We start from the raw sequence: 52,105 nt of genomic DNA, 5'->3' as shown, positions 1-52,105 counted from the left end.
TCCTGTCGTCAGTTTTCACTAACGTTTCTTTTTACTTCTTCTATCTAGTCACAAGCACTCAAGTTATTTCAAAGTGCCCACACAGTTTGTCTTCTTATTTTCTTAATGAACGTTTGCCCCGAGGCGTGCTGCGTATTCTACTGATTTCGATTTCTATGTCAAATACTTTTTGCAATTTTCTTTAAAAAAAATCGCACAGTGTTTATTGTAAATGCAGCTTGGCGATTCTGCGCTTACCTACTTGTATTACATAACTCTTCCCAGAAACCAGTACCAGTGCGGGGTCTTCTGCTTTTTCGCCATCTATTTTAACCGCGCCCTGCTTCACCATACGCATAGATTCAGAAGTGCTTTGCGTTAAGTTCATTTGTTTTAATAATTGCGCTAAGGAAAGCGAATCATCATTTATTATAGTGAACTCATCTAAATCTTCTGGAATAACTCCTTTTTGGAACCGCTCAATAAATTCTTTATGTGCGTGCTCAGCTTGTGCATGATCATGGAAACGTATAATGATTTCTTTAGCAAACTCTATTTTTATATCTCGAGGATTTGCACCGTGTATAACCGAATCCTTTAATTCCTGAATTTCTCTTCCAGTTTTAAAACTCAATAGATCAATATAGCGCCACATTAATTCATCAGAGATAGACATGATTTTACCAAACATATCTGAGGCAGGTTCATTAATGCCTATATAATTATCTAAAGACTTGGACATTTTCTTCACACCGTCCAATCCTTCTATTAATGGCATCATCATAACAACCTGGGGTTCAAGACCGTAATGCTTCTGTAATTCGCGCCCCATTAATAGATTGAATTTTTGATCAGTCCCACCAAACTCAACATCAGCTTTTAGAGCAACAGAATCATAACCTTGTAATAAAGGATATAAGAACTCATGAATCGCTATAGGCTGGCCTGAATTGTAACGTTTATTAAAATCATCTCGTTCTAGCATACGTGCGACAGTGTGTGTCGCTGCTAAACGAATTAAATCCACAGCTGTAAATTGCCCTAACCAGTGTGAGTTAAATGCAACCGTTGTTTTTTGTGGATCGAGAATTTTGAACACTTGTTCTTGATAGGTCTTCGCATTTTCAATAACGGTTTCCTGACTCAAAGGCATACGTGTTACATTCTTTCCTGTAGGATCACCAATCATTGCTGTAAAATCACCGATCAAAAAAATGACCTCATGCCCATGCTCTTGGAACTGTCTTAATTTATTAAGTAATACAGTATGTCCCAAATGCAAATCAGGTGCCGTGGGATCAAATCCTGCCTTTATTTTTAAAGGGGTTCCCTTTTGAAGCTTTTTTTCGAGTTCTTGCTGTGGAAGTACCTCTTCACAGCCTCGCATTAATTCGGAACAAACTGAATCTTCAACTATCATGACATCAAAACCTTTATAAATGATTGACCTATCTTCTCACACCGAGTATCTTAGCCCGGTTGGCAATTTCCTGCCATACCCAAGAGGTGATTTAAAATAATTTGTCACCCGAATTTGAACAAAATGCACACAATGCATTCTTGCGGATGACAACATGTAGGCAAACAATGGATAAAAAACCTTATATTCGAACACGACATTCTGGTATTCAATCCAAATTATTAATGGGTTCTGCATTAATTGTTGCCCTTTCGCTTCCTTATTTGCTTGTGAAAAGCTGTTCACATCATGAACACAATAGCCAAGCACGTCAATCTATTTCATTACCTAAGCTAGAAAAAAAACAAGTAATGGAACAAAAAAAATCTGTACCCCTTGTAGAACTAGCTAAAGTAACAGAGCAGACAATTAAAAAAGAAGTGGAACAAATTAACAAAGTAGAACCGAAGGTTAAAACTAGCCAAGCTAATGTTACACATAAACCTGAAAAAACGGATAAAACAGAAAAGTCGGTAAAAAAAACTGTCGTAGCCAAAGCTGTAAAAACTGTTAAAGTAATTAAAGACAATGAGTGGCAAACCGTAAAACCCCGCTCGGGTGACTCAATGGCCACTATATTTCATCGTCTTGGATTAACTGCGCAAAATTTACATTTGGTAGTTCATAAAAACCCCCATGCGAAAGTATTGACTGCAATTAAGCCAAGTCAAGAATTGCAATTTTTGATTAATAATAAAAAATTGGAAAAGCTGGTCATTCCTATGAATGATATCCAGACGCTAACAATATATAGAGAAGGGGCTGTTTATAAGACCAAGATCGATTCTAAAAAAGTAACGAACCAAGATCGTTATATTACTGGAGTAGTGAACGGTTCATTATATACAACGGCACAACGCTTAGGCGTTCCCAGCAAATTAATTCGCCAAATGACTTCGATTTTAAGCAAACAAGTTGATTTTGCACATTCCGTACGTTCAGGAGATCGCTTTTCAATTGTATATGAAGCGCAGTATGTAAAAGATAAAATGGTGGGAATTGGCGATATTGTTGCGGCTAGCTACACCAGCAATGGTAAAACAGCTCAAGCAGTGCGTCATATCAGTGCGAATGGCTCGCGGGATTATTATACTCCTCAAGGTGAAAGCTTTAAAAAGGCATTCTCACGTTACCCGGTACGATTCAGCCATATTAGCTCAACTTTTAGTACCTCAAGATATCATCCTATTTTGCGTTATCGCCGCGCTCATAAGGGTATTGATTTGGCTGCCCCCATTGGTACACCAATTATGGCAACTGGTGATGGGGTTATTAAAACCATAGGCCGTCATAATGGTTATGGGAATATGATTGAAATTACCCATGATAAGAAGTTCAGCACGATCTATGGCCATATGCTTAAGTTCCAAAAAGGCTTGTATAAAGGAAGCCGGATCAAGCGAGGCCAAGTAATTGGCTATGTAGGACAAACGGGGCTTGCTACTGGCCCTCATTGTCATTTTGAGCTGCATGTACATGGGCAAGCCAGAAATCCTACGTCGACTTATCTACCTACTTCATCTCCAGTTCCTTCACGTGAAATGGCTGCGTTTAAAGCAAGAACCCATGCCTTGTTTAGCCGCCTACAGGCCATGGAAAAAACTGGGTTTGCTAGTAATAAGAACAACAAGAAGAAAAAGAAAATTGGATAGTCACTGTTGGTTGGGCCCTCGGGCCCAACCTATAAAAAGCTTATCCAAATAAGTACCTACAAATCACCACCGAAGCAATAATACCAGCTAAGTCTGCCAATAAGCCCGCAGGTATTGCATGGCGTGTTCTGCGAATACCTACGGAACCGAAATACACCGCAACCACATAAAAAGTTGTTTCTGTGCTTCCCATCATAGTAGCTGCTGTTTTGGCGATCAATGAATTTCCCCCGTATTGATGGATTAATTCCGCCATAATCCCCGTAGACGCACTACCCGAAAAAGGACGGATAAGCGCTAAAGGCAAAACCTCGGAAGGCATGCCAATCAACTCCATAAGGGGTGCGAGCAGTCTTCCCAATAGGGTAAAAAAACCAGACGCTCGCAACATGCCAATGGCAACTATCATTGCAATCAAATAGGGCAAGATATTTAAAACCGTATCAAATCCTTGCTTAGCACCGACAATAAAAGCATCAAACACATTAATTTTTTTTATCGCCGCATAAAGAGGAATACCCACAACAAACAGTAAGAGCATCCAGTTGGATAATTGATTGGCTATTCCACTCATAAGCTATCCGCCTTCTCAACGCTAAAAATAGGCAATTTAGCAAGATGCTTCACTGAAATAATTGCTACTATCGTGGAAATAATTGTTGCTACTAAAGAACTAAATACCACACTAGTGGGATTCGTACTGCCATTAGCAGCAAGATACGCAATGGCTGTTGCAGGAATTAACTGCACGCTTGAAGTGTTAATCGCAAGAAAGGTGCACATGGAGTTACTAGCAACACGGGCATGTTGATTCAAGGTTTGCAATTCTTTCATAGCTTGCAATCCAAATGGGGTTGCAGCATTTGCAAGGCCAAGCATATTTGCCGAAATATTCAGAGCAATGGCGCCCATTGCCGGATGATCAGTGGGTACATCTGGAAATAGCCATCGTAATACAGGTCGCAAGACTTTACCCAATATTTTAATCAAACCAGACTCGGTGGCTATAGACATAATGCCCAACCACAAACACATAATCCCAGCCAACCCTAAAGCAATTTCAAAACCAAGTTTGGCAGAATCCGTGACAGCCCGAACAACCTCATCAATACGCCCTTCAATGACACCAACCACAATCGAAATGAGTATCATTCCTAACCAAATTATATTTAGCATTCTTGCCTCCAGGCTCTGGAACAAGTTAATATGTACTCCACATCCAGCTCAAAATATAAGACACTTCTGATGAAATACACGTCTACTCCCTTATGCAAATTCACTTTGCTCATCGGTTTTCTTGCTTGTACAAGCAGTCATGCTTTTGATTCCAGCGCTACTGAAAAACAAGCAAATTCGTCAATAGAAGAACTATATCATAAGCTAAACCTCATGCCGAACATTTCTATGACCGCGCGCATTGATTGGATAAGCAAGCACTTTATTGGTGTGCCTTATGTGCTAGGCTCATTAGGAGAAGGTCCTAAGGCTCGTTATGATCAATTTCCTCAATATCGGGTGGATGCCTTCGATTGTGATACTTATGTCAATACAGTTGTTGCTTTAGCCTTAGCAAATTCGCTGCCCTCCTTCCAACAATGCATGCAACAAATGCGCTATAGCAATGGCAAGGTATCCTATATTCAACGAACGCATTTTACGGGTTTGGATTGGAATCAATATCATCAGCAGGAAGGGGTGTTCAAAGACATTACTCGGACGATCAAAAACAAGGACAATAAGTCCGTAGCACAGATGGCTACAGCAACTATTGAAAAACCCAATTGGTATGCCTACAAAACAATTGAAACCATCCGCTTACAAAATGCCAGTAAAGCAGAACAAGAAAAACGCTTAGAAGAATTAAAAGCGAAAGGCGCGAAACTGGAAGTTACTTCGGAAAATGTACCTTACCTGCCTTTGACTGCATTGTTCTCTGAACAAGGTAAACCTGATTTACAGCTATTTGCGCAAATCCCTAATGGTGCGATTATTGAAATCGTGCGACCTAATTGGAACGTAAGAGATAAAATTGGCACCTCATTGAATATCTCCCACCTAGGCTTTGCTATTTGGAAAGACCAGATTTTGTATTTTAGAGAAGCCTCTTCAGAATATGGGAAGGTAGTCGATGTTCCTTTAATTGATTATCTGAAGGATGCACTTAAAAGCCCTACGATTAAAGGAATTAACATTCAGGTGGTAGTACCCACTCAGCCGCGCTGTCATAGCTAAGCGAACTATGCAGCCTATATTAGCACAGCGTAATATGGAAATTTGTGCCAGCACAACCCGTATTACGACTTCCTTTAATATAGGCTACAGATTAAAAATGCAGGTTTCAAAGCGCCTCCAGTTTAGGTAGACTATACCCAATTACTGAACATGCTATTTAGGAACATGCAATGAATTATGGATTAATAGAAAAACCAGCCCTATCTGCCAGCGACTGTCTTGTACTTGGCATCTTTTCTGATGAAAAACCATCAGGCTTTGCTGAAGACTTAGATAAAGAATATAATGGCTTAATTAGTAAACTATCCCAAAGGGCTTCTGAAGCAGGTGATCTTATTTGGCACACCAATGCTCATGACCATTCATTGTTACTCGTTCAATGTGGAAAGAAAGAAAAATTTACGCCGAAGCTACTCAAAAAAAGACTAACAGAACTTACTGATGCCGTAATCAAACAGCGTTTCAAATCGGTCACCCTTTGCCTACCACAATTACAAAAGCACACTGCAGATTGGCAGCTGGAACAAATGATTGTGCAAATCGATAATCATCGCTTTCAACAACTGGAATTTAAAAAGAAACATGCAAAACCTCATCATTTAGAACAGGTTAATTTTTATTTGCCAGAAGCAAATCCCAAAGCATTAGAAACAGCGCAAGCAATTGCTAAAGGAGTTGAATTTACTCGCCATCTCGCTAATCTGCCCGCAAATATTTGTACCCCGACTTATTTGGGAGAGCAGGCCATTCAGTTAGCTAAAGAATTTCCCGCTCATCTAAGTTGTACCGTACTAGGACCTGATGAAATGCGTCAGCTAGGAATGGAAACTTTATTGGCAGTGTCTCAGGGCTCTTCTGAACCTCCACGTTTAATCGATATCCATTATACAGGTGCCGGCAATGCTGCACCAATTGTGCTGGTTGGTAAAGGCATTACCTTTGACTCGGGAGGCTTATCGATTAAACCAGCGAATACCATGGATGAAATGAAGTATGATATGTGTGGTGCGGCAAGTGTATTAGGTACGATCAAAGCGTGCGCCCTACTCCAATTGCCAATAAATATCGTAGGCTTAATTGCAAGCTCTGAAAATATGCTGAGTGGTTCTGCAGTAAAACCAGGAGATATCGTTACCAGTATGTCTGGCCAAACCGTTGAAATTCTTAATACGGATGCTGAAGGACGTTTAGCATTAGCGGATGCCTTAACTTATGCTGAACGCTATAACCCTGAGTTTGTGCTTGATATTGCAACCTTAACCGGCGGCATTATTGTTGCTTTAGGTACGGTTGCTACAGGCTTAATGACCCAGGATGATGACTTAGCTCAACTTATTGAAAATGCCGCTAGAGAAAGTAATGACCGCGTCTGGCGTATGCCTTTGGATGAAGATTATCAAGATGCGCTGGATAGTCCTTTAGCCGACATGATTAATGCTGGCTTTGACCGTACAGCCAGTAGCATTACCGCAGCCTGTTTCTTATCGCGATTTACGGAAAAATATCGATGGGCTCATTTAGATATTGCAGGGACTGCCTGGACTTCCGGAAAAAAACGTAATGCAACTGGAAGACCCGTTCCTTTATTAACTCAATTAATTCGCCATGCCGCCAATTCGCGTTGATTTTTATTTATTGGAAAGTGATCAAGACCATGCTCGATGGCTGATCGCTTGTCGTCTTTTAGAAAAGGCTTATCATCGAGGTCATAGGGTTTATGTTTTTTGTAACAATCAACATGATGCCGAATTGATTGATGAGTTGTTATGGACCTTTAAAGAAGACAGTTTTATTCCTCATAACTTGCAAGGTGAAGGACCAGAGCCACCGCCACCAATACAAATTGGTTACGGCCAGGAACCACGCGGGTTTAATGATATATTGCTAAATTTGAGTGATCAGATTCCTGCTTTTTATCCTAAATTCAAACGTGTTATGGAGTTGGTTAGCAACCGGGAGGTTGAAAAGGAACAGAGCAGGATTCATTATCGCGAGTATCGGGCTAAGGGTTGTGAGTTACATACTCATCCGATTAAATAAGCAGGCCTAGGCTGGGCTTTACAACCCAGCCTTCCTCAAGTGGAGCAACCAAGCTTATGCCTAATGATTTTATACTAAGCATCCCATAAAACATTACACTCATCTCTGATGGATGCCTGGAGTAAATTGATTAAGGGAATGGCTCGTTTCGCCAAGCCAATTAGCATCTCACCATCCTCTTCTTCTTTATCTGATAATTGAGAGTCACTTTTCGCCAAACCCTGTTGCAAATGTTCCAATGCCTGAGGCAAATCTTCAAACTTAATTGCCCCTGGAATGGTGCCACTATGCCCCATTAATGACAATAACTGCTTCGCTACCTCACCAAAATAAGTGATATCTTCGTACGCATCTGAATGAAAGGTCACTAACATAGAAAAACTCCTTTTTAACGGCAGTTGTTGCCATAAGCCCGTAACAAATATTCAGCGACAGCGCGCAATCCCATAGCCTCCCCACCTTCAGGCTTGCCTGGTTTAGAACCCAAATTCCACGCCATAATGTCAAAATGAACCCAAGGCGTGTTATTGGATATAAAACGCTGTAAAAATAGCCCCGCTGTAATCGCTCCTGCATAAGGACTATCACTCGCGTTAGCAATGTCTGCAATGCTCGAACGCAAAATTTCTTCATAAGCAGCAAATAGAGGTAAGCGCCAAACGGGATCAACAGTTTTTTGTGCCGTTTCCTGAAGTGCTGCTGCCAATTGATCATTATTAGTAAACATAGCAGAAATTTCGGTACCGACCGAAACACGAGCAGCCCCCGTCAAGGTTGCAAAATCAATAATTAAATCAGGGTGCTCTTCACTGGCTTTAACTAAAGCATCCGCGAGAATCAAACGCCCTTCAGCATCAGTGTTATGGATTTCTACGGTTAAACCATTACGCATCGTCAATACGTCGCCAGGCCTAAATGCATCAGGACCTATAGCATTTTCTACCGCAGGAACTAATAAGTGCAGACGAACAGGCAAGTCGCGCTCCATAATCCATTGAGCTAAGCCAACAGCATGAGCAGCGCCCCCCATATCTTTTTTCATCAACCGCATGCCAGAAGCTGATTTTATATCTAAACCGCCACTGTCAAAGCAAACGCCTTTTCCAACCAAAGTTATTTTAGGATGCTGTTCATTACCCCATACTAAAGATAATAGTCTTGGCGCAGACGCAGATGTTGCAGCGCGGCCTACTGCGTGTATAGCAGGGAAATTATCTTGCAATAAGTCATCGCCAACCCATTGCTTGAAACGTGCACCATAAGTATCAGCTAACCCTTGTACTACAGTTGCTAATTCTTGAGGGCCTAAATCGCTGGTTGGTTTATTAATTAAATCACGCACTAAAAAATGAGCTTGCGCTAAGGCATTTATATTAGTTAGCTCTTCGGCTGGAACCATTAAACGTCGCGGCAGAATAGGGCTTTTTTTATATCCTTCATATCGATACTGTGCAAGCGCCCAGTAAAGAGCTGCTTCTTGAGTTACTTCGCCTTGCACCTGATAAGTATTTGCAGGCAATTGCAGTGCTGCATTTGCTAAAGCCAACTCTGGGCTTCCAAGCCCTGTTCCGATGTAAACACGGTCTACTAAGCCATCAGCATTATTGATTAAACAATAATCACCTACTTTACCTTTAAACTCTCTTAATGCTAAAGAATTACGCTCCAATGGTGCGAAGGAATCAATGCCTTCCTCCCATTGAGTTTGAGATATAAAATAAAGGGGAATCGCTCGATCAGAACAAGTCTCATAAAATAACTCTGCATGCATTTTTTATTCCTTCATCTGGCCACGAAAATGATTAGGTCTAAGTCCGGTTAAACCTAAAACGAACAAATAAATCACCACCACAGCCAAGACATGGGCTCCGAGTAAGCCTAGACGAGCTACTGGCTCAAGATTTAACCAATAATTAAGGGTTCCACCCATTAGAATTAAGTAAATGCTAATCGCCGCATTAGCACATATTAATTGTATACTATATTTCAACCAGCCTGGTGAGGGGAGATATACTTTGCGCTTAATTAATAAAAATAGCAGGAGCCCACAATTCACATAACCAGCCAAGGCTGAAGCTAGAGTTAATCCTGCGTGAGCAAAATGCCAAACGAATAAAGCACACAATATAGTATTAACAACCATTGCTAACGCCCCAACTTTCACGGGGGTACTAATATCCTGGCGTGCATAAAAACCCGAAGCCAATACTTTAATCATCATAAATGCCGGCACCCCTGATGCTAACGTAATTAGACTTTTTTGTGTTTGGAGCACATCATTCGCGATAAATTTTCCATAGGCAAAACAACTCACAATCAAAGGCATAGAAAATAAACACAAACCTAGCCCTGCAGGTATGCCAATAAGCAAGATGGAGCGCAATCCCCAGTCTAATGCCTGTGAATAATGAGAAATACTTTGTTCTGCATGGCGTCGAGAAAGATGAGGTAAAATTACAGTCGCAATGGCTACCCCAAATACGCCCAAGGGAAAGTCAGTTAAGCGATCGGTATAATAAAGCCAGGATACGCTGCCCACTTTTAAGAAAGAAGCAAAAACACTATCTACCATTAAATTCAACTGGGCGATAGAAACACCAAATAATGCAGGGACCATTAATTTAAGTACGCGATTAACTCCAGGGTCATTACGCACTAATCGTGGTCGAACCAAGAGGTTTCGTCGATATAAAAAAGGCAATTGAAATAATAATTGGATAATACCCGCAATCAACACTCCCCAAGCTAAGCCAACTACGGGCTGGGGTAAGTAAGGGCATAAATAAAACGCCGCTAAAATCATGCTAATGTTGAGTAACACCGGGGTAATTGCAGGTACTGCAAAATAACCGTAGGTATTGAGCACTGCTCCGGACATTGCGGTAAGGGAAACTAACATTAAGAAAGGAAAAGTAATGCGCAGCATTTCCGTAGTTAATTGTGCACGACTGCCATCATGACTAAAGCCAGGGGCAAATAAAAAGACAATAAGTGGCGCGGCAAACATACCAATAATAGTGACTGCCGTAAGAATTGAACTCAGGTAGCCTGCAATCCGGGCGATAAAAACTCGTACATCATCAGGGGAGCGGGTTTTTTGATATTCGGCCAAAACGGGAACAAAGGCTTGCGCAAAAGCCCCTTCAGCAAAAAGACGACGCATAAAATTAGGAATACGAAAGGCTACAAAAAATGCATCCATTCCTGCCTGGGCGCCAAAAAAATTAGCCAGCACCATATCACGAGCAAATCCCATCATGCGTGAAATGAATGTCATTAATGAGACTAATGTGGTTGAACGCAACAAACTTTGTCGTTTAGGAATCATAATATCGGTTTTCGTAGCAGACATATTTCTATCGATTATAAAATGAATCCCCTATAATATACCTAAATAATGAAACATACATAATTTTAATGCTAGGTATTGACAGATATATAGAGAATTCTATTGACAAATTCTAGTCCATTGGGCAAGATCACCATCTTTTGTACCATCTGAATGAGTGGAGATTTTTAAGTGGCAAATATTAAATCAGCGATCAAACGTGCTCGCCAAAACGTGAAACTGCGTAAACACAATGCCAGCGCACGTTCTATGTTTCGTACTTACATTAAAAATGTATTAAAAGCGGTTGAAGCCGGTAATAAAGAAGAAGCTACTGCAGCTTATGCTAAAGCCCAACCAATAATCGATAAAGCTGCGTGCAAAGGCTTAATTCACAAGAATAAAGCTGCTCGTATTAAAAGCCGCTTGGTTGCTCGTGTTAAGGAAATGGCAGCTTAATTCGCTGTTAGTTGTAGCAACGCCCAAAAACGTAGTCTGTGTTTAAGTAAAGGCTTAATACGGGCTATGTTTTCTTTTTTTCCATCTTTTTCCCGTTCCCCAGTATATTCAATTTACCCATTGCGAGATCAATCAAGTAATGATGGTGTGTTTTATTTTAATTTTTAAAAATTACGAATACTTTAATGATCTCAATTTAAGTTAAAGAAGTTTGGCAATTTGAGCTCTGCCCCATATTAAGATTCTGCTGTTCGAGAAGCGGTGTTGAGCCAAAGAACCAACCTACAATTTATCATTGAAGCCATTTCGTGAATATTTACATTATTTGCATAAAAATCCTAAAGCGATTGAATCGGTAAACCAGTTCAATCGCTTTAATTATTTCTTTACGGAAAAACGTGGAACTTAACTTTAAGGAGAAGGTGTCTGGTTTAAAGCCAATTCTATTTTCGCATCCATTATGTTTTCCGCTAAGATCTCTTGAGGGCTAAAGGCCATAAGAATACCCTGCAAACGGGGACTCTCATTTACTACCTTAAATACCACACGTTGCGTTTCCTGATCTTTGGGAATAGACACTAATTTAAGGAACTCACGTCTAAGAGAACTATGAAGAGAGTCTATACGCCCCTCAATAAAATCAATCTCGTCCATAGTTTCCGCGTTTTTCAAAAGCTCGGCAAACTCCTTATATTTTATAGTCATCTGCTGAGTAATGTCTTGAAGGGAATTTAAAGAATCAATAAATTTTATAGCTTCAATTCTCTTCTCATCATTTAACGAAGCATACATATTTTCTAAAGCTATTTTTTCCGCAGCGGCACTAATGTTTTTTGCCGCCATATCTGTATATGTAAATAGGATCCTAATACTTGCATTCTCTTTAAGCTCTAAAAGCTCTAATATCTTTTTTTCAACATCTGCATTTACAGTAATTGCTAATTCCGATTTTTTAGTCTCAAGGTAGGCTCTTACGTTCTTTTGTAGCTCGATCATTTGATATGTTATAGAAACAATCTCATCCGTTGTTTCCGCATGAGTTAACTTCTCTCGAAGCAGCTCTAGCTTTTGGCTAAATTCATTTATATCGCTAATTTGAGGTTTAGCTTTTAAAAACTTAATTAGTTCTTTCGCCGATACGCTCACATCAGGATGGAAAAATGCCGAACTCGTATTTCTACCCATTTTAATTCCTCAATATCATTTAAGCTAATATTTTAAACATCAAACGTCTTATCTGTCTTAAAACGTACTATCTCTCTTTAGTGGTGCAACTAAATCAGTAGACTGCCGCTGCTGCTCCTTGTTTTCTTGCTTTATTTGATTCAAAAAAGTGGTTTTTACTTCACTTACCAGTGTGCTTGTGCTATCAAAGGAAGAAATATCCAATAAATCAATGCCACTCAACTTTTTAATTTGCTCGACTGCAGCATCAACAGAATCGGGTGGGTTATTTAAAGTACGTAAAACAGAAAGCGCCTTTGAAACAATCTCTTTGTGTTTAAAATCAGGTAATCGGTTAAGAGCCTGCGAAATCAAACCTTCCTTTCCCTTATGGTACTCCTCAAGCGCTTTCGTTGCCCAGGAAGGAATAGTTACATGCTCTTTTCGGCCCTGAGAGTCATCCATCCCCATATTGGCTTTAACAACTTCATTTTGGGAACCTTCTACTTGGCGTGAAGAGGCTATTGCCGAATGAAGTCCTCGACTTCCAAACGCTTTTCGGTGTTCGAGAATTTCTTCATATTCTTCTTTAACTTTTTCTATCAATTCAGCTATCCTCTGAGAACGCAGTAACTCATCCTCCTCACTTACAATTGATTGAATACCCTCTCTAGCCCTCTCAAAATCCAATTTCAGCTCATCGGGTTTCAGTCGGCAAGGCTCTTGCATGCCTCCAAATAACTCTAGCTCCGCAAGATCAAGTGGGTCAAGGGCTTGCGAAGGCAGAGAGAAATACTTTTCCTCTTTAGACGGTTCTTCGGCTTCTTTCTTAGTCCAATCTAAATAATATGTATTAAATTTTTCACACAATTGATCAATCTCACCTTCCTCAAAAAATTTCAAGTGTATTGAACTTTGTTGAAGTGCTCTTAAATGCTGATTAAAATCTTCGGGCGTATAAGATTTATTATCGCGCAAGCGATAATGATTATGATTTCGAGTAGATTCTTCTTCAAGATGGTGCATTAATTTTATATGTACCGCATTACTTCCTCGATAGTACATGTCACAACCATTAGTCACCTGTTGATGAGCTAAGGCGGCGGCGTTGTAGAGTTCATCACGGAATTCTTGGGGGTATTGATCCATGTATTCGCCTTTAGTCCAAAAGTACCAGGTTAGACTATGACCTTTAACTTGTAAGGCAACACGAACATCAATCGTTTGTTTCTCCAAACCCCTTTCTGGATCTTCATAGGCAGTTTCAAATACTTTACCTTTCGTTAATCGGAAAGTTCTTCCTGCTTCTTTATATTCCTCTACTCTTTTTCGATATTCTTGTTTATCACCTGTAGCAACAAGAAGTTGTAACTCTTCTGATTCCTCTGATTTAAATGAGTGCATGAAAGGCACTGTATGTTTTTTATTTAGTAAAATAAAAAAAGGTACTGTCATAATGATCACCAATAAGGTTAACTTAAAATCATCCTGCCCCTATAATATTCTAATTGATTACATAGGACAGTTCAAGCTTTTTTAAATCATTATGCGCTTTTTGAGATCAAATTAGGCACCATTGCCTACATTTGTCTTTTTTTTGAGCTGGAATTCATGGCATTAAAACTGGCCTTACCAGTTTCATCAGGTTTTTTATTTCCAAAGAACCTGGCTGATTCTACGGATGAGCTATCGCCGGCAAAGCTCTTATCTTGAGGCTTCTCTTTTGCCTTTCCAGCAGCAGGATCCTCTTCACCGATTCGTGTGCAGATATTATTCAATTTGTCAGTAATTGCTTGAGAAAGATCCCTACTTAATTGATGTAACAGACTGGCAGGAATACTCTTGAAAATATTAATGAGATAAGGCTCGACCGCTGGGGGCTCATTACCGTCTGCTTGTTTTATTAACTGCACTAAAGGAGATATAGTATATTCTGGTGCAGAGCTTTCGGGATTATTCTGACTCAAAACCGACATTAATTCATCTGCCGGAGCAATCTTGATTAACTGTTCAATCTGCTGGGCAATAGGAACTACATCAAGATTATGTTCGATACCAGCAATTAATGCTCTGGTTAAAAACATCATCCCATTAAGTCCTTTATATTCTCCTGTTTTAATTGGCTCTAATAACATCAAGTCCCTTTTTTGTTCTTCTTTTACGGAATAAGAGTCTAATCGAGAAATAATCGTCATTAACCGAGCCACTGCGGCAGAATTATCTTTGATGTACGCCGTTTCAACCAGCGTTAATAAAATAAGATGCAGCGAGGATAGCCCCTTATAGGGTCCTGAGTTGTTTATTTTATATAGTTCACTGAGAAAGAGCTGCGGATTGGTATCTAAGACCTGCAATAGCACATCTTGAATTATCATCACCAGATTCGAATCATGACGGCCTGCCTTCAATAAAGCACTACACAATACATACAGGTTGCTTTTACCCTTATATAAACTATGAGTAAACTCTTTGGTCAATGCCTCCCCCATAATCCGTGGCTCTTTTTGCATACACTTCTGAAACAGTTCAGCAATTATTGCGGTTTCTGCTCGATTATTTACGAATGTTACCGACTGAAGCAACGCGCGAAGTAAGGCTAAAAGTGGATTTTTGCCCTCCTCCATCCCATTGCCTTCATTCTTCTTTACTAACAGAGAGCAAAATTTAAAATTTGGGGTTTCCAAAAGTTTCTTAAATAGGAGAGCAAGCGCCAGTAAAGAATTAGACTTCCTTACCTCACCATGGACCAGAGAGGAATAATTATTCATCCACACATAGAAAAAGCTTTGTCCTTTGAACACACCCTCACTAGCAGACTGTTGAAACATTGCTTCTAAAGCCTCAGAATCCTGATTTAAAATTTTTATCGTTATTGCAGAAAGGATTTCAACCGTTGTGGTATCCGATGACTTTACAGCACAATAAAGAGCATAGGTAAGCCAATAAAAAAAGTTACTTCTTTGGATCTCTTCTAAAGAATTATCTTCCACATAATTATAAAGTTTGGTGGTAAATGCGACTAACTCTGCACCTTGAAGCTCTATATCGCGATTACCCACATAACGCGATATTGGCTGGAAAAAAAAATCCTTTTGTTCTGTCATCGAAATGCCTATTCTGGGAATAATAAGTTCTTACTGTCAATTATGGTGGCAAATCAACTAATAGGCAAGTAGTTGATTTATTAAACATCAAGGATGACGCATTCCTCATATACCTATATAGAACTTGAGGGTAAGTGAAAATCACCATTCTTGTTTTTATTATCATGCCCTGCACTGAAAGGAAAAAATCGACATGAAGCTATACTCGAAAGCGCGGCTATTTCAGCAGGTTCTGCAACAGATGGTTCACATAATACACTTTTAGTTTTCGAATTAGTTTCATTTACAAAAAAAAACTGCTCATCAGGCGATAATAAAGAATGGATTCGAGATGCAGCTTGAGTGTGAGCAAGTGCATTAATAATTACTTGCGCATTCTGTTGTTGTGTTGGCTGACTCATATTACGAGCCATACTTATAAGTTGATGTATCGGCGAAGATGTATATTCAGGTGAGGCATGTGCAGGTGCGAATTGAAATACAGCTGTCGCTAATTGCTCTTCTGGTGCTCTCTTAATCACATCCAGAATAAAATCCATCATAGGTGTCACATCAATACCATGTGCTATTGCTGCACTTAGCGCTCTACACAAAAATACGAAGCCATTCAGGTCCTTATAGGCTCCCTTATTAATGGTTTCGAGCAACGCAGAAATCGTACTCTCTTCTCTTTTATCATCACTGGTTAACGTTGAAAGTATGCTCATCAATTGAACTATGATTTCAGAATTTTTATCTTTATAAGCAGCTTCAACCAAGCTTAATAAAATAAGGTGGAGTGAAGATAATCCCGGATATGTTCCTAACGCATGATGCTTATATAAAGCATCAGTAAATGGCTTGGGATGATTCTTAAGTGCGTGCAACATTACATCTATGATGATGGTAACAGAATCGGAATTATTAAATAATGTCGCTTTAAGTAAAATGCCACTTAATAGATAGAGGCAACTCTTACCTTGGAACAAGCCCTGGGTAATTTCTTGAGTTAATGCCGCCCCCATAAGTCTGGGCTCTTTTTGCATGCAATTATAAAACAACTCAGCAATAAGATTTGTTTGCAGCAAATTACTCATTTCGCCTGCCGACTCCTGGTAGCTCCGCAGCAAAACTAAAAGGGCATTTTTTCCTTTATCACTCCCCTCGTCGATATTTTTAACTAGCAAAGAACAAAATCGCGAATCCAAGGCATTTAATAACTCTTTAAACATGATATTAAAAGCATGTAATGAGCTTAAATCATCATTTGGACTGAAGATAAGAGAGTAATAATTATCCATCCAAAAATAGATAATACTTTGGCCTTTAAACCGACCTTCTCTAATCTGTTGATTAAGCATAGCATAAAAAGCATCTGGATCTTTGTTTAAAATGCTTTGAGTTAAACTCATAATCAAAATAATGGGATTTGTCGGCAAACTCATATTGGAGTTAGAACAGGAACTTGAATTAGAACTCATGTCAGAAAGTTTAACAGCACAGCCAATAGCGAACGTTAACCAATGAAAAAAATAGCTATTTTGTAGTTCTTGTGCGGAAAAGTGGATGCTTGCATCATTAAGTTCATCGATTAAAGAAACAAGCTGGGCATATGATAATTCTTTTTGATTCTTCAATAAATCAAAATTGGGAGCAGAAGCAAGAATATCTCCATCATTATCTACTGGCAAAAAACCCATTTAAATAGTCCAAAAAATATACAATATTACCGTTATTATTACCTGTTTTAAAATAATACACAAGAATTTTTTATAAGATCTTAAGCGTAGACCAGGCTGTTGCAAGGCCCAACCTAGCAATAACCACAGTCCAAATTAATGTAACGTTAAGATAAGTAGCTCCTCAGAAATGTTCTCATCCTCAGAATCAGGATCACAATAATTACGGCCTATAATTTTGCACAGTTTTTGCTGATCGTCCAAAGACAAAGCGGGCGTGACATTCTGCTTGTTATTTTTTAAATTGCTCTTCAGTAAGTTCATCGGAGGATGGCGTACACTATATTTTCTAGGCTTTACAGCCCAACCTTATATGTTAAAAATAGGATTTAATAGAGACTAGGTATTAACCCAAGAGCGGAGCCTTATTCAGGCTCGCTCCCAGTATTATTAACTATAGGAATTGCCTGTTTTAGCTTGATTTACCTGCTCGTACGCACGGCGTGCAGGTTCAAAATCAGGATATTGAGTCACTATATGCTTTAAAATCATGCGCGATAAAAGCTCATCCCCTCGATTCCACTCATTTAATGCATCAAAATACATCCTATTTGCAGCCTCCCCAGCAACAATCGGTGCGCGCTCCAATGTTACCGGCTCAACGAAACTGACACGTGCCTGGTTTTTCGCTTCCATGCGTAGTAACACCTTACGGGCTTGTATGCTGCCATTGTCACTAGCTTGTTGTAACAAGAGTTTTCCTTTTGAGGGGGATACCTCACCCGCAGTACCCTCTAGGTAATAAGTACCGAGCTGGTATTGTGCATATGCATTTTGCCGCGCTGCTAATTTTTGGTAGAAACCTGCTGCCATTTTTGGATCTTTTTCGACACCTAATCCATAGTGATACATTCTGGCTAAAGCCAACATAGCCTTTTCATTACCCTTAGTTGCTGCTGCCTGATAGTACTTAAGCGCTTCAGCAAAATCTATTTTCGAGGTAATTCCAGTTTCTGAAAGTAGCCCTAATTCATAAAGTGCATTCGCATTTCCTAAATCTGCCGCTTTCTTATACCAAGCTAAAGCTTGTTGTTCATCGCGAGACTGGCCAAGCCCCATAAAGTAGATGCTACCTAATTGGTTCATTGCGTCATGAACTTGATCATTTGCTGCTTTAACAAATAACTCTTTAGCTTTTAAGTAATCCACTGGAGTACCTTTACCATACAGGTACATCAGACCTAAATTATAAATACCTAGGGCATTACCTTTAGCCGCGGCCTTTTCATAAGCCTGAAGCGCTTGGGGATAATTATCATCCACAGTCTCATTAATAAAGCCCAAGGCAACATAAGCTTCTGGTAAGGTCGCAGCGGCTTTTTGGAACCAATCTTTTGCGGCACTATAATCAGGCTCACCGTTGTAACCCAATTGATAGAATTGGCCTAATAAATATTCTGCCAGTGGCTCACCCTGCTCTGCAGCAGCAGTATACCAGCGTTGCGCGCCAGCCATATCAGGAGCAGCACTCAAACCATTTTCATCCATGTAGGCTAATTTTAACTGCGCGTATTTATCTCCTTTCTGAGCCAAACCTTCATAAATCGTTCTGGCTTCTTTCATTTTATTTGCATCGGTATTTTCCGCCAGATAATAATCCGCGAGAACAATCCCTGCATGACTATTGCCTAATTCATAAGAATGAATTAAATCGGGTAAGAAGTCCCTTTTTGCCTGTTGCAACAATACTGCCATATTAAAGTCCGCATAAGAGAACTTATCTTTTACTGCTTGTTGCAATTGCACCATTCCTTGTTCATTATTCTTCTCAACACCTTTACCTTCAGCAGTATAAGTACCCAAAATAAATTGGCTTACCGAATTTTGCCCAGCTTGCTGGTACCAGTGTATTGCTTGTGCAGGATCGGCACTAACTCCTATGCCGCGATCATAAAGCAGTCCAAGAAGCAATGCTGCTTTTTCATTTCCCGCTTCAGCCTGTTCTTTAGCAACCGCAAAAGCTTTCGCCTTTCTTTGCGCATTACTGTCCATGGCATTATAAAATGCTAGAGGTAATAAAGCATTGGAAATACCACGATCCGCAGCTCCTTGATACAATTGACGAATTAACGCAATTTTTTCCTTTTTCGCATCGACACTTAAATCACTATCATGCTGCCGTGCTAAGCGGTCAGCTAAATCGTATTCAGCCAGCCCATAATTGTTTGCTGCAGCCAAATACAACATAGAATTGGCTTGCTCGGGATCCGCTTTAATATACTCCCCCCCCTCAGGTCCAGTTATCCCTTTTTCCAGAATTCTAGACAGGACGTATTGAGAGTTTTTATTTCCTTTAAATGCTGCGTCAGTTAAATCTTCTAAAGCCAGCTGATAATCCTCTTTACTCTTCGCACGCTGTAAATACAACATACCGAGATTATACTCAGCACCTAAATGCTGTTGCTGTACCGCATTTTGATAAAACGCAATGGCAGCGGAATCGTTTTGGGTCACTCCTATGCCATATTGGAACATTTGCCCTATTTCAAATTGCGTTTGTGCATCCCCTAATATTGCGCGGTTATATAATTGATAAAATTCCGACATCATATTAACTTGCTTTTGCCAACCCTCCGTCCACATATCCATAATACTTGGCTCTTGTGACACGAGATCCGCATACTGCGCATCAAGGTAAGGGGCAGGTAAATCAGGATGAGCAACAATAAGGCTGTTTGCACGCTCTACCTCAGCTACTTGATTATTTAACGGATAAACTGGATACATCCATTGATTGGACTGCGCGCTAGACTCACGGCTTAAAAGCGCATCATAATAGCTAGTAATGGGCACATCATTAGGTTGTACCAACTCAAATTGAGGCTTAAAGATACTATGACGAGAGATGGTTTTTAACTTAGGTGATTGATTGTATGAATAATCGCCTAAAACTGTAGGATTACTCCAAGCGCTTAAAATACCATTCATTTGATAAGCGGTGTGAGCTAACTTATCTGTGGTGCCATTGCTTAACCATAAAGCCGCAGCAGCTAAAGCTTTCCCTTGATTACTTGCTTTTTCATCTTGGTTTGCCTGATCTTGCCATTGCTTTGCCATATCCAGATCAGCCTCAACCCCAATGCCTTTTTTATAAAACTCAGCAAGTTGGCGTTTTGCTTCTGTCGAATCATTTTGCGCAGCCTTTAATGTCCATAAAAAAGCTGTTTTAGGATCATGTACCGGGCTTTTTGCATCCAAGTAAACCTCAGCCAAGTCAAGATAAGCTTCATTATTTTGGTAATTTCCTACTTTTTCAAACCATTTTAGTGCTTGGTCTTTTTGATTTTGCGCTAGTGCGACCTCACCTAATTTAACCATTGCTGGAGCAAAACCTTGAGCTGCAGCTTTATTTAATAATTCGGTTCCCTTCTCAACATCTTTATCAACCAGTTTGCCAGAAAGATACAGGCTGCCTAATTTAGTTAGTGCCTGGGGATTTCCATTAGCTACCGCTTTATTTAACCAAATAAGACCTAACTTATTGTTGGATGAATGGCGGCTGTTGATAAAATTTTCAGCCAGAGTATATTGAGCAATAGAATTACCATTTTTTGCCGCATCGATATAAAAACGAGTTGCCGTATCGTAATTTTTCTTCACGCCAATGCCATAAAGATAGGCCGCAGCTACAAACATTTGTGCATCTACGTTCCCTGCCGCCGCAGCCTGCTTAAACCAGGTTACCGCATGCTCTGGGTCTTTATCGTGCAGTAAAGCATATTTAGCAACGAGCATAATTGCAGGTAAATAGCCTTTACGCGCAGATTGCGTAAAATAGCGCATTGCTAACTGGGTATTTTTTAGTTGACCGTATCCATACAGATAAATGCGTCCTAAATAATAATCAGCAACCGCATTTTTTCCGGTTTGACTCATTAACGGCTCGATCGCCTTATTATAATTTCCTAAGCGATAAGCGCTGAAATCATCAGCAACAACCTGCTGGCTGGCGGTTGCTGCGAGCAAACATACCCAAGGCACTAGCGATTTCATGAAGATTCTCCCTCTATACATGGCAATTCAATCTTAATTCACTGGCAAATCCCGTTGCTGAATTGATATTTATACCCCTGGTATAATGCCATAATGTACTACATCATTAACGGCCCCATTTCTTGAGTTACCATCTGAAACCCAGAAGTTGCCTTTATTATTTAAACCAAATTTTACATGTACATATTCACAAACTTTAACCGTGTCAGCACAATCCACTATTTTTCCGTAGGACTTTTTGCCATCTCCTAAAGTACAGACAAATCGAACCAAAGGCTCGCCTGTAGCCAATGCTGCCCACTGATTAGGAGCAATAGTATGATTGAAGCGAGTAGAATATTCACTGTCTTCATCACGCATTTGATACAAACTTACTGTCTGGGGTAATTTATTGTAAAAGAAGTATAAGGATTGCAAAGCTCCTTCTTTTCCAGGAAAAAGAGTTAACACTTTAAGGCGTTGCTCATGACCCACTGGAGTACACCCTATAGGGAATCGAGCCTCTTCCTTCGCAGCCTTTTGTTGGGCTTCTACTGGATCAGTTTTTTTAGCTTTCGCTGCCTCAAGTTCAGCCGATGATAGTCCAACAAAAAGCATTAAAGAAATTGAGGTGAATTTTTTTAGAGTATTCATCATATTTTCTCACTGTCATTTATTGGACGTACAATCACCACCGTACCCATGAAATTATTACGTTCACTGGATAACTCGACGAAATCACGATTCAACCATTTCGCATCTTCAACAAACATGCGCACACAACCATGACTTGCTCTCACACCTGGAATGTCATCTGAACCATGCAATGCAAAGCCTTTATGGAAATACATGCAATACGGCATCTTAGCTCCCCCTTTACCTATGGGGAATACATCTGAGGTGCATTTTTCATTTTCTTTACTGAAGACACGGAAAATCCCCGTCAAAGTACGGCAAGAACGATTGGAGTCAGAGCATTTATCTCTTCCAGACGAGATAGGTCCCCATTTCACCAGGTTTCCCTGAGCATCATAAGCGCCCCATGCGAGTTTATCTTGATCAACAATAATCTCTTTTTGGTTTTCGCTAGGGATTTTAAGAGGAAATGGAGCAACATCCAACATATTTAGGTATGCCAAATTTTTAGGTACGGCAATGACCTTACCTGCCCAGAGAGGGTTATAAGTTCGATTGATGCGTTGGACTACATCTCGCTGTTGTGGATCTGGAAACAAATTTTCCCAATTTTGCCCTGAGACTATGGTGATGCAATTATATTGCGGGTAGCCACATAATCCTGTACCGTAAAACCCTGCGTTTGCTACGGCACCCATAAGCATCATCAATGCAATTAACATTATTTTTTTCATATGCCGCCCCCTTCTCACTAACTTTTTATTATTTTATGCAAGATTTATGCTTAAATTCTAAGTTACTTTAATTATTCCTATCCTAAAAAAAATGCTTTAGCGATCCCCCGCTATAAGCTTGACTGCATTTTTAGGACTACGAGCATATAGAATAAGTTTAGTACCAATATTGTTACTTTTACCAGTAATTTAGCTTGAGTTTTATAGAAAAAAAATATTGGTTCTAGTAACACGCATTGTCGTAGATGAGAGTCAATGATTTGCTGTTTTTTTTACAGACTGAATGAACAAAAAATATCACACTCTAGTAAAACATACTTAAATTACCATGCTGTCTAATTATAACTTTCCGAATTACCGCGGCTTAACTGCGGTAATTCGGAATATAGTTGTAATCTGCTCCTCCTGATATTGTTACCGCAAGTACATCTTTTGGTTCAGGAACTCCTCATAATAAGCAATCATCTCGTCATGAAGCTCTTTTAAATTTTCTACCTCATAGCACTTTGAATGCGCTTTAGTACGTAAGCGATCGTATCGGCTAATAAAATCATCAAAGTCCAATTTATCATAGCCATCTTCGTCATACTCATGGGCCATTTTCACTTGAGCAATTAAATCTTCTAGCCTGACAAGAGCCTCATCAAACTCTTCCTTACTTCCATAAACAATAGGATCTGGTTCTGTAGACGGGCGTGATTTAAAGAGTAGATAAAGAAGAATTAACCCTATGGGAAGTAAAGTAACTAAACCTATCAGATAAATGGAATCCTGAGAACTTGCCTGTGGCACATTAACTGAGGAACATTCTGGTTGATCAGGAGGACAAATAGCCGACGTATTATTCGGAGCAGCCATACGCTCCTGATAGAAATGAGTGCTTATATTGCTAGTAGATAAAATTTCATCTACTGTAGTTGGGGCACAGTCAGCCAAAGGCGGTACTGGTACCTCGGGTAAAATACGTAACTGCTCAGGCTTTTGAGGCGGAGTTAATCCCTTAGCCTCATACTGCACCGTGACCCACTCATGCATGGATCCCATTAAGCGATTTAATTCTTGCGCCTGATCCGCGATCGCAACAAAGTTTGTCTCTTGAATCGATGGCTTATTTAAATGTTCTAGAATCTGAGCCACACTTTTTTTCAAACCCTGCCTGGTATTCGCAAGCTCAGATGCTGTGGAAGGATATTGCGCCAATATATCCTGATTCTTAATAAAAGTATCTAATTTCTCTTCCTCTGAAGTAAACCATCGTTGGAAAAAAGATAACTTTTGTTCATCCTGAATTGCCTTATGATAGGCTTGCGTATTTTCAAGCAATAAGTCGTCCATCGTTTGGGCGGAAAAATCGACAAAATAATCGAGCTGTTTAAGCAATAATGTTAACTGCTCTTTAAATTGATAAACGGTATAAACCTCACCAGCCTGCCCCAAAAGTCCAATAGTTTGCTCAATGATTTTTTGAAATCGAGCCAATTCATTTAAATCAACAATGGCTTGAGCATAAAGCTGCAATACCTCATCCTCCATGTTGATGAGACTAAAATTGGCACAGTTGCGCAATTCTTCAGGGGACAAACTCAAAGCCGACGTAGACGCTGCAACTGCTTGTGTTTCTTTTTTAGCACACTCTTTAGCTGCCAAGGTTGGATAAGCTTTTAAATCATCCAGTTGCCCACTAACCAAATCTCGGGGATGTGGATTAATTGCATTAGGATTAAACGCAAAATGCGCTCCTCGATTACATTCAGTATAAAGTTGCTGCGTTGCTTTAGATAATTCAACTAAGCGGTCTTTTAATAATTGAGATTCCGCGAGATGCGTTAAATAAGGTTTAACTTCATTATTAATGGCTGCACGTAAATTTGCTAAAAATAACCGATCGGAACCCACTAAGGGTGAGGTATTAGTTTCAATCGCCAGAATATAATGATGCAAATGCTCTAATTCTTTCTTAGTTTGCCCGATATTTGGATTCTGGCTTATTCCTTTCAGAATATTGTTTATATCCAGCATGATAAAATTCATTGGCTGATTTAAATGTTCTGTTCGCAAGTTTTTATTGCGTAACCTTAAATAATCCCCTGTTCGTTGCATCAATTCATATAATTGGGGCCACTGCAAACGCTGAGTGTCAAGAGGTTTTACTAAAAAATCCCCCATTCTCAGAACCTGGCGTGTTTTATATGCCCTTGAGTAAAACCAAGAGTTATCATAAACATTGATCAGCGCTTGTTCATCATCATTAGAAAACCAAGATCCTGAATTGAGAAGGTAATCTGAATGAATTCCTGAATTGGCGCGGATATTTAATACCCATGCCCTTAAGCCCAGTTCTTCATCAGTATAACATGCCTCGGAATACAGCCAAAAACGCGCGCTACTCGGCATTGCTTGGTATGATGTGTAATATTTTTTCTCTCTACCCATGATGCTCACTCCTTGAGACATGTCCTTGAAAAATACACATGAAAAATAGGTTAATTTTAAACCATTCTAATTTGATAACATTCTTTTCAGGAAGATGCAACACACTATCCTAACTCCCCTTCTGACTTTCGCTAGGGTAGCTACAATTTAGGAAATAGTGATGGTAAAATGACGAACATGGAAACCTATTCAAGTACGAACTTCTTAATTAATTGGGATTTGTAATGCGAAGAAATTCTTTAATCATAGCTCTTTTTTTTATTATCATCTCAATGATTACTTATGCAACCGCGCCCAAGACAACTCCCTGTACTCCTAAAGAACGTACGATTGCAATTACCTTAGATGATTTGCCCCTTGAGCACACTCAATTTGAAAAAATAACCCATGCATTAACAAAACATAAGGCTCCTGCTATTGGCTTTGTTATTGCCCAAAATATCAATGAAGAAAGCTTAAAGGACCTTCATGCGTTTTTAGACTCAGGCTTTCTTTTAGGCAACCATAGTTATTCTCATGTTAACTTACGAAAAATATCCGCTGCATCCTATATTGCCGATGTGGATCGTGCAGATAAAATCCTTAGCCCACTCATGACGGGGACCAAATATTATCGTTATCCTTATCTTTCCGAAAGCAGTTTGGCTAAGAAACAAAAGGTCCTCCATTATTTAAAGAAAAACCATTACCGAGTGGCTCCCGTGACTATTGATAGCCGCGATTTCATATTCAATATGAAACTTATTAACGAGATAAGCTCCAATCCAGAACTATTAAATAAGCTACGCCAACAATATTTAGACTTTGTCTGGCAACAAACGATTTTTGCGGAACACAATCAGCGATGCAACTCAACGAAGCAAATTTTACTTCTGCATGCCAATCTTTTAAATAGCTATTTTTTAGATGATTTATTGCAAATGTATGAGCAGCATGGATATCGGTTTATTAGTGTAGAAGAGGCTTTAAAAAAAACTCCGTCCTAAAAATAAGCGTTCAGACTCTATCTATATTACACAGCTATGGATGCCGCGGGCAACCCGCGGCGTCTACGGTTTGATAAAAATGAAAGGATTTTTCAAAGCGTGGCATAATCAAGGTTACCGTTTTAGTTATTGAGTAAGCCCATGACTAAGTTGCGGTTCCTCTCCTGGAGTTAACGTGCGAGGATTATGAAAGAATGAACGCACCGAACCCCACCAAGATTGGGGCTGTCTTTGTGGCCCTGCTGTTTGCTCTTCCTCGTCAAGTTCAACAATACTGAGGGATTCTGGATAAATCCTATCTTGTACTGCTTTAAAACTGGAAAAGACACTCTTTAAGACAATCGGTAAGAGCATTAACATCATAACCATAGTAATCAGATTCGTTGACTCACCAAAAGCTAAATAATTGGTTAATGACTCAACTAAAGCGACCATCATTGCCAAGCCCATGCTGTTAGTAATCAGCCCAGAGGCACTGATATTTTGATTATCCATAGGTAAACCCACGCTTTGCATAATTTCATAGTAAGCAACCCATAGCCAGCTTAGATCAAAGCCCACACTAAGCCAATGTTGCTGATACATTTCTTTTACTGCCTCAGGACCTAATACATTACGCGCCAATTCAAAGCTCATCTTGCTGCTTTTAAGCGTCAACGCCAACATTCCTTTTTCTTGGGAATTAGCTACCCCTGCAAAAAGCTGAATAAATTTACTGCGTTGATCAGCAATATCAAATCGCTCATAAAATGAGCTGTCCGAGCTTGAAAGCCTACGTAATTGCACATCAGTAAGATCGGCCAAGGCGCCAACTCCAGGAGCCAATGAATTATCATCTGCGCAGTGCGCAATTACCGTGTGCGCCTCTTTCATCATCAGCACATCATTACTTCCATCACCATTAGCCATAATGAAAAATTGATTGTCCTTTAAAAAGCGGGCCAAAATACCTTTTCCCTCCGTGCTCATTTCTGCAAAAATAATTACGGGGCGGGCCGATTTTTCACGAAATAATAATTTCTGAAATGCTGCTAACACTGCAGAATTAATCCCAGAAAAAATTACCGTACTCTCTGGAGGAATATGTTCTTCATCCAAGTGAGTGTTATCACTATCCAAATGTTCAGCACGTAAGATGCTAATTTTTTTTGCGTACTGAGGACATAAAACATTAGCAATATTTTCGGCGGCTTTCGTCGTATCCCCCGTAGCAACAAATACTGGCACCTGAATGCTGCGACAGGAACTAATAAAGTGTTCAGCACCTTTTTTAATAGGATTATCAATAATAAACGTTCCATGATGTTGCATGCGTTCCAGCAGCTGCTGATTCATCATGATGAAGGATTCAATTTCTTTTTTCTTATCCTGATCAAAATACTCCTGTAACTGCTTAAATTGCTTTTCGTTAAGTTCCGCTCTCGCAACACACCAATCCCGTGATAAAACGCCTGTACGCGTGTCCATACTGTAATAATCACGAAGCAAAGAAGTATTATCAAAGACACTCGCCTTGGGGATACCACAAAAAACTAAGTAGTGGCTTGAACCGTCACGCACCAAAGTTAAACGCCCACCAAAATTTCGATATAAGCCGAGGTGAAAGGTTTCTATTTCTTTTTTATTCTCATTTAGGGAAATAGTTTTTCTAAAATGGTTATTTCCAAGCACAACAACCTGTAAATTCGATTTTTGATTAAGTAATGAATTAAGTAATTGCAATATAGCATCTTCCTCAGGCTCCATCTCTTTCGGGTTGTTGGTATAAGCCTGACAAAAAAGCTCGAACACTTCAGATAATTGGGTACCGGCAGGTAAAAGACGGAGCTCTTTCTCTTTCAATAAATGCTGTATTTGGGCAGGCATTGAAGTGGTCCATAATCCCAACACATTCATACCATTGGTGGTTAGGGTACCAGTTTTATCAGAAATAATTGCAACCCCTTGAGGAAAGCGATCACGATAATACCCGCTGAGTGCATGACATAAATCGACAATGCGCAGCGCATCAATAGTTTCTAGAGGTTTATCCCCTAGATTTTTATTTACTTGTTTCAATAATTGCCCATTAACCATTTCCCGCAAAAATTGTTCTGAAAAAGGAATCATGGCCTGAAAAACATTGAAGGCGTATTTGGACATTTCCGCAGGTAGCAAGCGTAGCTCGTGTTGTGTACAAACCGCTAATCCAGCCGAGGCCATAAGAGAATGGTACACACTCCTGCGTTTACGATCACCGATAATCTGATTAATTACCGCTACTTTGCGAATATCGTTATTTGATAAAAACTCATCAGCAGGTTTGATTTGAATGAAAAAATTCTTTGCTCCAAACAAATTTAATTTATCCCCAACCATAACCCCTGCTTGCTTGCCATCACGCACCAAACCCAAACTAACTGTTTTATGAAGGCTATCCCATACCGTTTTGGAGTGATGCTCTATCCAGACATCCTCGCCATTTTGTGCTTTCAGGTTCACGCTAAACTTTTGTTGTTCAAGCTCCTCAAGGAAGTACCCTTGTTTATCTTGCTTTAAGGCAACCAGCTCCCCTGAGATTTTAACCGAAGCTAAATCAATCGCCTGGTTGCAAAAAACCAGATCCCCTGTGCGTAATTGATATCCTTGTACCGTAACCCAATGAGCACCCTGCGGGGTAAATTTTAAAACCTGATATTCCTTATGATTATATTCATAGTCGTCTTGAATCATTGCTTGTTGGGCTAAAGACTCTCTAATTGCTGCCGGGGTTAGATCAGCAATTAAAGCAGGAACATTGCGAAATTGTCGCAAAGTGCCTTCCCCTTGCCGGATATTTTCCGCAATAAGACCAAGTTGAAATAAGCGGGGTATGGGCATCAATTCCCTAGCCATGATATGACCAAGTTGAAAATAGAAATTACCAACTGGAGTTAAACCACTAGGGATAGTTGCTGTATCAGAACGTTGGGCTCCTCGATTATGTTGCCATTTTAATAATTGTTTCTGCGCCTTTTGAGTAAGAAACGAAAAACCAGAGGGCACAAATAGAGCACTAGCACCAATGCTAGCAATTAAGGAATAATCTTCGGAAAATTGTTCGCTAGTTAATCGTTGCGTTCCTGCGAAAACAGAATAATACATATAGGTGATGGCCACCACCTCACTAGCAACTGCGGCAGAAAATGCGGCTGTTGATTTAAAGTGTTTGTCGGTGATCCGATTTAGAGCGCTACAGCTTAAAATGGCAGCGCCAAGAATAAATTTATAAATAAAATCATAGTCTTCGCTATCCGTCTGATATTGGCTCATGCCGCGGGTTAGTAATTCGCCAAAAACTAAAGCGATTCCTGAACTTACAACGGGCCATGCGTAGCGCTTGAAATTGCGCCAATCTAAAGAATCCGCCGAAAATGCAAGGCTAATTGCCTTATAGAGTTCTTGTGTCTGAGAGAAAAGAAAATGACCAATATTTTCAATTGTGCTGGTAATGTAATAGGTACGGTCAGGCTCTTCATTTTGTATAAGCCCCACAGATAATGTTCTGCTGGGTTGCTTTACCTGTTTTTGCGTGCGCGGTTTGTTATTGTGTTTTTCGAACATTTTACACATCCATTTATGCAGTTTCTATAACGTAATAGTTATCAAAAAACACGTCATCCTGAGGCGCTTACGGCGAAGGCTCTCCTGAATCGGACTGAATACTAGTCCGAAGATCACTCTACTTGATTCAGGAGATCCTTCACTTCATTCAAAAATGACGTCCCTAACGTAGGCTATTACTCCAACACCTTCGACGATCCGAGTGCCTCATCACCATGATGAAAATAAATTATGATTTTTGGCTATTATTGTGTCAATAGCTGTTTGTTAAAATTTTGTTGTGTTGGAACTAATGAGGGGGATGTCAATTTAACCGATGACTACTTAACCGCTTCTATAAAAATAGGTCGGGTCTCGTAATAGAGCTTCCCTCCATATTTACGCTGGCAAATATGTTCAAATGCATCCAGCATGTCAGCGATAAGCTCACCCTGTAGGGCTTCAGGGATTTTCTTTATGGCTGGCAAAATCAATATTAAATTTTTCATATAATTAATATTAGGAAGAGCTATTCGATAAGTTTTTAAATCCATTTTAACATGCCGAAAAGGGGTCTGACTCACCGCACTCAATACACGATAGAAATAATTTGCATACGGCAGCAGCCTTTGTATGTTGTCATTTGCCACCTCAATATGCCGCCCCCTTTTGGCCAACTCATACCAAATTTGTAAAATACTACTCTCAGAAAAGGAAGAAAAGGTCGCATAAAATCGCCCTTCCATTTTTAAGGCTTGATAAATATTGATAAAAGCAACTTCGATTTTAGTCCACTGCAAACACCAAAAAGACAGCACAAAATCAAACATGTACGCTTGATGGTATTTCTCAATACGTTGAACTTCAAAGGAAAGATTTTTACTCGTCCAATAGTCTTTTGCGTGAGCAATCATTTCTGGAGAATTATCAATAGCCAGAAATTTACTATTCTTATAAGTTTTAGCTAAAAAATTAGTGTATTGGCCATCTCCACAGCCAACATCTAAAATATCTCCAAAAGGATGCACGCTAAAGGTACTGCGAAATTTTTCATTAATTTGCGTCTGAAAATAATTTCCGAGGGCGTATTGCTCAGGATCCCATATCACTCCGTTATTCCAAATCCAGTAAGAATTTTAACTACTATACCGTAAAGCACTAATAATTCGAATCTTTTTAGATAATTAACTATTAATTTTTCCAGCTACAACATCCCGTATTAAGCTACGTCAATACGGGCTACACGTGCCTAAAAAGTACGTTGTTAGTTTGAGAGGGTGGGAGAGGGATTCTGCTCTTCCCCGCCAATCAAAACAAAATCATCATCTTCATCTGTAGTTTCAACTACTAACGATTTGGACACATCAACATCCTGCTCTGGTTTTAGAGACATAGGTTCTAGAGCGTTTTTGATAACCAACTCTCGCTCAGAGTCAGCCTTTTTAGAAACAGCCAATCCTCGTAACGCACTATGTACTGTAGTGAACGTCTTACCCACAATCGTTGATGCCGTTTCTTGAAACGCGCATAAACTCTTATAAGCGGTTGAATTCAGAACCATAGGAACAAGATCACCGTAGGATTTAAAGCCATCTAAGGTATGGGTAACTAATCGATGAAGTTCTTTACTTAAATCTTCATCATTTAGATTTCTTTCCTCTAGATCACGAAAGGCATCTCTTAAATGAATCAGCTTTTGAGTAATAACCGCACGATGAGAGATATCCCCATTGCTTGATTTATGCTGATTGCGTTCGATTGCCAGATTAAGCCAGTGAATCATGTTAGCTTGAAAGTCCTTAGGATTCCCCTCACCATTATTAATCTCTGCTGCCAATGCCGCTCCTTCTCTTTTCAGGGCATAATTTTTAGGCAAAATAAAACGCAGCACTCTTTGTAAAAATCCAGGTTCTTTATTAATGTGCGTTGTTTCTTTTTCTAAATTTGGTTTTAAATCAATGTCTTGCTTTTGGAAGGTAGTTAATTGAGCTCTTATGTTATATAGATCACGTAATTGAACGGCAATCTTGTCTAACCTGTATTGATCTCTGGGTATTTCTGCTTGCAAGTCTTGCTCTTTCCCTTTTAATTTATTTATGGCTATTTGAATAACCGTTTCCACCTTATGCGCCTGCTTTTTAACGACTTCGAAAGGAGCAGGAAGGTCTCTTAATGCCTGTAATTCGTTTAATAGTGTTACTGAGGCCTTGATTTCATATAAGCCCTTCACTCTCTTTAAGCCATTGTGTTCAATAGTTTTTTCCCAGGTGGATGCTTTAAGCAAATTGGGTTGAGAACTAAAACGTATTTCATAAAGAGGAATAATTTGCTTTCCAGAAGGCACACAGACTTCGGTCGAGCGAAACTGAGAAATTGGATCAATATCTTTAGATAAAGCCATGTATGAATCAAAAGGTGCTTGAGGTTGCGTGCGATCTTGCAAGCCTCCTTTTTTCAGCACAATTTCAGGATTACCAACAAAAACCTTACATACCAAAACTACTCGATCTGCAGGCAGGTCAGTCCCTTTTTTCACACAACTACACATCCCACTTTGCTTACATTCAGTACAGGTAGAAAAAGTTGCAGCTTTGGACAATTCCGAAGTGAAATAAATCCCTTTACCCAAGGGTCCATAACCATTCCCCTGAACATATTTGCAGCGCCCTTCATCAAAACCATTTTGCATAATCAACGGGGAAACCTCTGAATTAGTACCATGATAAAGTAACATTTCTCCAGGCTCTAATTGAATATCATCAGTTTGTATAGTCTGTAGCTCTTTGGAAAGAATCCCGGAAATCGGATCAACCGGTTTTTTTAGTTCATCATAACGCTCTTCTAGAGCCGGGTTAGATAATTTCTTAACCTTAGTGATTTGAGTATAATGAGTATCGCCGCCAAAAGTGGGTACATCTCCTTTAATTTCCTTCCATAATTGAGAAAAGAAAGCCCCCCATCCTTTTTCATAAGCAGCACCAAGACGAGAAGGTTCAAAACGCATGGATACTTTTTGTCTATCGATCGCCTGCTGGCGAAATTGCCTATCAAAATCTCCCACCAACTCTTGTTCAAGAAGCTCTGTATGGTTCATTTCAATAGGCAGGCCTTGCTTGACGCTTTTTTCTTTTAAAACAGCAACTAAGTCTCTTTGCGCACTCCTAGGTTTTACACCCAATAAGCATGCCTTTTTAATTGGGTTTTCTGTAATGCATTTTTTTATTTGCTCTAATTCCACTGTATTGATTTGCTTATTTGTTACATCCAAAACACCAGTCACTGAAACCTGTCTTAACAATTCAGCAAAATCGCCCTGTGGGCCTTCATGAATAATTCGATGTGGGTCGAGTTTTACTGCGCGCAACTGCTCCATTGATCTATTTACATCACGTGCGTGTTGTACTTTTAATTTAGGGTTATTCTCTTTATCTTGTTGTGAAAATGTTTCGAATTTAACCCGAGTTCCGGTCATTTTGCACAATTGAGTAGCATGAACCAAAAAGTTAGTGGTCGCGCGCTTCACGTCAATTTTTTTAGAATCTAAAAATTCGCCCAACTCCTCGTCGATTTGTTCACGTACAGGTTCTTGAGGAGGACCAACTTTGCAACGCACCAAATCGGTATGATGACTTAAATCAATGACCCCTTTTAATAAATGGGCTAAGGCTAATTTGTGTTCTCCGGGGAGCTTATCAACTAAATCCTGGTGATTTCCTAATTTGGGTGCATGTGTTCCTACAGCAAACTGCAAGAAATTAACTAAATCTGGATCAAAACCCATTTCCACAGCCACAACCGCAAATAATTGCGCCGAACGTTGGGCATTGGATGGATCATCTTTTCCTGATTTTTCATTGGTTCGACCACTACGACATAAGTAAATAGCCAGTTCCAAGCAAGCTTTGAGCTCATCATTATTATTAATTTCTGTAGCAATAGGTGCATATTCTTGATTGCCATAGTTCTGGATCAAATCCAGATAATTTTGCGCATAAAGACGTTGTCTTACAGCGTGGGTAGTGTCATGATTACGATGATGCACAGTGAAATTATCATGGGTAATATCCACATAGCCGCGAAATAAAGCAGGTACATCAAGGTAGGGTTTGTTGATGTAATTATCAGCTAGTACTTGCCATATTTCTCTTTGATCTCCTTCCCCATCTTGCCAGAAGCGTTTAAAGTCTTGTAAAGGCTCAAGATCAACCTCCATCCTTCTCCCTAAGGTAGAGGATTTTATTGACAAAACAACCGGTGGATTCTTTTTACCTACCATATCAACACTTCACTAAATAAACTTCCATGTGTTAATAATAACAAAGTAAGATTATGGGAAGATTAAGAAGACATCATTCTGGGGCGTTTACGACGAAGGCTCTCCCAAATGAGGTTTAGTGCAAAATTTAGGTGGTCCTTCATTTCATTCGCGATGACTTATGGATTTGAATCACTCAGGATGAAAATAATGAAAAATACGCACAGCCAAATGCTCGCTGATTCCTGGAACCTTGGCAATTTCCTCTAAAGGAGCCTTCGCTAATTCACGGAGCCCACCAAAACGGTGTAATAAAGCTTGCCGACGTTTAGCTCCTACTCCATCAATATCCTCTAAAGAGGATTCCAAACCTCGTTTTTGCCTTTTCTTACGATGCGCCGTAATCGCAAAACGATGCGCCTCATCACGAATATGTTGTAATAAATGTAGAGCCTTCGATTCATCAGGTAAAATGAGCTCTCGTTCCTCATGAACTAAAATCAATTTTTCCCACCCTGCCTTACGTGAGGGACCTTTAGCTACACCTAATAACAACACATCGCAAATATTTAACGACCCCAGCACCCGCTGTGCCACCCCAACCTGTCCTTTGCCCCCATCAATAATTAACAAATCAGGCAAAGATTGCGCCTCAAGCAAACGTTTAAAACGGCGGGTAATGGCTTGCTCCATCGCAGCGTAATCATCCCCCGGAGTAATACCTTCAATATTAAAGCGCCGATATTCGCGTGTATTAGGACCTTCATGATCAAAAACGACACATGAAGCAACCGTCGACTCTCCTTGAGTATGGCTAATATCAAAACACTCCATCCGCTCAATTGGTTTTTTAAGCTGTAAGAATTTTTCTAATTCATTAAAACGAGACCGCATAGTCGAATGCTTGGTCACGTATTCAGCAAGAGAAACACGCAAATTATTCAAGGCAAAATCCATCCAACGCGATTTAGAGCCCCGAGGGTTAACTTGTATCTTACAGATTTTGCCGCGTCTTTGAGTTAACGCTTCTTGCAATGGCTGATGATCCGATAAGGTATGGTTGGTAATAATTAATGGCGGGATGCGCTCTGGCATATCGAGATAATAAAAGCCAATAAAGGCATCAAATGTCTGCTGCCATAACTCATCCATGTCCAACTCTTCATCTAAAGCCTTTGTAGGCATGGATGGGAAGAAACTCTGGCTGGCCAACACTTGGCCTTCACGGATAGTGACACATTGAATGCACGAAAACCCCGGATTAACCTCAATAGCAATGGCATCAGCATCCCCGCTGAGTTGCATCATCCCTTGCTGCTCTTGCACCAAACGCAAGTTTTTAATCTGATCGCGAAGCACCGCGGCTTCCTCAAAGCGCAGCTCCGCGACCGCCTTTTCCATGCTCGCCGCCAATTCATCAAGAATTAATTGGCTTTTTCCTTGTAAGAAACGAATCGCATCTTGAATCGAGCGCTGATAATTTTCCGGGCAAATATAATCCACACAAGGAGCAGTACAGCGTTTAATTTGATATTGCAAACAAGGACGTGAGCGCGCATTGAAAAAACTGTCCCGGCAATTTCGAATTTTAAATACCTTCTGGATGGTTACAATTGTTTCTTTAACTGCGGTAACGCTAGGATAAGGACCGAAAAAATTTCCCGTTAATGGTTTTTTTTTCGAGCGATAAATTTCGATGCGCGGAAAATCAGGATGTTCAGAAATATGGATATACGGATAGGTTTTATCGTCACGCAACAGCACATTGTATTTTGGCCGCAACGCTTTAATCAGATTACTTTCCAATAATAAGGCTTCCGTCTCACTGCGCGTGACCGATACCTCAATGGATGCAATTTGACTGACTAAAGAACGAGTTTTAACCCCAGTATTTTGTTTATTAAAATAACTGTTAACTCTTTTTTTAAGATTCGATGCCTTTCCAACATACAATACCGTACCTGCCTCATCCAGCATTCTATAAATACCAGGACCGCTGGGCAATTTCGTAAGAAACTGCGCCAGTTCTTGAGCGCGATTTTGCATGCTAATCTTCTGATGCTATATCATTTGGGTTTTCGATAATTCCGTGTTTTAACGCTAAGTAGGTCAGCTCGACATCATTTTTAATGCCCAGCTTTTCAAAAGTACGATAACGATATCCATTAATTGTTTTGGTGCTCAGGAATAGTCGGTCACTAATTTCCTGCACAGTCATCCCGCGAGTGATCATTAACATCACCTGCATTTCGCGTTCTGACAGCATGTTAAAAGGTGAACCTTGTACTTCTTCCAAACTGTTAATTGCCATTTTCTGGGCAATCTCCGCACTCAAATACTTTTCACCTTTAGCTACTTTACGTATTGCTGCAGCCATTTCTTCGGCTCCAGACTCTTTAGTGAGATACCCCATGGCACCTAACTGCAAAACACGAGTAGGTAATACATCCGAACACATCGCAGTAACGGCAATTACTTTTACATGAGGATTAGATTTTTTTAAACGGCGAGTTACTTCCCAGCCATCAATACCAGGCATTTTCATATCGAGAAGCACAACATCAGGGCCATGTTGTTTAACCAATGCTAAAGCCTGCTCACCGCTTTCAGCGTCAGCGACTACATTCACATCCGACAAATCTTCAAGTAATCGTCGAATTCCCATTCTAACCAATGCATGGTCATCAACAATTAGTACTTTAATCAAATAATGCTCCTTGACGTACAGCCAATGGACAACGCATGTATGCCGATGTTATCAAGACTATCCCGGCATTACAATACGCTTTATCCCTGGATCAATAAAATCATTTGGCGGGAAAAGATAAAAAAAACTCTCAATTAAGGATTGCACAACCTAACAAGCCCTAATATGGATGTTTGGATTACCTGGATCCACTTCAAATAATGGAGGAAATTCACCTAATTCACGTGTACGCTCTAGTAGCTTGGCGATATCAGATAAAACAAAATCATAAAGAACCTGATAGTTATCAATCACAAAATAGATTGGTTGCAGTCTGTCGATCCGATAAGGCGTACGAAACGCAACTATAGGATCAAAATAAACACGTAATGGAATGTCACTTTCAACACTGTATACAGTTTCGCTAATTGAAGAAAGAATTCCACCACCATAAGCCCTTAAACCTTGAGAAGTGTTAATTAAGCCAAACTCTACGGTATACCAAAACATGCGTTGTAACAAAGGCCAATCTTCTTCTGGGAAGCTTAATACCTTACACGCGTAGTCATGTAAAAAATCGGCATAAATGCTGTCCGTTAACATGGGACAATGTCCAAAAATCTCGTGGAAAATATCCGGCTCTTTTACATAATTTAATTCTTCTTCAGTACGAATAAATGTTGCTACAGGAAAATGTTTCTTTGCCAAGAGCTCAAAAAACTCTCGTGCTGAAATCAAAGCAGCCACAGGCGCAACGGTCCACCCTGTTTTTGCTTTAAGTTTCTGACTCAAATCAGGCAATTGAGGGATGCTCTGTGAAGTAATACCTAAGGTTTGCAACCCCGTAATAAACGCTTCACATGCCCTATTTGGAATTAATTTTATTTGGCGTTCAAACAAAATACTCCAAACTTTATTTTCCTCAGCCGAATAATTAACATATCCCAAAGCATCGGGAACATGTGCAACATAACGGCTTGAAAACTCCATACTTTCTCCTTACTCATATAGGGGACGTTATCCCAAGATAACGTAATTCATCTAACTATTATTATGTACTACGAAACTGATTTGTGCTGCGCTCAATTGAGCAGTCTAGTTCTAGTTCGAGCTTAGCAGATTCATAACTATCTCATTTATTAGGCAATCTGCGCACAAAAGTCAACAACTATTACAGATTTTTCAAATTATACGATACACTCAAGGAATGAATTAGCATTCAAGGAGCACTCACATGACTATAGCCATCTTAGCAACAGGCGATGAAATCGTTCATGGAGATACATTAAATACAAACGGCCATAATTTAGCCCATGCCCTGAGTACCGAGGGTTTATCCTTAGGTTTTCAACTTTCTTGCAGTGATAAAGAAACAGATATTATCCGGTGTTTACAGTTTTTAGCCGCAAATCACGACATTATCATTATCATTGGTGGACTTGGGCCAACTACTGATGATCTAACACGTTTTGCCCTAGCGAAATTTACAGGGATAGAATTAGTAGAGCACACCCAAGCCCTAGAGCATATTAAAGCGCGGTTACAGCATATCAAAATACCCTTAAATCAAGGAAATCGTCAACAATGTCTCTTTCCTACTGATGCCAAACTGCTTCTCAATCCCAATGGTAGTGCTATGGGCTGTTATTATCGCTGGCACGATAAAACATTTATTCTACTCCCAGGCCCTCCTCGCGAGTGTTTGCCAATGTTTAATGACTATGCATTTCCTATGTTGCAAGAAACATCGCACAGTCAGAAGCAAATTCTGAAATGGAAAGTTTTTGGCTTGGCTGAAAGCGAAATTGCCCAAACATTGGAAGAGGCATTAGCCGAAATTGATTGCCAAACTGGCTATCGTTGGGAGTCACCTTATATTGAATTCAAAGTGCGCTGCCGGCAAGACCTGGTAGAACAGATTAAAGCCATTATCGACCCAATTGTGGCACCACATGTAATCAGTGCGGTTGATAAAAAAGCGTCTGATGCCTTACGTGAACTTATCAGCGCGCGCAATGAGTCAATCACGATTATTGATGAAGCTACAGGCGGTTTATTACAAAATATTCTAAGCAAACCCGGTTTGCATCATTTAGTAAATTTTAACGGATTACAAAAAACCAAGCCCTATTTCCACATCACAGGTTTGGAAGATTATTGGCAGAAAAAACCGATAACCGGTACAACGCAATTGACGATTCATTACCATGATGGGCAAAAAGAAGGCACAGAGATTCACACGATTCCCTACCGCACGCCCTCAGTGCGTGAGCATGCGGCAGAATGGTCAAGCTTCAGGATTGTTCAGCTCGTCAATCAATTGCATCAATGAGTAACATAATTGCTGGGTTCCTTGACCACTGATTGCGGAAATAGTGAATACCTTATCCTTCCAATCCAGGCCATCAATTATGGCCTGGATGCGCTCATTACGGCTGGCCTCATCAGGCAGCATATCAATTTTATTGAGTACGAGCCAACGTGGTTTTTGCACTAACTCAGGATTGTATTCCGCCAATTCATTGATAATCGCTTTCGCAGAAGCAACTGGATCACTTTCATCTACAGGAGCGACATCAATTACATGTAACAGCACGCAAGTACGAGACAAATGTTTTAAGAAACGATGTCCTAAACCCGCACCAGTAGAAGCCCCCTCAATAAGTCCAGGAATATCAGCCATAACAAAGCTTTTATGTGAAGAAACACTGACAACACCTAAGCCTGGATGCAAGGTGGTAAAAGGATAATCTGCAACTTTCGCCTTGGAGCTAGAAACAGCTCGAATCAAGGTTGATTTTCCAGCATTAGGCAAGCCAAGCAAGCCAACATCAGCTAAAACACGCAATTCGAGACGTAGATGCCTTGACTCTCCGGGGCTTCCAGGACTGGTTTGGCGGGGAGCACGATTCACACTGCTTTTATAACGGGTATTTCCTAAACCATGGAATCCCCCTTGAGCAATGAGTACGGGTACCCCTACTTTATTAATATCACCAAGTAATTCGCCACTATCAACATCATAAATGAGCGTACCCACGGGAACTTTAATAATTAAATCATCGCCCTTTTTCCCCGAACAATTTCCGCCCATACCCGGCTGGCCATTTCCTGCCTTATAGTGACGCATATAACGAAAATCAATAAGGGTATTTAGATCGCTGCTGGCTTCGAAATAAACGCTACCACCATCGCCACCATCACCCCCATCAGGGCCACCACGGGGAATGAATTTTTCGCGTCTGAAGCTTAAGCAACCATTTCCACCATTGCCGGCATCAACCTTAATAATTGCTTCATCAACGAATTTCATGACATACCTCAAAAATAAAAGAAAATTTTGTTGTCAGGGACAGGGAACATAGTGTGAGCATTAAGGAGTACGAGTGTAACACCCGCAACGTACCTTAACTCGTAGCCCGTATTTAGACGAGGTCGTAATACGGGATGTTGTGACACATATCCCCGTATTACGCTATACGAAATACGGGCTACGTTTTCTGAATCTTAATACACAGTAGCCCGGCTGCAAGCAACCAGGCTACGTATAAAGACAATCGGTGGAACTTAAAAGTTCCTAGTTTGCAGCTTCTTGTTCAGCAACAATAGTCACATACTTACGATTTTTTTCGCCTTTAATTACGAATTTAACCAAGCCTTCAACTAAGGCAAATAAAGTATGATCACGACCAATACCTACGCCTGGTCCTGCGTGAAAACGAGTACCACGCTGTCTTACAAGGATTTCACCTGCATTAACAAACTGGCCACCATAACGCTTCACACCAAGATACTTAGGATTCGAGTCGCGGCCGTTACGAGTACTACCACCTGCTTTTTTATGAGCCATTGCTATCCCCTCTTACTTGCTTATCGCAGTAATTTTAACTTGCGAATAATATTGTCTGTGCCCCATTTGTTTCATATGGTGCTTACGACGACGGAACTTGATGATTTTGACTTTCTTGTGACGGCCATGATCAAGCACTTCTGCTTTTACAGTTGCTTTAGCAACAAATGGCGTACCGCAGACAATTTTGTCACCATCAGCTAACATTAAAACTTCTTCGAATTTAATTTCGTTGCCAACATCTTCAGGCAGCAATTCGATCTTAAGTACATCGCCTTCCTTCACGGTGTATTGCTTACCGCCAGTTTTGATTACCGCATACATAATTTTTCTCCAATTCGCCTGATTGGCTATCACAAATTCAATAAAGTCGCATATTCTATGAAATTATGCCAACGACTTCAAGTGCAATTTCTATTTATGTTCATTTTAAAATATTGTATACTTTGCCACCCTTTCCAGATTTGTTAGCAAAGTCTTTAAGGTACGCAGTTTTTTTGCAACCTTGATTATTTTGGCCAAGAGTAGAGAAATGTCAATATATTCTTGGATCTGGTATTTAATCTGGTCGCGGATTAAGTAAGGGCCATTTAATTTTTGGAGCATATAAATAATGTCAAATATTCTATTAGAAGCAGAAACAAGAACGGATATGGGGAAAGGTGCGAGCCGCCGCCTACGTCGTCTTGAAAATAAAGTACCCGCAGTAATTTACGGCGGAGACAAAAAACCAATGTCTATTCTTTTCCCCCACAACAAAGTAATCAAAGTATTAGAATCTGAGAGTACTTATTCAAGTGTTTTTGATATTACTGTTGATGGAAAAGTAGAACACGTGATTTTAAAAGCATTACAACGCCATCCATACAAGCCTGTAATCATGCATATGGACTTACAACGTGTTTCTAAGAAAGATGTTCTAGTTAAATTAGTACCTCTCCATTTTATCAACGAGCAAAAAGCTCCTGGTATCAAGGCTGGCGGTATGATTAACCACACCATGACTCAAGTTGAAGTTCGTTGCCAAGCTAAAGATCTTCCAGAATTCATTGAAGTTGATATGGCTAAAGTAGCACTTGATGATGTTGTTCATTTATCAAATCTGAAATTACCAAAAGGTGTAAACTTAACTGTTGATGTTACTGATGGTAGCCATGACGCTCCCGTTGTGAGCATCCATATGTCCCGCGCAGGCGCAGTTGAAGAAGGGACAGAAGTTCCAGCATCTGATGTACCTACTGTTGGTTCAGAAGAGAAAGGTGAAGAGTAATTTTTCTCCGCGCTCAGAGTCAGGCATGCCTGACTCTGATTACCTAAAACCCCAAAATCCTAATCCTACCTACTCATCATGGCGATAAAACTTATCATTGGTTTACGTAATCCAGGTCCAGCTTATGAGCATACGCGTCATAATGCCGGTGGATGGCTTACAACAGCCTTAGCGCAACGACATAGCGCTAACTTCAAATTAGAAAAAAAAATGCAGGCAGAGCTGGCTGAGCTCGAGTTGAACAATCATTCAAGCAAATTGGTTTTACCCCTAACATTCATGAATCATAGTGGACAACCAACACGATTAATCAGCCAATTTTATCGCATTCAACCTGAAGAAATACTGGTAGTTCATGACGAATTGGACTTAGCCGTAGGACGAATTAAATTAAAAACCGGTGGTGGACATGGTGGACACAACGGCTTAAGAGACATTATTGCCCAGATAGGCAGCCCCAATTTCCATCGTTTACGTATTGGTATAGGCCACCCTGGACATAAAGACTTAGTGCACCAATATGTGCTCAATAAACCGTCCGCACAGGACAGACAACATATTTATGATGCAATCGATAGAGGGATCGCTACGATGCCCTTACTTTTATCTGGCGATATTTCCAGAGCAATGAATCAATTAAACGCTTAACAGAGGTACTATTCATGGGATTTAAATGTGGAATCGTAGGCTTGCCTAACGTTGGTAAATCAACTCTTTTTAACGCCCTGACTAAGGCAGGCATTGAAGCAGCGAATTACCCCTTTTGTACCATTGAACCGAATGTTGGTATTGTGACTGTTCCCGATCCCCGACTTGAAGCCTTAAGCGAGATTGTTAAGCCACAGCAAATACTTCCGACAACCATGCAATTCGTTGACATTGCGGGCATTGTTAAAGGCGCCTCCAAAGGCGAAGGCTTAGGCAATCAGTTTTTAGCTAATATTCGTGAAACAGATGCAATTGCTCATGTGGTACGTTGCTTTGAAAATACGGATGTGATTCACGTCGAAGGTCGCGTTGATCCGCTAAGTGATATTGAAGTGATTAACACCGAATTAGCTTTAGCCGATATGGAAGCTGTTGAAAAAGCCATGCTTAAGGCAGGCAAGAACAGCCGTAGCGGTAATAAAGAAGCCATTGCGGAAATGAAAGCCTTGGAGAAAATTAAAGTTCATTTAGACGAAGGTCATCCCGTACGCACTCTGGAATTAACTGCTGAGGAAGAATTAATTGCTCGTCGCTTATTCTTACTTACCGCAAAACCTGTTCTTTATATTGCCAATGTGAATGATGATGGCTATGAAAATAATCCGCTATTGGATAAAGTTCAAGAACTAGCGGCTCGCGAAAAGGCTAGTATTGTTGCCTTATGTGCTGCTACAGAAGCCGAATTGGTTGAGCTGGATGATGAAGATCGTAAAGAATTTATGGTGAGTTTGGGGTTAAGCGAACCCGGTCTGCATAAGGTAATTCGCGCAGGTTACGACCTTTTAGGATTACAAACTTATTTTACGGCGGGCGTTAAAGAAGTAAGAGCGTGGACTATTCATAAAGGTGCTACAGCTCCGCAAGCAGCCGGTGTAATTCATACCGATTTTGAAAAAGGATTTATTCGCGCTGAAGTCATTGCTTACAATGATTTTATTAGCTATCGCGGCGAGCAAGGCGCAAAAGAAGCAGGCAAATTACGCCTGGAAGGTAAAGGATATGTTGTCTGTGATGGTGATGTAATGCACTTCTTGTTTAATGTGTAAAAATCATTCCTAGGTTATCCCGAACAGAGTGAGTCACTGTAGCCTTGATGCAGTGCAACGTAATCCAGAGATCTGCGTTTGAATCAAGCCTAGATCCTGGATTACGGTTTCACCTCCATCCAGGCTATGTTTCTCTTAAGTTATCATCATTACCTGAACGGATACCTTGACAATTACCCAGTACAACTTTAGCATTTGCTGATTGAATGGTTGAGGAAAAACAATGACGATTGAGAGTATACGCGAAACAGTAATTGATGATTTTAACGCGGTCAATGCTTTAATTGTTAATAAAATTGAATCTCAGATAGGTTTAATTGATGATATGTCCCACCATGTTATTGAAAGTGGTGGTAAGCGGCTGCGCCCCCTATTGGTGCTGTTAGCCAGCAATGCTTGTGGTTATCAAGGCCAGAATCACATTGCTTTAGCGGCTATGGTTGAGTTCTTTCATACAGCTACCTTATTGCATGATGATGTTGTCGATGAATCTACCCTAAGAAGAGGGCGTGAAACCGCAAATAATATTTGGGGAAGTAAAGCAAGCATCTTAGTTGGTGATTATTTGTTTACACAATCAATTCAATTGATGGTGGACTCAGGCAATCCAGCCATTCTGAAACTTTTTGCCAACACCGCCTTAGAAATTAGCTGTGGCGAAGTAAAACAATTATCAAACCGCCATAACCCTGCTCTGACTTTTGATGAGTATTTCGATGTTATTCGGGCAAAAACCGCCTTGTTATTTGCAGCCTCATCCTGTATTGGCCCAATGCTAAGTAATGCATCAAAAGAGGTCCAGGATAGTATTTATGCATATGGTTTACACTTGGGCAATGCCTTCCAACTTATTGATGATGCTTTGGACTATTGTTCGGATGCCAAGACCATTGGTAAAAACATTGGTGATGATCTGGCGGATGGAAAAGCCACTTTACCATTAATTCATGCCCTACAGCATGGGTCAGAGTTGCAAAAACAACAAATTATCGACAGTTTAAAAAAGGGCAGCCTAGAATTTTTACCAGAAATTCTTGTTGCGCTGGAAGAAACTAAAGCCATCGAATATACCAAAAAGATTGCAACCCAAGAAATTGACAAGGCCCTATCTCATTTAATGGTTTTACCAGAGTCCAAATATAAAGATGCCCTGGCTAAGCTAGCAAATTTTGCCCTACAAAGAAGTTATTAAAAACCATAGCCTGGTTGCTCGCAATCAGGTTTTCCTTGCTGCGGAAGTCTCGCCAAATAACACGCTGCACTAAAAAATTTACCCCATAAACCAGATTATGCACCTACACTAACCTCAGATAGTAGGTGAAACTCCGCATTAAAATCTTTATGTGTTGCATGTAATGCATTCTCTGAATTGGTTCCCGAAAAAAAGAAGATGCGACCAGTGTTTTTATAATGAATAGCATGCGCTGCACCCAAAGTTAAACTGGCAAAAAAATTGGTAACTATCATTAAAATAAGCCTCATCGCCTGAGATTGAGGACATCGATCATGCCGCAGTACCTCCTGCGTATAACTGTCTTTTGCTTTCTCTAATGAGCGAATTAATGCCTGCGCACCGCTTATGGAATGCTCAACTTGATAATAATTCTTTAACGCCTGATAACATTCGGATTGGTATATAATAGAGGATGTACTCGCCTTCTGATATTTTTCTGGGGTAGTTTTCAAATTCATTAAAATCCGTTGATTTGCATCATGGATTTTTAAGACCCCAGAACAAAATTTCTCATTGCATATAAGTTTTAAATAATCGGCAATGTTCAATTGAGCTTCCAAAAGAGCAAACACTGTCATTAATTGCTTTTGCGTTAAAGCATGCTGATTAATGAAGTGATGTAAACAAGTCTCCGTACTCACTTTTTCAAGTAAATCGATGTGCTGATAAGTATCTAAGTACTCCATCAAAGAACTAATTTTTATCCTCGCTTGATACAAAATTTTTATCGCATTCAAAAAATGTGTAGGATTTGCAGGTTTATATTGAGTAGCAAGAGGTTCCTCAAAACTTGCCAGATAAGCGACAACCCGTACATAATATTGACGGCCAGAAAAACTAGAACAACGCTCTAACAGGTAATGCATTGTCAAAAATAATTCTAATAAGTTGACACCGCTCAGATCAATTAAGCCAGCACTAATTTTGTTAAGCACTGCAAGTGTCATGATTTGATATTCAAAGTTTAAGCGTTCACTCCCTCGAGCATGTATTAATATAATTTCTGCTAACTGCTCAGGCGTGTATTGCTGCGCAATATAAATTTGGGAGGCTAAGAGCAGGCAATCAATACGATCGGAGGCATCAGCACTAATACGATGATATTTTCCTACCCCTATTTTAGTAAAACTAAAATGGCCAAAACTATCTCTTGGCTCAATAATATTTCGCGTAATATTATTAAACGCGGAATGCTGAGATGTAGTGAAATATAATTGATCCAAATTGGTTAACATATCTTTATGAGTGACAACCTCCTTATTACTTAATAGGGATTCAATTAATAGGTTTCTTAACAGCGCCCCATTACTAAAATGCTGTTGTTTAATCTCTTCTAATGAGCTTCCACAAATACTACTAATAAACGCCCCTATGCGCATGTCCACATGCCGATTAAAGTCATCTTGAGAATTTTGCTGCATTGTATGGATGAGTTCTTCTGCATAACTCCCTTTAGCACAAAGACCTAAAACACGCCCATATTGCGCTTGATCACTATGAATTAAACCAAATTTTTGATGGCTCTCATGCAAAATTATTGAAAGCTGCCCCGTTCCTATTAAAGGCTGTACATCAGGTGCCAATTGTAAATTAGAGTACAATGCTGTAGTCGCATCAACAATAAGAGTTAATGGTTTCTCCCGCTTTTTTCCAATCAATTTGCGCCTGACAAGATGATTAATATCTACCCCAGGAGTTAAACCATTTTTATTAACAATTGGGCCAGCAGAAAGAATATAAATATCCGCATCCGACTCCGTGAGATTCTTTTTGGTAATGTGAGCAAATTCATAATAGCTAGGGATGCATACTTTAATCTTCGGTTCAGCACCACTATGCGTCCTCATCTGCCAAGCTAATTGCATGGCTAAGGTATAAGCATTTGTTCCTGACAATGCGGGAAAAGCAACAAAATGTGAATTAACAATTTGCTCTTCGCTAAGAGCTAAGGAACCAAGAAATGTTCTTTTTGACTCAAAAACAAATTCATTAAAACTATTTACCAAGAATTGTTCATCAGTTTGCTTTAATAAAGCCAAACTAATCTCATGGATAATCACATAAATACAAAATGCATAGCGAGGATAGTGATACTCATAAAATGTATGTGTTAGCTCAAGCAATAAGCTAATGCGCTTGATGGCTTCAGGTAACATTTCGGGTAAAGCTTGAACTAATTTAGCCAGATTGATAGCCAATAATCGCGTAGGATGACGACTACTAGTCGCAATCATCGCTATTTTTTTGCATATAGGACTTTGCAGCAACTCTTCTGTGGTTACCGGTAAATCATCAAAACCCGGAATTTCTGGGCTTATGAGCTCTGGATAAAGCTCCGTTTTAATATTTTGAGCAATCTCCCAAGGAGAAGCAACCACCCCACAGGCGCGAACAATCTCCTTTATTTTAAGGATTTGTCCAAAATTACATCGTGGAATCACTAGCAAACCGATGCTGTGGTTCTCATCCTTAATTAATTCAATGGGCGCTTTAAGTGGGGGAAAATGGTTCTTTATGATTTCTTCGATTGGGGTATTATTCAATAAACTTACTGGCATGTATTCATTAACACTCTCAAGTTCTGGATCAATTTCAAACTGCAGTAGTAATTGCTTTAGGAAGACAGCCGGCAAATCATCGTCACGATGATAGTAAGCACGAATATAAATATAAGGATTTGTAGTTTTATATTTAGAGTTTGACGGTAATTCAGCAGCATGACGTCCAAACATAATTCTGGATAGCAAGCGCTGATCATCATCCGCAGGCATCATGGATAAATAAGTATTATAAGGATCTTGGATAAATTTATAATTGATTTGTCTTTTTGTCCACACATGCTGAATGCATTTAGCGGCATGCTCTTCCTGTAGCACCTCGGGGTCTTGTAATGATGCATCATCTTGTTCGGCATTCGTTAACTCAGGGAAGAGCTCTGTGTTAATGCCTGATAAACTAATCTGCTGCTTTAAATAAATGAATAAAACTTGTAATGAACTAGTTGAGTCAAAAAAATCATTCATATTGCATCTTAGGCTCGCACATTGATGTTATTGTGCGTTAATTTTGAATCAAATTACTTTAACAAGGATGCAGAAAAGAAGGAATATTATTTAATAATTAAAAATACGAGGGCCTAATTCGTCCTCATAGCCAAATTCATGTAAGTCTTTTAGGCGATAAGTAAATAAGATCCCATCAAGATGGTCACACTCATGCTGAATGATGCGCGCATGAAACCCTTCAGCAATACCTGTAATTAAATTGCCTTCAGCATCATATCCACTGTATTCAATTTTCTTATAACGTGACACTAAGCCCCGCAAACATGGAAGACTCAAACACCCCTCCCAACCATCAACCATTTCATCACAAATAACTTTATAAGATGGATTAATCAAGATGGTAAAAGGAACAGGTTTTGCATTTGGATAACGTTTACTCTTCTCAAATCCCAGCATAATAATTCTTTTGTTACAACCAACTTGTGGCGCTGTAATCCCCACACCACCTTTTTCTTCCATTGTATCTCGCATATTTTGCAGCAACGTTGCAATTTCTGGATGAGTATGGACTGAATCAAAATCAATAAGAGGTGTAGAAGGAACTCCTAAGTGTTTGCTACCCATTTTTACAATCGCTTGTGTGGACATAACAGGTTCCTGGATTGGTTGATGGATTAACCGTTCTAAGTCTTACATAAAAAGAAAATCTTCTTTTAATTATAGAATTGAATTGGAGGAAGAAAAGAAAACTTTGTTAATAATAGAGCAATAATTCAGATTTTTTATTGTTTGATGTAGTCTGCGCTTATGATGTCATCCTGAACTCATCAGGATGACATACTCAGCTAAGCTCTCTTAATTATTAACACGAATAAGCTCCATACCACCCAAATAAGGCCGTAAAGCCATAGGGATATGAATGGTACCCTCTTTGTCCTGATAATTTTCCATAAGGGCAACTAAAGTTCTGCCTACAGCAAGACCAGAACCATTTAAAGTATGGACTGGTTCTATATCACGCTCTTCATTACGTCTATATCGAGCTTTCATGCGCCGGGCCTGGAATGCTTCCATATTTGAGCAAGAAGAGATTTCACGGTAGGTATTCTGGCTTGGTAACCATACTTCGATGTCATAGGTTTTCGCAGCACTTGGCCCCATATCACCGGAACACAAAGTAACTACCCGATAAGGTAATTCCAAACGTTGTAAAATTGTTTCCGCGTGATTGACAAGCTTTTCCAACGCATTATAAGAGTCTTCCGGTTTTGTCACCCAAACCAATTCTACTTTTTCGAATTGATGCTGGCGAATCATTCCTTTAGTATCCTTACCGTACGAACCCGCTTCACTACGAAAACAGGGAGTATGACATGCATATTGCATCGGTAACATATCTTCGGTAAGTAAGGTGTCACGAACCGTATTAGTCACGGGGATTTCTGCTGTTGGGATTAAGTAATACCCTTGTTCGCCGGTTAACTTAAACAAATCCTCTTCAAATTTTGGCAATTGCCCTGTACCCAAAAGACTATCTGCATTGACAATATAAGGAACATAAATTTCCTGATAGCCATGATGCTGCGTATGCACATCCAACATAAATTGGATTAATGCACGATGTAATCTGGCTAATTGATTGCGCATCACTACAAAACGACTGCCAGTTAATTTAGCAGCCATGGCAAAATCCATTTGCCCTAATGCCTCACCAAGCTCATCATGCGACTTCACGGAGAAATCAAAGCTAGGAACCGTTCCCCAGCGTCTCACTTCCACGTTGTCCTTCTCATCTGCACCAACAGGTACTGACTCATGGGGGATATTAGGTAAACGCAAAGCAATGGCTTCGATTTGTTGTAATAATTCCTCGAGCTCTTGTTTTTTTCGCTCTAGCTCTGCACCAATGCGGTTAACCTCTTCGCGCATTGGTTCAATATCTTCACCACGAGCTTTGGCAATACCAATCGCTTTGGAGCGAGTGTTTCGTTCATTTTGTAAAGCTTGTGTTGCTACTTGAAGTTCTTTACGCTTTTCATCCAAAGACGTAAAGGAAGTGATATCAAATTGGAAACCACGCTTTAACAACTGCGAAGCAACGAATTGAGGGTCATCTCGTAATAATTGAATGTCTAACATAGGCGTTCACTCTAACTTATGAAGTTTGTTTGTATCAAAATCCGGTTCGATATATCCGTCCGCCCCTCACGAAAGCGGACAGTCTTAGCTTAGCGTACAATACCCCGCGTTGATCGATTTAATAAATCAATCATCGGAATCACTTCGGGGCATTCATTCTGCATCAACTCCAATTCAGCAATCGATTGCTGTACTGTTAGTCCTTTGCGGAAAATCACTTTATAGGCACGGCGTAGTGAATTAATTGTTTCAGAAGAAAATCCGCGCCGGCGTAGGCCTACCGTATTAATGCCATATACAGAAGAGGTATAACCAGCAACCATAATGTAAGGAGGCACATCTTTAGAAACATAAGTAGCTCGGGCAATAAAGGCATAAGCACCTACATGACAGAACTGATGTACAGCAGCATAACCGCCAATAATGGCATAGTCATCAACCGTTACATGCCCTGATAATGCGCCATAACTAATAAGAATAATGTTATTGCCTAGCATGCAATCATGGCCAACATGGGTATAAGCCATTAAGAAATTATCATTACCAATACGAGTCACCCCACCGCCTTTGACGGTACCGCGGTTGATCATACAATATTCACGAATGATGTTATTATCACCTATTTCCAGACGTGTAGATTCACCCTTATAAGTGACATCTTGTGGCTCATCACCTAAAGAGGCGAATTGGAAAATTTTATTATTTTTACCAATGGTCGTTGGACCTTTAAGCACGGCATAAGGACCTATCCAGGTATTCTCACCGATTTCAACATCTGCACCAATTACTGCGCCAGGGCCTACTGTCACACCTTTCGCTAGTTTAGCAGATGGGTGAATTATTGCTCTTTCATCTATCACTTTTGAATTTCCTTTGCTGCACTTAATAAATCCGCAGAACAGGCCAGTTTATCGCCTACATAAGCTTCGCCATGCATACGCCAAAACGCTTTTTTCCTTCCTAAGAATTTTACTTCCAAGCGTAATTGATCTCCCGGAGTCACTATATGTTTAAATTTTGCATTATCAATACCTGCAAAAAAATGTAATACATTATCCGCATGAGTATGGGATACTGCGGCTAAAATTCCACTTGCTTGCGCTAATGCTTCGAGCATTAATACGCCAGGCATTACCGGATTTTCAGGGAAATGACCCGTAAAAAAATTCTCATTAATCGTAACATTTTTTATCGCAGTCAAATAATCAAAAACTTTGTAATCTAATACCCTATCAACCAACATCATTGGGTAACGGTGAGGCAACAAATTAAAAATTTGTTTGATATCCAATATAGATTCGCTCATTCTTATGTTCCTGTTTTAGTATCAGGTTTGGGCATGACTGAACGGGAGGTTCAATTACGCCTTTTAGGCTTCTTAAAAAGAGGAGCCATTATCCTGCTTTAATCTGCCCAAAGCAATTATTAATATTAAAGTTGGTTTATATTTCTACTATTTTGACAAAAATGGCGGAGAATTATGTGCTCAATTTCTTTTCAACAGCACCCAATCTATTTATGTAATCATCCAAGCGTCGAAATCGCGCTGCGTTACGACGCCAGCGCTTATGTTCATGAACTAAAGTTCCTGAGGAGTAAATACCCGACTTAGCAATGGATTTGCTTACAGTAGACATACCGGTAATCACCACATCCGCGGCCAAATGCACATAAGCGGCAATACTACTAGCCCCCCCAATAATGCAATCAGCCCCTATTTGGGCATAAGCCCCTATTCCAGCACATCCAGCCACCACAGTATTTGTACCAATTACCACATCATGGGCAATCTGTACTAAATTATCAACACAAACTCCCTCGGCTAAATAGGTGTCACCTAAGGTGCCGCGATCAATTACCGTATTCGCACCCAGATGAACTTTATCCGCAAGGATAACGCCCCCTACAACAGGATCTTGCACCCAATAACCATGTTGTTTTACATAGTTAAAGGGCGCAGCCCCTACCACAGTTCCAGAATGAATAACCACATGGGCACCAATTTGAGTTCCAGCATGTATTACAGTATTATTGGCAATATGGCTATTTTTACCAATATGCACACCCGCCTCAATCACGGAATGAGCACCGAGAACAACACCCTCAGAAAGCTGTACACCTGCACCAACAACACTGTAGGCACCTATGGTAACGTCTTGTCCCAATTTGGCGGAAGGATGTATTTGTGCGCTTGCCGCAATTCCTGCTGTTCGCGACTCTTGTTGAGATAAATACTGCGTGGCTTTGATCATCGCCTGTAATGGGTTAGTAACAATTATTACATTTCCGGAATATGCATGATGATGCTCTGCCTTAAGTAATACAGCACCTGCTGCCGTATTACTTAAAGCCTGAGCAAATATAGGATTGTCATAATAAGCCAAATCATGAGCTCTTGCTCTGGTTAATGAGGCCAAAGAAAAAATGGCGTGATTGGCATCACCATGCCACACGC

The 52,105-nt window shown here is 40.0% G+C and carries 40 protein-coding genes (1 of these 40 only partly in view); 11 read left to right on the top strand and 29 right to left on the bottom strand.

From position 1 onward, the window contains the following. Positions 1-202: 202 nt before the first annotated feature. Entirely contained in the window at positions 203-1,399 is a 1,197-nt protein-coding gene (gene tyrS / locus E1P08_RS10770) for a tyrosine--tRNA ligase (RefSeq protein ID WP_133137020.1), read from the bottom strand. A gap of 167 nt (positions 1,400-1,566) precedes the next feature. Here tyrS and E1P08_RS10765 point away from each other — a divergent pair, with 167 nt between their 5' ends. After that, on the top strand, positions 1,567-3,090 hold the full coding sequence (locus E1P08_RS10765) for a M23 family metallopeptidase (protein ID WP_133137019.1): 1,524 nt from the start codon (positions 1,567-1,569) through the stop codon (positions 3,088-3,090). 40 nt (positions 3,091-3,130) lie between these two features. On the opposite strand, the gene E1P08_RS10760 is transcribed toward E1P08_RS10765, so the two are convergent. Continuing rightward, positions 3,131-3,664 carry a spore maturation protein gene (locus E1P08_RS10760; RefSeq protein ID WP_133137018.1) on the bottom strand — a complete coding sequence of 178 codons (534 nt, stop codon included), beginning with the start codon at positions 3,662-3,664 and terminating at the stop codon, positions 3,131-3,133. After that, the gene (locus E1P08_RS10755; RefSeq protein WP_165485153.1) at positions 3,661-4,266 is read right to left on the bottom strand and encodes a nucleoside recognition domain-containing protein; all 606 of its coding nucleotides are present in this window, start codon (positions 4,264-4,266) and stop codon (positions 3,661-3,663) included. Before E1P08_RS10755 ends, E1P08_RS10760 begins: the two co-directional genes overlap by 4 nt. Positions 4,267-4,335: 69 nt before the next feature. Between E1P08_RS10755 and E1P08_RS10750 the strand changes: the two genes are divergently transcribed. The 3 genes from E1P08_RS10750 (at position 4,336) to E1P08_RS10740 (ending at position 7,362) form a co-directional block, all read left to right on the top strand. Next, positions 4,336-5,322: an N-acetylmuramoyl-L-alanine amidase-like domain-containing protein gene (locus tag E1P08_RS10750; protein ID WP_133137017.1), complete on the top strand. Its 987-nt coding sequence runs from the start codon at positions 4,336-4,338 to the stop codon at positions 5,320-5,322. Positions 5,323-5,492: 170 nt separating this feature from the next. Continuing rightward, complete coding sequence (locus E1P08_RS10745) at positions 5,493-6,947, top strand: leucyl aminopeptidase (protein WP_133137016.1); 1,455 nt, start codon at positions 5,493-5,495, stop codon at positions 6,945-6,947. Then, the gene (locus E1P08_RS10740) at positions 6,928-7,362 is read left to right on the top strand and encodes a DNA polymerase III subunit chi (protein ID WP_133137015.1); all 435 of its coding nucleotides are present in this window, start codon (positions 6,928-6,930) and stop codon (positions 7,360-7,362) included. The genes E1P08_RS10745 and E1P08_RS10740 overlap by 20 nt, the downstream gene beginning before the upstream one ends. 74 nt (positions 7,363-7,436) lie before the next feature. On the opposite strand, the gene E1P08_RS10735 is transcribed toward E1P08_RS10740, so the two are convergent. The 3 genes from E1P08_RS10735 to murJ are packed head-to-tail and all read right to left on the bottom strand — an operon-like array spanning position 7,437 to position 10,714. Then, the gene (locus E1P08_RS10735) at positions 7,437-7,736 is read right to left on the bottom strand and encodes a DUF1840 domain-containing protein (protein ID WP_133137014.1); all 300 of its coding nucleotides are present in this window, start codon (positions 7,734-7,736) and stop codon (positions 7,437-7,439) included. A 14-nt stretch (positions 7,737-7,750) separates the two neighbouring features. Continuing rightward, positions 7,751-9,133 (bottom strand): leucyl aminopeptidase family protein, encoded by a 1,383-nt coding sequence (locus E1P08_RS10730; RefSeq protein ID WP_133137013.1) that lies wholly within the window; start codon positions 9,131-9,133, stop codon positions 7,751-7,753. A 3-nt stretch (positions 9,134-9,136) separates the two neighbouring features. After that, positions 9,137-10,714, bottom strand: a complete 1,578-nt coding sequence (gene murJ, locus E1P08_RS10725) for a murein biosynthesis integral membrane protein MurJ (RefSeq protein ID WP_133137012.1) — start codon at positions 10,712-10,714, stop codon at positions 9,137-9,139. Between the two features lie 168 nt (positions 10,715-10,882). Here murJ and rpsT point away from each other — a divergent pair, with 168 nt between their 5' ends. Next, the gene (rpsT, locus tag E1P08_RS10720; RefSeq protein ID WP_133137011.1) at positions 10,883-11,149 is read left to right on the top strand and encodes a 30S ribosomal protein S20; all 267 of its coding nucleotides are present in this window, start codon (positions 10,883-10,885) and stop codon (positions 11,147-11,149) included. A gap of 411 nt (positions 11,150-11,560) precedes the next feature. On the opposite strand, the gene E1P08_RS10715 is transcribed toward rpsT, so the two are convergent. From E1P08_RS10715 to E1P08_RS10680, 8 genes are all read right to left on the bottom strand, one after another. Next, positions 11,561-12,334 carry a hypothetical protein gene (locus tag E1P08_RS10715; RefSeq protein ID WP_133137010.1) on the bottom strand — a complete coding sequence of 258 codons (774 nt, stop codon included), beginning with the start codon at positions 12,332-12,334 and terminating at the stop codon, positions 11,561-11,563. A 57-nt stretch (positions 12,335-12,391) separates the two neighbouring features. After that, the gene (locus E1P08_RS10710; RefSeq protein ID WP_133137009.1) at positions 12,392-13,768 is read right to left on the bottom strand and encodes a hypothetical protein; all 1,377 of its coding nucleotides are present in this window, start codon (positions 13,766-13,768) and stop codon (positions 12,392-12,394) included. A gap of 125 nt (positions 13,769-13,893) precedes the next feature. Then, positions 13,894-15,417 (bottom strand): hypothetical protein, encoded by a 1,524-nt coding sequence (locus E1P08_RS10705; protein ID WP_133137008.1) that lies wholly within the window; start codon positions 15,415-15,417, stop codon positions 13,894-13,896. A 113-nt stretch (positions 15,418-15,530) separates the two neighbouring features. After that, positions 15,531-17,096, bottom strand: coding sequence for a hypothetical protein (locus tag E1P08_RS10700; RefSeq protein WP_133137007.1), 1,566 nt, complete (start codon positions 17,094-17,096; stop codon positions 15,531-15,533). 429 nt (positions 17,097-17,525) lie between these two features. After that, complete coding sequence (locus E1P08_RS10695; RefSeq protein WP_133137006.1) at positions 17,526-21,128, bottom strand: tetratricopeptide repeat protein; 3,603 nt, start codon at positions 21,126-21,128, stop codon at positions 17,526-17,528. 69 nt (positions 21,129-21,197) lie between these two features. Continuing rightward, a complete protein-coding gene (locus tag E1P08_RS10690; RefSeq protein WP_165485154.1) occupies positions 21,198-21,761 on the bottom strand; it encodes an endopeptidase IV in 564 nt (187 codons plus the stop codon). Then, positions 21,761-22,477 carry a L,D-transpeptidase gene (locus tag E1P08_RS10685; protein ID WP_133137004.1) on the bottom strand — a complete coding sequence of 239 codons (717 nt, stop codon included), beginning with the start codon at positions 22,475-22,477 and terminating at the stop codon, positions 21,761-21,763. The genes E1P08_RS10690 and E1P08_RS10685 overlap by 1 nt, the downstream gene beginning before the upstream one ends. A 414-nt stretch (positions 22,478-22,891) precedes the next feature. Next, the gene (locus E1P08_RS10680; RefSeq protein WP_133137003.1) at positions 22,892-24,910 is read right to left on the bottom strand and encodes a hypothetical protein; all 2,019 of its coding nucleotides are present in this window, start codon (positions 24,908-24,910) and stop codon (positions 22,892-22,894) included. A gap of 224 nt (positions 24,911-25,134) precedes the next feature. On the opposite strand from E1P08_RS10680, the gene E1P08_RS10675 reads away from it, so the two are divergent. After that, on the top strand, positions 25,135-25,896 hold the full coding sequence (locus tag E1P08_RS10675; RefSeq protein ID WP_133137002.1) for a polysaccharide deacetylase family protein: 762 nt from the start codon (positions 25,135-25,137) through the stop codon (positions 25,894-25,896). A gap of 126 nt (positions 25,897-26,022) precedes the next feature. Here the strand turns inward: E1P08_RS10675 and E1P08_RS10670 are convergent, their stop codons facing one another. The 6 genes from E1P08_RS10670 to phhA all read right to left on the bottom strand — a co-directional run bounded on the left by E1P08_RS10670 (position 26,023) and on the right by phhA (position 37,388). Beyond that, positions 26,023-29,478: an HAD family hydrolase gene (locus E1P08_RS10670; protein WP_165485152.1), complete on the bottom strand. Its 3,456-nt coding sequence runs from the start codon at positions 29,476-29,478 to the stop codon at positions 26,023-26,025. Positions 29,479-29,798: 320 nt separating this feature from the next. Then, a complete protein-coding gene (locus E1P08_RS10665; RefSeq protein ID WP_133137000.1) occupies positions 29,799-30,566 on the bottom strand; it encodes a class I SAM-dependent methyltransferase in 768 nt (255 codons plus the stop codon). A 155-nt stretch (positions 30,567-30,721) separates the two neighbouring features. Continuing rightward, the gene (locus E1P08_RS10660) at positions 30,722-33,670 is read right to left on the bottom strand and encodes a SidE phosphodiesterase domain-containing protein (RefSeq protein ID WP_165485151.1); all 2,949 of its coding nucleotides are present in this window, start codon (positions 33,668-33,670) and stop codon (positions 30,722-30,724) included. Positions 33,671-33,904: 234 nt separating this feature from the next. Next, positions 33,905-35,758 (bottom strand): excinuclease ABC subunit UvrC, encoded by a 1,854-nt coding sequence (gene uvrC / locus E1P08_RS10655; protein WP_133136998.1) that lies wholly within the window; start codon positions 35,756-35,758, stop codon positions 33,905-33,907. 1 nt (position 35,759) lies between these two features. Then, a complete protein-coding gene (gene letA / locus E1P08_RS10650; protein ID WP_133136997.1) occupies positions 35,760-36,419 on the bottom strand; it encodes a two-component system response regulator LetA in 660 nt (219 codons plus the stop codon). A 150-nt stretch (positions 36,420-36,569) separates the two neighbouring features. Next, a complete protein-coding gene (gene phhA, locus E1P08_RS10645) occupies positions 36,570-37,388 on the bottom strand; it encodes a phenylalanine 4-monooxygenase (protein WP_133136996.1) in 819 nt (272 codons plus the stop codon). Between the two features lie 244 nt (positions 37,389-37,632). Here phhA and E1P08_RS10640 point away from each other — a divergent pair, with 244 nt between their 5' ends. After that, positions 37,633-38,730 (top strand): competence/damage-inducible protein A, encoded by a 1,098-nt coding sequence (locus E1P08_RS10640; protein WP_133136995.1) that lies wholly within the window; start codon positions 37,633-37,635, stop codon positions 38,728-38,730. On the opposite strand, the gene cgtA is transcribed toward E1P08_RS10640, so the two are convergent. From cgtA to rplU, 3 genes are all read right to left on the bottom strand, one after another. Further along, complete coding sequence (gene cgtA / locus E1P08_RS10635) at positions 38,686-39,711, bottom strand: Obg family GTPase CgtA (protein ID WP_133136994.1); 1,026 nt, start codon at positions 39,709-39,711, stop codon at positions 38,686-38,688. The two genes, E1P08_RS10640 and cgtA, sit on opposite strands and share 45 nt — an antisense overlap. A gap of 264 nt (positions 39,712-39,975) precedes the next feature. Continuing rightward, positions 39,976-40,248, bottom strand: coding sequence for a 50S ribosomal protein L27 (gene rpmA / locus E1P08_RS10630; protein ID WP_133136993.1), 273 nt, complete (start codon positions 40,246-40,248; stop codon positions 39,976-39,978). Positions 40,249-40,260: 12 nt separating this feature from the next. Next, positions 40,261-40,572, bottom strand: a complete 312-nt coding sequence (rplU, locus tag E1P08_RS10625) for a 50S ribosomal protein L21 (RefSeq protein WP_133136992.1) — start codon at positions 40,570-40,572, stop codon at positions 40,261-40,263. Between the two features lie 289 nt (positions 40,573-40,861). Here rplU and E1P08_RS10620 point away from each other — a divergent pair, with 289 nt between their 5' ends. The 4 genes from E1P08_RS10620 to E1P08_RS10605 all read left to right on the top strand — a co-directional run bounded on the left by E1P08_RS10620 (position 40,862) and on the right by E1P08_RS10605 (position 44,464). Next, on the top strand, positions 40,862-41,518 hold the full coding sequence (locus E1P08_RS10620; protein ID WP_133136991.1) for a 50S ribosomal protein L25/general stress protein Ctc: 657 nt from the start codon (positions 40,862-40,864) through the stop codon (positions 41,516-41,518). A 78-nt stretch (positions 41,519-41,596) separates the two neighbouring features. Then, a complete protein-coding gene (gene pth, locus E1P08_RS10615) occupies positions 41,597-42,166 on the top strand; it encodes an aminoacyl-tRNA hydrolase (protein ID WP_133136990.1) in 570 nt (189 codons plus the stop codon). Between the two features lie 14 nt (positions 42,167-42,180). After that, on the top strand, positions 42,181-43,272 hold the full coding sequence (ychF, locus tag E1P08_RS10610) for a redox-regulated ATPase YchF (RefSeq protein ID WP_133136989.1): 1,092 nt from the start codon (positions 42,181-42,183) through the stop codon (positions 43,270-43,272). A gap of 223 nt (positions 43,273-43,495) precedes the next feature. Continuing rightward, positions 43,496-44,464 (top strand): polyprenyl synthetase family protein, encoded by a 969-nt coding sequence (locus E1P08_RS10605; RefSeq protein ID WP_133136988.1) that lies wholly within the window; start codon positions 43,496-43,498, stop codon positions 44,462-44,464. A gap of 95 nt (positions 44,465-44,559) precedes the next feature. Here the strand turns inward: E1P08_RS10605 and E1P08_RS10600 are convergent, their stop codons facing one another. The 6 genes from E1P08_RS10600 to lpxD all read right to left on the bottom strand — a co-directional run. Next, the gene (locus tag E1P08_RS10600; protein ID WP_133136987.1) at positions 44,560-47,529 is read right to left on the bottom strand and encodes a hypothetical protein; all 2,970 of its coding nucleotides are present in this window, start codon (positions 47,527-47,529) and stop codon (positions 44,560-44,562) included. 90 nt (positions 47,530-47,619) lie between these two features. Then, positions 47,620-48,159 (bottom strand): peptide deformylase, encoded by a 540-nt coding sequence (def, locus tag E1P08_RS10595; protein ID WP_133136986.1) that lies wholly within the window; start codon positions 48,157-48,159, stop codon positions 47,620-47,622. 207 nt (positions 48,160-48,366) lie between these two features. Beyond that, positions 48,367-49,650, bottom strand: coding sequence for a serine--tRNA ligase (gene serS, locus E1P08_RS10590; protein ID WP_133136985.1), 1,284 nt, complete (start codon positions 49,648-49,650; stop codon positions 48,367-48,369). A gap of 89 nt (positions 49,651-49,739) precedes the next feature. Continuing rightward, positions 49,740-50,510, bottom strand: coding sequence for an acyl-ACP--UDP-N-acetylglucosamine O-acyltransferase (lpxA, locus tag E1P08_RS10585; protein WP_133136984.1), 771 nt, complete (start codon positions 50,508-50,510; stop codon positions 49,740-49,742). Next, on the bottom strand, positions 50,507-50,956 hold the full coding sequence (fabZ, locus tag E1P08_RS10580; protein WP_133136983.1) for a 3-hydroxyacyl-ACP dehydratase FabZ: 450 nt from the start codon (positions 50,954-50,956) through the stop codon (positions 50,507-50,509). Before fabZ ends, lpxA begins: the two co-directional genes overlap by 4 nt. Before the next feature lie 172 nt (positions 50,957-51,128). Beyond that, positions 51,129-52,105, bottom strand: the 3' portion of a protein-coding gene (gene lpxD / locus E1P08_RS10575; protein WP_133136982.1) for a UDP-3-O-(3-hydroxymyristoyl)glucosamine N-acyltransferase. 37 nt of this gene lie beyond the right edge of the window; 977 of the gene's 1,014 nt are visible here — the last part of the coding sequence; its start codon lies beyond the right edge, outside the window; the stop codon is at positions 51,129-51,131.

Source organism: Legionella rowbothamii (assembly GCF_900639985.1).
Taxonomy (GTDB): domain Bacteria; phylum Pseudomonadota; class Gammaproteobacteria; order Legionellales; family Legionellaceae; genus Legionella; species Legionella rowbothamii.
Note: the sequence above shows the minus strand (reverse complement) of the source record. Positions and strands in the feature narration are given on the sequence as shown.

Coding starts and splice junctions, on each gene's coding strand:
- E1P08_RS10695 (WP_133137006.1), bottom strand. CDS start 21,128: ATGAAATCGCTAGTGCCTTGGGTATGTTTGCTCGCAGCAACCGCCAGC.
- E1P08_RS10675 (WP_133137002.1), top strand. CDS start 25,135: ATGCGAAGAAATTCTTTAATCATAGCTCTTTTTTTTATTATCATCTCA.
- fabZ (WP_133136983.1), bottom strand. CDS start 50,956: ATGAGCGAATCTATATTGGATATCAAACAAATTTTTAATTTGTTGCCT.
- E1P08_RS10750 (WP_133137017.1), top strand. CDS start 4,336: ATGAAATACACGTCTACTCCCTTATGCAAATTCACTTTGCTCATCGGT.
- E1P08_RS10685 (WP_133137004.1), bottom strand. CDS start 22,477: ATGAAAAAAATAATGTTAATTGCATTGATGATGCTTATGGGTGCCGTA.
- pth (WP_133136990.1), top strand. CDS start 41,597: ATGGCGATAAAACTTATCATTGGTTTACGTAATCCAGGTCCAGCTTAT.
- ychF (WP_133136989.1), top strand. CDS start 42,181: ATGGGATTTAAATGTGGAATCGTAGGCTTGCCTAACGTTGGTAAATCA.
- E1P08_RS10670 (WP_165485152.1), bottom strand. CDS start 29,478: ATGTTCGAAAAACACAATAACAAACCGCGCACGCAAAAACAGGTAAAG.
- uvrC (WP_133136998.1), bottom strand. CDS start 35,758: ATGCAAAATCGCGCTCAAGAACTGGCGCAGTTTCTTACGAAATTGCCC.
- E1P08_RS10680 (WP_133137003.1), bottom strand. CDS start 24,910: ATGGGTAGAGAGAAAAAATATTACACATCATACCAAGCAATGCCGAGT.
- tyrS (WP_133137020.1), bottom strand. CDS start 1,399: ATGATAGTTGAAGATTCAGTTTGTTCCGAATTAATGCGAGGCTGTGAA.
- def (WP_133136986.1), bottom strand. CDS start 48,159: ATGTCCACACAAGCGATTGTAAAAATGGGTAGCAAACACTTAGGAGTT.
- rpmA (WP_133136993.1), bottom strand. CDS start 40,248: ATGGCTCATAAAAAAGCAGGTGGTAGTACTCGTAACGGCCGCGACTCG.
- cgtA (WP_133136994.1), bottom strand. CDS start 39,711: ATGAAATTCGTTGATGAAGCAATTATTAAGGTTGATGCCGGCAATGGT.
- rplU (WP_133136992.1), bottom strand. CDS start 40,572: ATGTATGCGGTAATCAAAACTGGCGGTAAGCAATACACCGTGAAGGAA.
- E1P08_RS10660 (WP_165485151.1), bottom strand. CDS start 33,670: ATGGAGGTTGATCTTGAGCCTTTACAAGACTTTAAACGCTTCTGGCAA.
- E1P08_RS10605 (WP_133136988.1), top strand. CDS start 43,496: ATGACGATTGAGAGTATACGCGAAACAGTAATTGATGATTTTAACGCG.
- E1P08_RS10620 (WP_133136991.1), top strand. CDS start 40,862: ATGTCAAATATTCTATTAGAAGCAGAAACAAGAACGGATATGGGGAAA.
- E1P08_RS10765 (WP_133137019.1), top strand. CDS start 1,567: ATGGATAAAAAACCTTATATTCGAACACGACATTCTGGTATTCAATCC.
- E1P08_RS10600 (WP_133136987.1), bottom strand. CDS start 47,529: ATGAATGATTTTTTTGACTCAACTAGTTCATTACAAGTTTTATTCATT.
- E1P08_RS10640 (WP_133136995.1), top strand. CDS start 37,633: ATGACTATAGCCATCTTAGCAACAGGCGATGAAATCGTTCATGGAGAT.
- murJ (WP_133137012.1), bottom strand. CDS start 10,714: ATGTCTGCTACGAAAACCGATATTATGATTCCTAAACGACAAAGTTTG.
- phhA (WP_133136996.1), bottom strand. CDS start 37,388: ATGGAGTTTTCAAGCCGTTATGTTGCACATGTTCCCGATGCTTTGGGA.
- serS (WP_133136985.1), bottom strand. CDS start 49,650: ATGTTAGACATTCAATTATTACGAGATGACCCTCAATTCGTTGCTTCG.
- E1P08_RS10715 (WP_133137010.1), bottom strand. CDS start 12,334: ATGGGTAGAAATACGAGTTCGGCATTTTTCCATCCTGATGTGAGCGTA.
- E1P08_RS10710 (WP_133137009.1), bottom strand. CDS start 13,768: ATGACAGTACCTTTTTTTATTTTACTAAATAAAAAACATACAGTGCCT.
- E1P08_RS10740 (WP_133137015.1), top strand. CDS start 6,928: ATGCCGCCAATTCGCGTTGATTTTTATTTATTGGAAAGTGATCAAGAC.
- E1P08_RS10690 (WP_165485154.1), bottom strand. CDS start 21,761: ATGAATACTCTAAAAAAATTCACCTCAATTTCTTTAATGCTTTTTGTT.
- E1P08_RS10700 (WP_133137007.1), bottom strand. CDS start 17,096: ATGGGTTTTTTGCCAGTAGATAATGATGGAGATATTCTTGCTTCTGCT.
- E1P08_RS10730 (WP_133137013.1), bottom strand. CDS start 9,133: ATGCATGCAGAGTTATTTTATGAGACTTGTTCTGATCGAGCGATTCCC.
- E1P08_RS10735 (WP_133137014.1), bottom strand. CDS start 7,736: ATGTTAGTGACCTTTCATTCAGATGCGTACGAAGATATCACTTATTTT.
- E1P08_RS10760 (WP_133137018.1), bottom strand. CDS start 3,664: ATGAGTGGAATAGCCAATCAATTATCCAACTGGATGCTCTTACTGTTT.
- E1P08_RS10755 (WP_165485153.1), bottom strand. CDS start 4,266: ATGCTAAATATAATTTGGTTAGGAATGATACTCATTTCGATTGTGGTT.
- E1P08_RS10705 (WP_133137008.1), bottom strand. CDS start 15,417: ATGACAGAACAAAAGGATTTTTTTTTCCAGCCAATATCGCGTTATGTG.
- E1P08_RS10745 (WP_133137016.1), top strand. CDS start 5,493: ATGAATTATGGATTAATAGAAAAACCAGCCCTATCTGCCAGCGACTGT.